Raw genomic sequence first — 57,671 nt, forward strand, 5'->3', positions numbered from 1 at the left:
CAAAAGATATTTTTGCCACAAAACGTAATCCTGTAATCTGGAATTTGGGCAATCAAATGACTGGGGATTCCATTCATTTAATTACCAACACCAAAAAGGAACAATTGGATTCCTTGAAAGTATTTGAAAATGCCTTCTTGATTAGTAAGGACACTATCGGCGGTGGTTTCAACCAAGTAAAAGGGCAACGTTTAATTGGATTGTTCCGTGACAATGCCCTCTATAATGTGGACATTATCAAAAATGCCGAAGTCATCAACTATGTCAGGGATGATAAACAAGAATTGGTGGGAATAGACAAATCCAAATCGGGAAGCATCAACATTCAAATTGACGATAATACTATTAGCGAAATTAGATTGATTAATCAAATAGATGGCGAGCTCTATCCTGACTCCCAATTTCCTGAAAACGCAAGAAAGTTTAGAGGGTTTGATTGGCGCGAAGAAGAACGCCCTAATAGCGTGGAAGACCTTTTTAAGGACGATCCGCCTTTAAACCTTCCGGTCATTAGGGGTTTGGATCCTTACGTGCCTCAAGAGGAATTTGTAGATGAAGCCATGTTGGAACGTGTTAAAGAGGCGGAACAAAAGAACCCAACTCAAGAGAATAAAGCGGCAAGAAACATTCCTACACCTTTGCAGGACAGTATTCAAACTAAAAAATCCCTAAAAAAACCATTACCACGAACCCATAAAAGAGGTTAAGTATGGAAGATTTTATCAAATATCAAGCTCAGACTTCCCCAAACCCGTTGGCCATGAAGATTTCTCATGCCAAGGGTTCCTATATTTATGATGCCGACAACAAAGCCTATTTAGACTTTGTGGCAGGGGTATCGGCCTGTAGTTTGGGACATCAGCACCCCAGGGTAGTCAATGCTATCAAGGAGCAATTGGACAAGTACCTTCACGTCATGGTTTATGGGGAGTACATCCAAGAGCCTGCCGTGGCGCTTGCCAAACTTTTGGCAGAGCATTTACCAGAACCATTGGAAAGCACCTATTTGGTTAATTCGGGAACCGAAGCCATTGAAGGCGCTATTAAACTAGCAAAACGCTATACAGGAACAGGAGAAATTATTGCAGCCAAATCGGCTTATCACGGCAACACCATGGGCTCCATGAGCGTAATGGGCCATGAAGAACGCAAACAAGCCTTTCGTCCTTTGGTTCCCGGCATTCGATTTATTGAATTTAACAATCTTCCCGATATTGATAAAATCACTTCCAAAACGGCAGGCGTTATTTTGGAAAGTATTCAAGGAGGTGCCGGTTTTATAGAACCTAAAGACGGTTACCTTACCAAGGTAAAGGCCCGTTGTGAAGAAGTTGGCGCATTGTTGATTTTAGATGAAATCCAACCAGGTTTTGGACGCACTGGAAAATTGTTTGGATTTGAAAATTATGATTGTGTTCCAGATATTTTGGTCACAGGAAAAGGTTTGGGTGGCGGTATGCCAATTGGAGCCTTTACAGCATCATTGGAAATCATGAACAGTTTACAGGATCAGCCCAAATTTGGCCATATTACCACCTTTGGAGGGCATCCCGTAATTGCTGCCGCTGCATTGGCAACGGTAAGGGAAATTACTGAAACCAACCTCATGGCAGAAGCCCTTGAAAAAGAAGCTTTAATTCGTGAGAATTTGGTTCACCCCCTTATTGAGGAAATTAGAGGAAAAGGACTCATGTTGGCTGCCATGACCCCATCCGCAGACATCACAAACGAGGTGGTTTTGAGATGTCAGGACCGAGGATTGATATTATTTTGGTTACTCTTTGAGCCTAAAGCTATTAGAATCACCCCGCCATTAACCATTTCTAAGAACGAAATTATCGAAGGCTGTAATATTATACTTTCAGTTTTGAATGAAATTTCGAATGAACAAACACTTTAAAAACGAAAAAACAAACACTTGTTTTTCAAAGCCTTAAATTAATAGAATATTGAAATAAACACCTGACTGTTAATTATTTTGTTAAAAAGATTAACACCAAAATCTTTAAATAGCCAAATAGAAGAGTAAATTTATTTCAACAACAATAAAATCTGCTTATGGAGTTTAGCCACAACGACGACCACGACAACTTATCGCTAGCAAGATTTGAGTCCATGTTAAAAACAAACAATGTGTTGTTTTTCGACTCTAACGAATTTGAGAACATTATCCATCATTATCTTGAGATTGGAAAAATAGCCTTAGCAAAGAAAGCGATAAAGATGGGGCTAGAACAACACCCTTCCTCCACGAATCTCCAACTGTTCCAAATAGAACTTTACGTCATGGAGAACAAGTTGGAAAAAGCAGACATCCTATTGGACAGACTTTATGAGTTGGAACCGACCAACGAGGAAGTTTTTATCCAGAAAGCCAATGTCCTTTCCAAACGCGATGACCACAAAGGAGCTATCAACACCTTGAAAATTGCTTTGGACTTAAGCCAAGATCCAGACGATTCCGATTTATACGCCCTTATAGGAATGGAGTATTTATTCTTGGATGAATTTGAACAGGCTAAGGGATATTTCTTGCAATGCTTGGAAATAGATATGCACGATTATTCTGCCCTATACAACATCATTTACTGTTTTGACTTTTTGGACGAAACCGAAGAGGCCATCAGCTTTTTAAATGATTATTTGGATGGCAACCCATATTGCGAAGTAGCGTGGCATCAATTGGGCAAGCAGTATTTCGCCCTTAAAGATTACAAAAAAGCTTTAGCTGCTTATGACTTTGCCATCATTTCCGATGACACTTTTGTGGGAGCTTACCTTGAAAAGGGAAAGGTGCTTGAAAAGCAAAAAAGGTACGGTGAAGCCATCGAAAACTATAAAATTACGTTGGCTTTGGACGACCCAACGTCCTTTGCTTTATTGAGAATGGGTTATTGCTACGAAAAATTGGGTGACACCGAAATGGCTGTGCAATACTTCTATAAAACCGTCCACGAAGATCCTTTATTGGACAAAGGTTGGATAGCCATCACCAAGTTTTACTTGAAGGCACGCAACTACCAAAAGGCTTTATATTATATCAACAAAGCCATCAATATCGATAGTGAAAATGTGCTGTATTGGAAACTATATGCACAAATCAACCACCGTTTGAACTTTCTTGAAGAAGCCGAAAGAGGTTACAAAAAAACCTTGGAACTTGGCAATTACGAACTCCAAACTTGGTTATCACGCTCGGACATCCTCATTCAATTGGGAGAATTTGAGGCCTCCATTTACAACTTGATACAAGCGGCAGAATTCTACCCTGAAACTGCTGAAATTGAATACCGTTTAGCAGGACTGCACTTTAAGCTTTTGGAAAGCGAAAAAGGGCATTACCATCTTAAAAACGGGTTGCTTTTAAACGAAGAATTTGAATATATTCTTGAGGAATTGTTCCCTGAAGTTCACAAAGACCCAAACATTAACAGGGTTTTGGTAAGTACCAAAAAGTCCTCTTCATAAAATTTAAAATCTACAAAATTTAATTGTCAAAAAAGCCAAGATGCATGATTGTTTCCTTGGCTTTTTTGCTTTTATAGACTTCCATTTTTTTCAAGCTAAATTTTACAATTTCATTTCAGGTTTGCATATCGATACTCCAAAGATGTTTGTTACCTTTACGCTTCTTTATTGAAACCGAAACATGCAAAGACGCTTAATCGACTACATAGTTATTGCCCTTAAAGGTACCGCCATGGGTGCTGCCGATGCGGTGCCAGGAGTATCTGGAGGGACCATCGCCTTTATCTCAGGAATATACGAAGAACTAATTGACACCATCAGCAATGTTAATCTTTCGTTGCTAACAACCCTACGAAATGCAGGTTTTTCAGCCTTTTGGAAACAACTGAATGGAAATTTCCTTTTGGCCCTTTTAACAGGAATCCTTGTCAGTTTTGTGTCATTTATGAGATTGGCTAAATACTTAATTGAAAACCATCCTATTTTAATTTGGTCTTTCTTTTTTGGATTGATTGTTGCCAGTATCTACTTTGTTGCCAAACAAGTAAAAGCATGGTCTATGGGCACCATTGTAGCCTTGATCATAGGAAGTGTACTTGCATATTATATCACAACCCTCCCCTCTTTGGGCAGTAATGAAAATCCTCTATTTCTATTTTTTGCAGGAGCTTTGGCTATTTGCGCTATGATTCTTCCCGGGATTTCAGGGTCTTTTATCTTGGTGATTCTTGGCGCCTATAAAACCCTTAGTGATGCTTTTCATGATTTTGATTTGAAGAGAATTGCTATTTTCGGTTTGGGAGCTGTGGTAGGGCTATTAAGTTTCAGTAGAATTTTGAAATGGCTTTTTAAAAACTACCACAATACCACTCTAGCCATACTTACGGGGTTCATTTTCGGGTCGCTTAACAAGATTTGGCCATGGAAAGTTACGGATATGGTCATGGAAAAATCCAGCGGAACAATCCTTCCATTTTCGGAAATCTCAGATTTGGCCACACTTTCGGTGTACCAAAAACAAATTCAAAATTTTGACACCTATAAGTTGATTTCTGAACACAGCATCTTGCCTTTTAATTATTCTGAATTAAACAATCAACTTGTAAACAATCAAATACCAGCGGCTTTAGGCTTAATGCTTCTTGGTTTTTTTACTATCTTCATTTTAGAAAAAATAGGCTCCAAAAACGTATAGCATGCACAGTACCAGGACACTTTCAGACCGCATTTTCCTTGTCATAAAGGGGCTTGCCATGGGTGCCGCCAATAAGGTGCCTGGGGTTTCTGGAGGCGTCGTGGCCTTTGTGGCCGGATTTTACGAAGAGTTTATTTATTCCCTTCAAAAAATAAACGGAAAAGCCTTTAAACTCTTAATCAACAAACGGTATAAGAGTTTTTACAATTATATCAATGGGCGGTTTTTAGGGCTATTGTTTCTTGGGATGGTGGTAAGCTATTTTAGTGTTTCCAAACTCTTAGACTATTTTATAGTCCATTATGAACTCTATGTTTGGAGTCTCTTTTTTGGCATGATCATAGGCTCCATTTATTACATTCAGAAGGATTTTCACCATTGGCATACCAATACTATTTTGGCACTCATTATTGGTATTGCCTTAGGACTAGGCATTAGTTTCTTGGATCCTGCCAAGGAAAATGATAATTTATTGTTCGTGTTTTTCTGTGGAATTATAAGCGTGTCCGGAATGACGCTTCCCGGGTTTTCTGGTTCCTTTATTTTGATTTTACTGGGCAACTATGTATTGCTTTTGGTAGACTCCGTGAATGCGCTTTTCGACACCTTTACCGACATCATTAGTGGCGATTTTCATTTTATAAATGATCCGCATCGCCTTAAAATGTTGAAGATTTTAGTCGTGTTCACTTTAGGTTCCATTACGGGACTGGTCACCTTTTCACATGCTCTCAATTTTATCATCAAGCATTATAAAAATATCACCACGGCCAGTATAATTGGGTTTATTACAGGATCCCTTGGTGTGGTATGGCCATGGAAGGAGACCCAATACAAGCAAGATGTAAACGGGGATTTTCTTTTGGATTCTACCGGACAAAAAATTGTTGAAAATTACCAACGTTATATCCCCGAACTAAATTCCACAACTTATTTAGCGTTGTTATTTATAATTATTGGAATTCTTATAGTTTTGGGATTGGATAAATACGGACAAAAAACACGTCGAGCACATGCATAAATTAGGATTATTGGGCAGGAACATTTCCTATTCATTTTCAAAAGGATATTTCACTAAAAAATTTGAATCAGAAGGGCTTCCCTTTGTATACGAGAATTTTGATTTGGAAACCATTTCGGAATTGAAAACCACCTTAGCCAACAATCCGAATTTAATTGGCTTTAACGTTACCATTCCCTACAAGGAAGAAATCATGCCGCTTTTGGATTCTTTGGACGACACAGCCCAAGAAATTGGAGCTGTAAATACCGTAAAACTTCAAAAGGACGGCTCCCTTAAAGGTTACAACACGGATTATTATGGCTTCCAAAGTTCTTTGGAGCCCTATTTAAAACCGCATCATAAATCAGCTTTGATTTTGGGTACTGGAGGTGCTTCAAAAGCAGTAGCCTATGCTCTTAAAAATTTGGGTATTGCATTTGATTTTGTTTCCAGAACCCCCAAGGCAAATGTCAAATATACCTATGCTGATATCACTGAAGAACTCCTGAAGCACTACACAGTCATTGTAAACTGTACCCCTTTGGGCACCCACCCAAACGTGAACCAGTGCCCAGACATTCCATATGATGATCTTACCCCAGAGCATCTGTTATACGACCTTATCTACAATCCAGAACACACCAAGTTTCTAACCTGTGGAGATATAAAAGGGGCCACCACCGTTAATGGCAGTAAAATGCTGGAACTTCAGGCCGAAAAGGCTTGGGAGATCTGGAATAAGCTTTAAAATCGATTAAAATCACGGCCGCTCTTTTTGTTATGTAAGCGCTTGTTAGTATATTAGCTTTCTAAGTATTTTCAACTAAAACATTGTAAAAATGTCAGAGAAAGATAACCTGCAGAATGCAGACGGAAACAACGAACAAAACTCTGCTGAGATCCAAGATCAAAGCAACACAACCAACGCTTCAAACCCTACAGAAAATGAGCAGCCTACTGTAGAAACCGAAACTACCGAAACAGAGACTGCCCAAAACTCCAACCCAGCAGAAGAAAGTGCAGCGCCAAAAAAGGTGGATGCCCATGTAGAGGAAATTGACGAGTCCAACGCAGAAGATGCCGAAGACGAAGACAACAGCCAAAGACACACTGTAGAAAGTAAGGATTACCATGCCATGACCATGGGTCAGCTTGTTAAGGAACTTGACTATTTGCTCAAGCATCATAAAATACAGACTATCAAGTCGCAGGTGAATGATATCAAAACTGAGTTCAACGATAAATTCGGTGAACTTTTAGAAGAAAAAAAGGAAGAGTTCATTAACGACGGTGGCAATGAAATAGACTTCTATTTTATTACTCCAGAAAAGAAAGACTTCAATTCACTTTATAAAGAATACAAAAGCAACCTACACGCTTATTACAAAAGCTTAGAGCGTAATCTAAAAGACAATCTGGATAACCGCTTGCGCATTATTGAGGAAATTAAAGGCTTGATCAATGTTGAAGAAAACATCAACACGACTTATAAGCACTTTAAAGAACTTCAAGAAGAATGGCGCAATGCTGGCCCTATTCCAAGAGATAAATACAACAATGCTTGGAACACCTATCACCACCATGTGGAAATATTTTATGATTTCCTTCATTTGAACCGCGATTTGCGCGACATGGATTTCAAGCACAACTTGGACCAAAAACTTAAAATTATTGAGCGTGCCGAAGAGCTAGCCCAAGACAACAATGTCAATAGAAGTTTTAGAGAGTTACAGGTCCTTCACAAAATGTGGAAGGAGGATTTAGGACCTGTTGCCAAAGAATACCGAGAAGAAATCTGGGAACGTTTTAGCAACGCTACCAAAATTATCCACGATAAGCGTCAAGCCTATTATGCCGATTTGGACAAGGCTTATGAAGCTAATTTGGAACGCAAAGAAGAGATTATTTCCAAAATTGAAGCCATCAGCAAGGATATTGCAAAAACCCATCAAGCATGGCAGAAAAAAATTAAGGAAGTTGAAGCGCTTAGACAAGACTTTTTTAATGCAGGAAAAGTACCCATTAAGGTAAACGAAGCCACTTGGGCTAAATTTAAGGGAGCCGTTAGAGCCTTCAACAAAAACAAAAACGCCTTCTATAAAAACCTTAAAAAGGAACAATATGATAACCTTCAGAAGAAATTGGATCTTATCCAAGTTGCTGAAGACAACAAGGACAGTGACGACTTTGAAACCATCACACCGTTGATGAAGAAAATCCAAAATGATTGGAAAAAAATCGGGCACGTTCCAAGAAAGGATAGCGATAAAATCTGGAAGCGTTTCAAAGCTGCCTGTAACGCTTATTTTGATCGTTTACATGCTGAAAAGAATGCTGCCAACAAAGAGCAGTTTGAAGCTTTCGACAAAAAGAATGAGCTACTTGACAGTTTAGGAAAAACAACCCTAAGCGGCAACGTAGAAGCAGACATTGAAACTATCAAGGAAAAAATAGCCGAATGGCAAGCCATCGGTCACGTACCGCATAACAAACGTTTTATTGAAGGGAAATTCAATAAAGCTCTAGATGAGTTGTTTGGTAAACTGGACATGGACCCTTCGGAAATTGAAATGATCAAGTTTGAAAACAAACTGGAAACCCTTTCACAACCAAATGACACAAGTCTTTTGGACAATGAGCACAACTTTATCCGCAAAAAAATTGATGAAGTTAAAGGTGAAATCAACCAGCTGGAAAACAATCTACTATTTTTCTCCAATGTCGATGATGACAACCCAATGGTAAAAGATGTTCTTAACAATATTGAGAACCATAAAGCGACCTTAAATACCTGGGAAGAAAAGCTGAAAAAGCTTAAGGAGATGTACTAAAAAATCAAATCCTATCTGTGGTTGCCCACAGATAGGATATTGACCCCTAACTAAACTAAATTTAATACCTTAAAATAAATCCGCTTATTTTATATTAAGGCTAACCTACTTATGATTATAAAACTATAATCATAGTTCTATATTACATATACGTAGCAACTCTTGTATTTGGATTATGTATTTTCAAAAAAAATCAAAAATTATTGATTTTTAGCTTCTTCCCAATACACATCCATTTCTTTAAGAGTCATATCCTCTAAAGATTTATTCAATTCCTTGGCTTTGGACTCCAAATATTTAAATCGGGAAATAAACTTTTTATTGGTGCGCTCCAGGGCATTTTCTGGGTTGATTTTTAAAAATCGAGCATAATTGATCAGGGAAAAGAACACATCTCCCAATTCATTTTCCATAGCTTCCACATCTCCCTTCTTCACTTCTTCCTGAAGTTCCTGTAGCTCCTCCTCTACCTTTTCCCAAACTTGATGTGGTTCTTCCCAATCAAATCCTACACCTGCAACCTTATCCTGTATACGACTAGCCTTTACCATAGCAGGTAAACTTCTAGGCACACCTTCCAGGACACTTTTCTTTCCTTCCTTAAGCTTTAATTGTTCCCAGTTGCGCTTTACATCTTCTTCATCATTCACTGTTACATCTCCATAAATATGCGGATGACGATCGATCAACTTATCACAAATACTATTACAGACATCTGCAATATCGAAAGCCTGTGTTTCACTTCCTATTTTGGAATAGAACACAATGTGCAAAAGTACATCACCCAATTCCTTTTTGATTTCTTCCAAATCATTGTCAAGGATGGCGTCTCCAAGTTCATAAACTTCTTCTATGGTAAGATGCCTTAGGGATTCCATGGTTTGCTTTCGGTCCCAAGGACATTGCTCGCGCAACTCATCCATGATTACCAACAAACGCTCAAAGGCTTTAAGCTGTACTCTTTTATCTGTCATAACTTGAGGTAAGGATTTTAATGACTCAAAAGTACAACTATTTGCGTTTACCCAAAGACAAAGTGTGTCTTTAGGTAAACACATTTGGATAGTTTTTATTCTTCTTCTGAAGCAGCTTCGGCTTCTGCAACTGCTTTTGAAGTTTCTTCAACGGCAGCTAACAAATCATTATTTTGTAGCAAGTTGTACCATTGAATAATTTTCTTGATATCGCTAGCATATACGCGATCTTCATCATAATCTGGAAGGATTCCAAAGAAATACTCCTCTAGTGCTTCCTTATTGTCTTTATGGCTAACGGAAGTTGCTTTTCCTTCTTCCTTCTCCATAATTTTTTCAAACACTTTAAACAGTGGTAATTCCTCAGTCAAAGTATACACGGCAATCTCGCTCAATACACTAATGTTGTTATGTACGTTTACAGAGATACGCTTTTTATCGATAAGGGACTCGGCAATAATACCACTCCTTGTTTGTGTCACTATTTTAAATAACCCTGGCTTTCCTGAAATTGAAAGAATTTTATCTAATCCCATAAATTGTATTAACTTTTTTATAATTCGGTGGCAAATATAATTTTTTGCCTATGCTCTTTTAACTCTTAGCGTTTCTTTTTTAAAAGTGGGAAACGCATTCTGTAATCCACTCTAATTTTTCCTTTGGCAATATTGGCAAGCTTTCCTTTGATCAAGCGCTTTTTAAGCGACGAAAGCTTGTCTGTAAACAACACACCATCAATATGGTCATACTCATGTTGAATCACTCGAGCAATCAACCCGTCAAACTCCTCTACTTTCGTTTCAAAATTCTCGTCTTGGTATTGCATCTTGATTTTTGGCTTTCTGAATACGTCCTCACGAACATCTGGAATGCTCAAACAACCTTCGTTGAATCCCCACTCTTCTCCTTCTTCTTCCAAAATTTCGGCATTGATAAAGGTGCGCTTGAAGTTTTTCAATTGCTCCTGTTCTTCTGAAGTAAATGATTCATCTTCTGCAAAAGGCTCCGTATCTACAATAAACAAACGGATAGGCAAGCCAATTTGTGGTGCAGCCAAACCTACGCCATACGCACCATACATGGTTTCGTACATATTTTCTATAAGCGTGTCTAATTGTGGATAATCCTTGGTGATGTTATCTCCTTTTTTTCTCAGGACTGGGTCACCGTAAGCAACAATTGGTAAAATCATAAGTATTTTATTTTCGGATGCAAAAATACAACTATTAGTGCGTTTTTGAAATTTTAGATAGGTTTTTAATTGACTTGGAAACTCCCGTTTCGGGTAGTGTTCCTATGATTTGGAATACAGATAACTCTGTAAAATTATCGTAGCACTAATTTCATCTATCAAGGCTTTGTTTTGACGCTGTTTCTTTTTTAGACCGCTATCAATCATGGTTTGAAAAGCCATTTTGGAAGTAAAGCGTTCATCCACTCTCTCAATAGGTGTATTAGGGAACCGTTCTGCCAACTTTTTCAAAAACGGTTGAATGGCCGCCTCGCTTTGGGAAGGTTCATCGTTCAATCGCTTAGGCTCTCCCACCACAATACAAACTACATGTTCCTTGGAAAGATAGTCTTCCAAAAATGGCAACAATTCCTTTGTGGCAACTGTGGTAAGCCCAGAGGCGATGATCTGCAACTCATCGGTTACAGCCAAACCTGTCCGCTTGGTTCCAAAATCAATGGCTAAAATTCTTCCGTTCATGCCACAAAAATACCATTTTAAAATCCATATTTTCTAAAGGCTTTGCCAATTTTCTCCTAAATCCCCATTATTTAGGCATCTCCTTTTTAACTAAAAATTATCGGCTTATCTTTGCATGAATTTTGAAATGACAACAATGAACGAATTACAACAGATTATTGAAAACGCTTGGGAAGACAGAGCTTTGTTGACAGAGCAATCTACCATTGATAGCATTAGAAAAGTGATCACTTTACTTGACTCTGGAGAGTTGAGAGTTGCCGAACCAACTGCCGACGGATGGCAGGTAAACGAATGGGTAAAGAAAGCCGTAGTGCTTTATTTCCCTATCCAAAAAATGGAAACTTTGGAAGTCGGCATTTTTGAATTCCACGATAAAATTCCATTGAAGAAAGGCTACGCAGAAAAAGGAATTAGAGTAGTTCCTCACGCTGTTGCACGTCACGGAGCTTACATTTCTGCAGGTACTATTTTAATGCCTAGTTATGTAAATATTGGAGCTTACGTAGACGAAGGAACGATGGTAGACACTTGGGCTACTGTAGGAAGCTGTGCACAAATTGGTAAAAACGTACACCTTTCTGGTGGTGTTGGAATTGGCGGAGTTTTAGAGCCTCTTCAAGCTGCTCCAGTAATTATTGAAGACAATGCCTTTATCGGTTCTCGTTGTATCGTTGTAGAAGGTGTTCGCGTTGAAAAAGAAGCGGTATTGGGTGCAAATGTGTGCTTGACGGCTTCTACAAAAATTATCGACGTAACCGGAGACGAGCCTGTAGAAATGAAAGGTGTGGTTCCTGCAAGATCTGTAGTGATCCCTGGAAGTTACACAAAGAAATTCGCTGCTGGTGAATTCCAAGTACCATGTGCTTTGATTATTGGAAAACGTAAAGAAAGTACCGATAAAAAGACTTCTTTAAACAATGCGTTGCGCGAGTACGATGTAGCCGTGTAATCACATATATTTTCACAAACACTCTTACTCTAAGGGTGTTTGTGATTTTTTACCTTACCCATATTTAACCAAACCGACTTCCTCAACGTGAAAATACTTATTATTCAAAAGAAAATGATTGGTGACGTGCTCGCAACAAGTATTTTGTTTGAGGCCCTCAAAAAGAAATACCCAAAGAGCGAACTTCACTACGTCATCAACAGCAACACCTATCCCGTTGTAGAGAACAATCCTTTTATTGATCGGTTTTTATTTGTAACACCAGAAATAAAATCGAGCAAATTGAAGTTCTTGAACTTTCTGAAAGTCATCAAAAAAGAAGAGTATGACATCGTCGTTGATGTATACAGCAAGTTTACCAGTGGATTGATGGCCGCCTTCTCAGGTGCCGGAATGAAGATTTCACAGCACAAATCCTACACCTCATACATCTACACCCATACGTTTGAGAACAAAAAAGTACCAGCTACCAATGCAGGACTTGCTATAGAAAACAGGCTACAATTGTTACAACCTATTTCTGAATCCCTTTCAGAAACCATCATCAAACCTAAAATTTACCTGACCGATAGTGAAAGAGCTTCGGCCAAGGAACGATTGCTAAATGCTGGCATCAATTTAGAACACCCCCTTTTTATGATCGGTGTTTTGGGGAGTGCCAACACCAAAACCTATCCCTTGCCTCATATGGCCAAACTTATTGATGCCATAGTTGCCAAAACGCAAGGACAGATTCTATTCAATTACATTCCGAATCAAATTACGGAAGCCAAGACCATATACAATTTCTGTAATAAGACTACTAAAAAACACATCCTCTTCGATGTTTTTGGTGAAAGTATTCGGGAATTTTTGGCATTGACCAGCCATTGTTCGGCATTGATTGGTAATGAAGGTGGCGCAGTAAATATGGCTAAGGCACTTGAGATACCTACGTTCACGATTTTTTCTCCATGGATCAAAAAAGAAGCTTGGAACATGTTTGAAAATGGGACCACCAATGTGTCGGTACACCTTAAAGATGAAAAGCCAGAACTTTACGAAGGGAAATCCTTAAGCGACATGAAAGATGATGTGTTTGCCCTTTACGAGGCCTTTCCTCCTGAATTGATTTTACCAAAACTGGAGCACTATCTCGAGCAGTTTTAAACTGGTTTTTGAATGCCGAAATCAGTCCAAGCACGTTTCTCCTTTTTGGTCGTGGCGCGAATGGCTAAATTCTTATCTATAGATTCTTGATTTTTATACCCTCTTGGATGGTCCAAGTGCAAACAGATGGCACTATACCTAATTTGCTTCGACTTTATTCCATAATTGAATAAGCGTTCCCCCAACTCTCTATCCTGACCTCCATACTGCATACGCTCATCAAAACCATTGACTGCCAATATATCTTCTTTCCATCCAGAAGCATTGTGCCCGTTCCAACTGGCGTTGGTAGGCGTCATGGCATTCAGCAATTTACTTTTGAAACCTGAAGCCGTCAACTTATTGTTTTTAAAAGACACTTTTAGACCATGCTCTTTGAGCCAGTTCACCCTAAAGCATCTTTGGGAAATAATATCCTCTTTTGAAATCACTTCCGAAATGGGCATAGGCAACATAAAGTACCCTCCGGAAAGGAAAAACCCAGGTTCACGATAGTCCATATGCACCTGTACAAAATCTTCCCTCGCTATACAATCGCCATCACTCATCAAAATATAATCGGCCTTACATTTTAAAATAGCCTTGTTCAGGATTTGCGATTTCTGGAACCCATTGTCCTCATGCCAAACATGCACAATTGGAAAATCGACCTCAGCTCTCATACGGTCCAACAAATCGAAAGTAGGCTGTTTTGACCCATCATCGGCAATCACAATTTCAAATTGCTTATAGGTTTGCGCCGCATAGCTCCAAAGCACTTTTTCCAACCACGCTTCGGAATTATAGGTACTGATAATTATTGAAATTTTTGGTTTACTCATCTCTTTGCTGTTCTATTCCGTAGGCCGTAACGGTAGATTTTGTTTTTTTGGTCTGCTTTCTAATGGCTTTGTTTTGGTTCAAAGCGTCTTCATTTTTGTAGGGTCTTTCGTGATAAAGGTGCACGCAAATCACACTGTATCTCGCCTGAATGAACTTCAAGCCTTTGTTCATCAATCGCTCCCCTATTTCACGATCTTCACCTCCATAGCCCATGCGTTCATCAAAACCGTTTACATCCAAAACATCTTGTTTCCAAGCAGATACATTCATTCCGTCGAAGGTAGCTTTGGTAGGTGTAAAAGTATTTAAAAACCATGATTTTACCCCAAAGGAGGTCAATTTATTTAGTTTAAAGGTCTTTTCAAGCCCTCGCTCCAACAACCATTTGGCATCGAAACAATGTTGACTTTCCACATCTTTTTTGGTGATATCCTTCGAAATTTGCTCCGGCAACTTGAAATACCCTCCGGAAATCACACAGTTAGACTGCTGTAGCCGTAAATGTGTTTCTACAAAATCATTTCTTGGGATGCAGTCACCATCAGTAAAGATCAAATATTCGGCATTGGCCAAACTAATGGCCTTATTCAAAATTTTTGTCTTTTGAAACCCATTGTCCTCTTGCCAAACATGGATAATGTTAAGCGATGAATTAGCTATAAAGCCATCTATTAAGTCCTTGGTTTCTTTGGAAGACCCATCATCTGCAATAAGGATTTCAAAATTGGATTCAGTTTGAACTTCATATCCCCACAACACTTTTTGCAACCATTCCGGTTGGTTGTATGTGCTGATGATTACAGTGGCCTTTGGTGTTTCCATTAGTGCAAAAATACTATTTTTACATCCAATTTGGTGACCATGCTCAAACTATCAGGGGTAATTATTACCTATAACGAAGAACGAAACATTGAACGCTGCCTACAATCTTTGGTAGGTATTGTGGATGAAATTGTGGTGGTTGATTCATTTTCAACCGATAACACTAAAGCCATCTGTGAGAAGTACAAGGTCACTTTTATTGAACAGCAATTCTTGGGATATATAGAACAAAAAAACTTTGCCCTTCAACAGGCATCCCATGATTATATCGTATCCTTGGATGGTGACGAGGCTCTTTCTGACACTCTTCGAGAATCCATTTTAAAGCTGAAAAACAATTGGCAATGGGATGGCTATTACTGCAACCGTTTCAATAATTTCTGTGGACAGTGGATCAAGCATTCCGATTGGTATCCCAACAGAAAACTTCGCGTATTCGATCGTAGAAAAGCGTCTTGGAAAGGCATCAATCCACACGACAATGTCGTCTTGCATGATACAAAAGCAAAAGCGGGGAAATTAAAAGGTGATTTGCTACACTGGACCTATCAAACCTATTCAGAATTCAACCAAAAAACAGAATACTTTTCAAGTATTGCCGCCAAAGCCTATTTTGATTTGGGCAAAAAAGCCAGCTTATGGAAAATAGTCTTCAACCCTACATGGGCCTTTTTTAAATCCTATGTGCTAAGATTAGGTTTTTTGGATGGCTTAAACGGCTTGGTCATTTGTATTCAAACATCCAACATCACGTTTTTAAAGTATACCAAACTTCGGGAATTGTACAAAAATCAGGATTAGCTCTTTTTCTTCCTCCAAAAAAAGTACTTCTTCTTGAAGGCTTCCTTCTTCTTGAAACCAGAGGAAAACTTCTTTGAGAAAAAATACATCTTTTCTTTGATTTCTTCCTTAGGCGCTCCAATCAATGTGGCATATTCGTCGCTAATAATATCCAACATATAATCTTTGGGAGACAAACGCGCAAAATTGTTCAAACGCATATCCAAATCCATCTTTTCAAAGCGCATTCTGTTCAAGTCTACCAAATAAAACTGGAATTCACCGTCCACTTGTTTTATCAAGGTATTTCCCGGGGAATGATCCAAAAAGTGCACCCCTTTTTCGTGAAGCTCATAAGTAAACCTTGTGAATTCCCTCAAAATACGTTCGTAATCCTCGCACATGGGTTCATCAATAAGTTTCCTAATCGTAAAATCGTATTCCAATTGCTTACTAATGTAATAGCTCTCCTTAAAAAACAAAGGTGTTTTGTGCTCAACATAAGCGACGGCATCTGGAGTACCAATGCCCATCCCCTGCAATTTACTGGCGTATTCAAACGAACGTTGGGCCTTGCTTTTTCTAAAAAAATTGTAGACAATCTTGTTGATTAAATTAGGCACCTTAAACGACTTCACATTACAATGAATGCCATTTATATCTAAGGTTTTAATCACATTTCTATATCCAGTCCCAATTAATTCCCCTGAAGAATCAAAACGCTGCAAGGCCTCTTCAAGGATTGGTTTGGATATATTTACATTTTTATCGATGACAATTTTTGTAGGCATTTTAACTATATTTCGCGCTACAAAAGTAGCCTTTTCATCACAGTTAACACAGCCCAACCCAAATCGAATGAATATTTTACATTATTTTTGCTCACGAATACACCCTGAATGATGTTTAAACACTACCTCGTAACTAGATTTAACCTTAAAAATCCTAGTTGGAATACCACAAAAAATAATGAAACCCTCCTTACCGACGAATGGATGGAACATAGAATGTGGTTATTTGAAAACTTTTGCCTTCCCAGTATTTTGGCGCAAAGCAATCAAAATTTTAAGTGGCTTATTTTCTTCGACAATTCAACATCAGATAAATTCAAGGAACAGATCCATGAGCTTTTGAAAGGGCATGATATCATTCTACCTTTTTTTATTGATGGTATGGTAAGTTTTCACCCATCCATCATGGATTTTATCACACAGGATGCCAGTAAAGATGATTATATTATCACCTCTAGAATAGATAATGACGATTGCATCAGCAAGTATTACATAGATACCGTTCAGAAACAATTCAACCAACAAAGCTTTTTGGCTATTGATATTGTGAAGGGCTATTCGCTTCAAATATCTCCTGAGGTCATGTTGGGCAAAAAAGAACACGTATTCAATCCTTTTATCAGTCTTATTGAAAAGAAGGAGAATTTCAAGACGGTTTGGCAAAGTGACCACAATATGTGGAAAACGGAGAACCGCATAGTTAAAGTGACCAAAGAGCGCTTGTGGATGTCCATAATCCACGAAAAAAACAAAGTGAACATGTTTGATGGTTACGATGCCGTGGATTGGAAAACCATAAAATCTGATTTTGTAGTTTCAAAGGAGATAGACGCATTTGTAAGCCAAAATCTAATCCCTGAAAAGGAATGGAAGACACTTAGTTTGAAAAACAAACTTTATGTGAAGTACGTACTACTGAGCAAAACGCTAAAAAAAGGATTGGGGATTTATAAATTGAAAAAATAATGAGATTAATACAGTTTACAGCATCGAACGGATGGAGAGGACATGAGCAAAAAATTATTTATCTCTATGAAGCTTTCAAAAAATACGGATATGTAGAAGACCAGTGGATCATGTGCCCAGAAGATTCTGAGGTTTACAGAGTGGCTTCTAGCAAAAACATGCAAATCATCCCCTATAACTACAAAAAGGAATATGATCTTGGCCTAGCCAAAGACATCAAACGTATTTGCGAAAAACATCACGTAGATGTCATGCTGATCCACAGCAGTAAGGCACACACTTTGGCGGTAATGTCTAAATTATTCTATAGGCTTGACACCTCTTTGGTGCTATGCAGAACCCTTATAAAACGTGTGGATACCAATGTTCTCAGAAAGTGGAAATACAATTATGATGGGATCGAAAAAATCATCTGCGTGTCGCAACCGGTGGTTGAATCCTTAAAACCGGCTGTAAAAAACCACGACAAGTTTTGTGTTGTGGGCAGTATCACCGATATAGAGAAATTCCCAAAACAAGCGCCTACAGGTATTTTACATGAGGAGTTCAATATTCCAAAAGACTTAAAAATTATTGGAAACATTGCTGAATTTACAGGCTTTAAAGACCACTACACTTGGGTTGATACGGTTGAAATTTTAGTGAACCGAAACAACATCAAAGCAAAATATATCTTAGTAGGAAAAGGAAGCTTAGAAGAAGATATTAGAAATTATGTCTCCCAAAAAGGACTGAGCGAACACATTATTTTTGCCGGTTTTAGAAAGGACATCCCCAACATATTGCCAGAATTCAATTTATTCATGTTTACCTCCAACAACGAACCTACGGGTGGCGTCCTATTGGAATCCTATGCCTGCAAAGTACCGATTGTTGCCGCCAAGGCCGGGGGCATTCCAGAAGTTATTGTTGATGGCGAAACAGGGTTGTTGGCTGAAGTTGGCAACCCAACCGATTTTGCCGATAAAGTAGAACAATTATTGGCGGACGAAGCGCTTCAAAAGAAATTGACCACCAACGGCTATCAGTTTTTGGTTGAAAATTTCACCAAGGAAATCATTGCCAAAAAGTTTTATGAAGAACTCAAAGCAACTATGAAGTCATAGAATCTTCTGGAAGCTTTATTTTTTCGCCCAACTTATGGTTCAAGTGTTCAACGGTTAATCTTTTATATCCGCCCCAAGGGAAAAAAGTCAACTCCCCAAAATAGATTTTGTTCTTTACCGAGTATAAGTCCACTCTAATAAACACAAATTCTTCCGATAGTTTTTCGGCCACCTCAATCATTTCCTCCAGATTGTCTGGACGTTTGACCTCTTTGGACAAATAGTTAGACGTATTGGTATCTGGACTTATTTTCTTCCAATTCAAATCGTAGTAACAGTTACGGTACTTGCCATCCACAAAGGTTTTCACCCAAATGCATTCTACCTTTCCGTGAATACAGAAAAACTTATAATCGATAATATTGTCACTGTCCAATTGGTCTAAATAGTGCTCTGCTACAATTCTAGGTTGCACATCTTTATAAACACGCTCAAAATACTTGTGGTAATAATTTTTGCTCAAAAAGCCCTGCAATTCCACTTTGGTCTTGTCCCAATCTACTTGTGATTTGTCCTTGACAATAATATTATACCCCGAACCGTGGGTGCCCTTCAAGACAAACTTCTCCGGCATGTCCTGTAAATCCTTGGTTTCCGGATTGTCATACACATCCACCAAATCTATCAAGTATTCCTTTCCAACTTTTTCCTCTACATACTTTCTAACCTCATATTTATCCACAAAATTCCCATAAGATTCGTCATAGAGGTTGAACTTTAACCACTGAAGTTTCTCAACAAATTCCTTAGGATTATGCAGGTCAAGCTCCTTATTGTTTTTCAACTTATAGGAGGCTTTTGCAAAGCCAACTTCATTTCCTGTTGACTTGTGATAATTAGTTAGTAGGCGATAGTATTTTTTTCTAAAAAAGTTCATGTTTGAAATTTTAGGGCGGACAAAAATAGTAATTCAAATAGGATTATCTTTGCTTTTTAAGTTCTTATTATGAATAGTATAACAAAAGAAGCCATTGAAGCTTCCAAAATTCTTCAACAAGGCGGAACCATCCTCTACCCAACCGATACGGTTTGGGGCATTGGTTGTGACGCCTCCAACCCTGAGGCCGTCCAAAAAGTGTATGAGCTAAAACAACGCAGCGATTCCAAAGCCTTAATTTGCTTGGTCGCCGATGAGCGCATGCTCAAAAAATACGTCAAAGACATCCCTGCTGCGGCCTCTGACTTCTTTGACATTCCAGGGCAACCCATCACCATAATTTATGACGGACCACAAAATTTGGCACCTAATCTCGTGGGCAGCGACGACACCATTGCCATTAGGATTCCAGACAACGACTTCTGTTTTCAGTTACTGAGAAAGTTCAACGGTGCCATTGTATCCACCTCAGCCAATATCAGTGGGCAACCTACCCCAACTTCCTTCGAAGAAATCTCTGAAGAGATTTTAAAAGGTGTGGACTATGTTGTAAATTTGCCCAGCGAAAAATCAAAAACAAAACCGTCCTCCATTATTAAACTTGGTAAGGATGGTGAAGTTAAAATTATAAGGAAGTAATCTCCTAAATTTCAACCTATCAATTTCAAAATAAAACCTAGAAATTGAGGTTTTGAAAACTGGCATTTCATTGATGAATTACAAAGAAGCACTCAAGCACCCTCTGTTCAAAATTGTATCTCAAGCGGCACAAGAATTAAAAATTGACGCCTATGTTATTGGTGGCTTTGTAAGAGACTATATACTACAAAGAGACTCTAAAAAAGACATCGACATCGTAGCCGTTGGCAGCGGTATTGCATTGGCCAAACAAGTGTCCCAATTATTGCCCAACAAACCAAAGGTACAGGTGTTTAAAACCTACGGCACGGCCATGTTGCGTTATGAGGATATTGAAGTTGAATTTGTTGGTGCCCGAAAAGAAAGCTACCGAGAGCACAGCCGCAACCCCATTGTGGAAGATGGTACTTTGGAAGATGATCAAAACCGAAGAGATTTCACCATTAATGCCTTGGCTCTAAATTTGTCTGAAGATGGTTTTGGAGATTTGTTAGACCCTTTTAATGGTCTGAAGGACATGGAAGCCAAAATTATCCGCACACCTTTAGACCCAGACATCACCTATAGCGACGATCCGTTACGTATGATGCGCGCCATTAGGTTTGCATCGCAATTAGGCTTCATAATTGAAAAAGAGTCTTTGGAGGCCATTAGCCGAAACAATGAACGGATTAACATCATTACCAAAGAGCGCATTGTAACAGAACTGAATAAAATTCTAGAAAGCGAAAAACCTTCCATTGGATTTCTTCTTTTGGAAAAAACAGGGTTGCTTCACTATATCCTTCCAGAACTCACGGCCCTAAAGGGCATTGATGAAGTGGAAGGCCAAAGACACAAGGACAACTTTTACCACACCTTGGAAGTGGTCGACAACATTTCCTTAAACACAGATAATGTTTGGCTGCGTTGGGCGGCCTTGTTGCACGATATAGGAAAAGCGCCTACCAAACGTTTTAGCAAAAAGGTAGGTTGGACCTTCCATGGGCACGAATTTGAAGGCTCCAAAATGGTGTTCCATTTGTTCAAAAGGCTCAAAATGCCAATGAATGATAAAATGAAATTTGTTCAAAAGATGGTGTTTATGAGCTCTCGCCCTATCATTTTGGCCAGCGATATGGTCACCGATTCCGCGGTAAGACGCTTGGTGTTTGATGCAGGCGATTATGTGGAAGATTTGATGACGCTTTGTGAAGCCGACATCACCACCAAAAATCCAAAACGCTTTAAAAAATACCATAACAACTTTAAGATTGTAAGGCAAAAAATTGTGGAAGTTGAAGAACGCGACCATGTTAGGAACTTCCAACCACCCGTTTCGGGAGAAGAAATCATGGCAACCTTCAACCTAAAACCTTCTAAAGAAATTGGTATCATAAAGGAAACTATCAAGGAAGCTATTTTGGAAGGCGACATTCCAAATGAGCACGAAGCAGCTTACCAATTGATGCTAAAAGAAGGGGAACGCTTGGGGCTTAAAGCAGTTGTTAGCAAAGACCAAATTTCGAAAAAACAGTAAACACTCATACCGTGGCAAACGCAACTAAAGACAACAGAAAGGTCATCTATTGGTTACTCACAGGATGCTTTCTAATTTTCATCATGGTAATTGTTGGAGGTATCACCCGACTTACAGACTCCGGACTTTCAATTTCAAACTATAAATTAATTACCGGAACTATTCCTCCCATTGGCGAAGCAGAATGGCAGGAAGCTTTTGAGCTCTACCAACAGCATCCTGAATTTAAACATTACAATTCGCATTTCACTTTAGACGATTTTAAAAGTATTTACTTCTGGGAATGGCTGCACCGCCTGATCGGTAGAGTGATCGGTTTGGTATTTTTCATCCCGTTTGTGTATTTTTTAGTGACCAAACAACTCACCAAATCCACGATAAAAAAGAGTATTGTCCTAATGGGACTAGGCGCTTTTCAAGGATTTTTGGGCTGGTACATGGTAAAAAGCGGATTGGTAGATATGCCGGATGTTAGCCATTTTAGATTGGCCGCTCACCTTACAACCGCATTTTTAACTTTTGCAGCCACACTATGGGTGGCACTGGATTTAATTTACCCAGAACGCAAACCTGCCAACATTAAATTTAGAAATATCACTATTGTCGCATACATCGCTTTAATAGTTCAAATAATTTACGGAGCCTTTGTTGCTGGACTAAAAGCTGGTTTAGTACATAATCACTGGCCTTTAATGAATGAAGGCAAATTTATCCACCAGTCGGCTTATATCGTAGAACCCTTTTATAAAAACTGGATAGAAAACCCTAGCGGCATACAATTTATACACCGAACATTTGCCTATATCGTGGTTGTTTTAATTGTGATACTTTGGAACAAAGCCAGAAAAACTGCTCTAACAGTACAACAAAAACAAGGAGTTAATTTACTTGTAGTATTGGTTGGAGTGCAGTTTTTACTTGGAGTTTTAACCTTACTATTTTATGTCCCAATCTGGTTAGGAGTAGCCCACCAAGTAGGTGCTTTTTTCCTATTAAGCACCATGACTTTTACACTTCACAGATTCACCAAATAACCGAAAATAGATTACATTTGTAACATGATTTACAGATTTAGAATAATACTAGACAACGATACAGAAGATGATGTATTTCGCGATTTGGAGATTCGCGAAACAGATACTTTAGAAGACCTTCACAATACCATTACCCAATCTTTTGGGTTTGATGGAAACGAAATGGCTTCCTTTTATTTAAGTGATGATACTTGGGAACAAGGAGAAGAAATTTCATTGTTCGATATGAGTGATGGGATGAACTCCGTTCGCTTGATGAACGAAACCAGTATCAACGATATTGCCAATGAAAAACAAACGAAATTGATCTACGTGTATGACTTTTTGAGCATGTGGACCTTTTTTGTGGAATTGGCCGAGATTGTTGAAGAAGCCGAAGGCATGGATTATCCTAATTTAATGTTCGTTCATGGACAAATCCCTGACCAAGCTCCTGAAAAAGCCTTTGAAGCCGATGACATGATGGACGACTTCAATGAATTTGATGATGATCTGGATCTAGACGACTATGACAGTCTGGACTTCGACGAAAACTGGAACTAAAAAACGCTAAAAGAAATTTTTCATATTCATGCCTTGGTAATTTCGCCTCACGAAATCCAAGGCATTTTTCATGATAGCCCCCATCGTTTCACTACGTCTAAATTCCACATCTAAGGTATATTTATAAATAGCTTCCCCCAATTGCTGGACGTGCGCAGGAATGGATATGGTGTCTGCCTCCATGCACTCCAAGAGCTCCGAAATCCTATCATGATAACTAATCATACGTCGAGCCACAATTGAGCGTTCTTCAACTTTGTACTGTTCTATAGATTCGTTTTGGATTTTCTCCCGTACCAATTCCACCATTTTAAAATTCTCCTTAAAAAACTGTGGTCTGTAAACATTAAATTTCCCTTCGTAACACTGTTGGTCAAAATCTATCGCCCGAATTCTGTACACTACATGGTCAAAATCGTGGGTGGGCACAATAACATAATTGTAGGAACGCATATCTCCCAATAATCTAATCATACAGCGCTCATTGAACTTAACAAACTCTTTGGCTATCTGTGATTTTTCGGAATGGGAACACTCGGGCAACATATTTTTGATGAATTCGTCCCCAGGAATCCCCGCAATATGCTCTTCAATGAGAGTATTCTTGTACACCAAAAAATTCAGACTGTACGGCGATAGCATATGCTCAAACTCCAAACCGTACACTCTGGAAGCATCGGCCTTTTTCACATAGAAATGAGTGTAATTATCATTAAGTACATTTCTAACCTTCACCCTAAATGGCTTGGAATTCCCGAACGTACAATAATCAATAGCATCTATGTTAAGGTACTTGAAGATGTTTTCATTTCCATCGGAAATAAGAATGGAATACACCCGCTTTAGGCTTAAATCAATTTCTTCACGCTCATAATCGTTGTAGTAAACACGTACCCAAAGAGTGTCTTCGCCATGGGCATCATACACCACTATTGAACCTTGAAACCGAAGCAAATCCTCATAAAAAATAGGCAAACGTATATTGCGGTTATACTCTTGCAAATAATTGTGTAACTTACTGCCTATTGGGAAGGAAGGCTTTTTTTTGGATATTTTTAAATCGTCCATAATGATAAAAGTAGTCTAATTTAAGGCTTTTATAAATACATTGTAACAAAAGCCAACAATGCTCGTCATATTTTTAACCATTCAATTTCAAAAACTTTGGAACCAATCCTTACGATCACCAATCTCACGAAAAAATTTGGCTATTTAACAGCTGTACAAGATTTAAGTTTTACTATCAATAAAGGAAATGTTTATGGCATTTTGGGCCCAAACGGAAGTGGAAAATCTACCACTTTGGGCATTGTTTTAAACGTAGTCAACAAAACCTCGGGAAACTTTCATTGGTTTGACGGCAATATTAGTACACACAATGCCCTCAAAAAAGTGGGCGCCATCATTGAACGTCCAAATTTCTACCCTTATATGACTGCTTACCAAAATTTGAAATTGGTCTGTAAAATAAAAGAGGTCCCTTTTGAAAAAATTGAGGAAAAACTGGAAATTGTAGGCTTGTTGGATAGAAAGGATCACAAGTTTCGCACCTATTCCTTAGGAATGAAACAGCGTTTGGCCATTGCCTCTGCCTTGTTGAACGATCCTGAAATTCTCATCTTGGACGAGCCAACCAATGGTCTCGATCCACAGGGAATCCATCAAATTAGGGAAATCATCAAAAGTATTGCCGCTAATGGCACTACCATCTTATTGGCCTCCCACCTATTGGATGAAGTTGAAAAAGTATGTTCCCATGTAGTTGTGCTTAGAAAAGGTGTCAAGCTATATTCCGGCCGTGTGGATGAGATGATCAATAGTTATGGTTTCTTTCAACTAAAAGCCACAGAGCAATCACAGCTATTGAACATTTTGGAAACCAATCCGACCTTCGGAAAAATTACCACCGAAAATGATCTAATCACGGCTTTTTTAAACGAGCCTATGGATGCCTCCACTCTCAATAAACTCATGTTTGAAAAAGGCATCACCCTATCGCATTTGGTAAAACGTAAGGAAAGCCTAGAAGAACAGTTCCTACAACTTACCGACAACAAATAAATCAGCAACCAATACCCTCCCTATGTTACGTCTTTTAAATCTGGAACTACAAAAATTATTGTTGAACAACGTAAGTAAAGTTCTGATATTTATTTCCTTTATTTTACCCTTTACCGTATTGATTTTGTCATCGATTAAAATCAATTTTTTCAACTTGTTCACTTTGGAATTGGGAGAATTAGGTGTCTTCAACTTCCCTATCATATGGCATATCACTACTTTTTTTGCCTCACAGTTCAAGTTTTTCTTTGCCATAGTAGTGGTGAGTATGATTGGGAATGAATACAGCAACAAAACGCTCAAACAAAACCTGATTGACGGATTGAGCAAAAAGGAGTTCATTCTATCCAAGTTTTATACCATTGTATTTTTCTCTTTGCTTGCAACTATTTTAATTGGGGTTGCAGCCTTTTGTATAGGAATGTATTACTCCAGTTACAAAGAAGCTTCCATAATTTTTAGAGAAACGAACTTTTTATTGGCCTACTTTGTAAAATTGGTTGGCTTCTTTAGTTTATGTCTCTTATTTGGAATGCTTGTAAAACGATCCGCTTTCGCCCTGGCTTTTCTATTCGTTCTATATATTCTAGAATGGATTGTGTTTGGTTTATTAGTATGGCAAACCAATATGGAACTAGCCGAAAAGATTCAAAATTTCTTTCCCTTAAAGTCCATGTACAAACTCATCGACCAGCCTTTTCAGCGCATCATGATGACCAAATTTCCAGAAAAAATGGATTTGGCCTATGACTATGCCGTTCACTGGTATGAAATTGTTATTGTTTTAGTGTGGACAGCCATTTTTGTCATTTTATCCTACAAATTATTAAAAAATCGAGATTTATAATATATTTGATAGCCAGTGCTATCTAAATGACATATAAATTAATTTTTCCAATACTTTCCCTCCTCTGTATTGTTCAAGTGTTCTCGCAAAACGAAGCTTCCAATTGGTATTTTGGACAGAATGCAGGCTTGCACTTTAATGGAGCTACGGGAGCCGTTACCCCTTTAACAAATGGGCAATTGAGCACTTTGGAAGGCTGTACTTCTATTTCAGATTCCGATGGCAACCTTTTGTTTTATTCAGATGGAAGAACAATTTGGAATGCCATACACCAGCCTATGGGCAATGCCAATGAACTATTTGGAACAGGGCTAAAAGGGGATGCTTCCAGCACTTCTTCTGGATTAATTGTTCCTAAACCTCAAGATCCTAATTTCTATTATATTTTTACGGTAGATGAACCACATCATTTCAATTCCTCAGTTTTTCCAAACAATCAAGATGGAGATGGTGTTAATGATGGCTTTATGTACTCTCTAGTGGACATGTCCTTGAATGGAGGACTTGGAGATGTGAATCCTTCAGAAAAAAACATTCAATTGATTACTTATGACATTAATGATTCAGATGAAGTGGATTTTAAGTGCTCTGAAAAAATTACCGCTGTAAAAGCTGATGATTGTTTATCATTTTGGGTAATTACCCATTTTACAGATAGCTTTTATGCTTTTAAAGTTGATGACAATGGTGTTAACACCAAACCCGTAATATCTGTTGTTGGACCAAACGTCCCAATATATGGGTATCGTAGAAATGCTATTGGTTACTTAAAAGCTTCTCCTGACGGAAGCAAGTTGGCTGTCGCCCACTTCGGTTTTGCAACTGAACTTGCAGGGGAGGCCGGCGGCGGGGTATATTTATTTGACTTCAACAATGAAACAGGGGAAGTAACCAACTCCATGGAGCTATACTCACCCACTAACAACAACAGCCCTTATGGATTGGAATTCTCATCTCAAAACAAAAAGCTCTATGCTACTATTAGCAGAGGAGCAGATGGATCAGGTACCACCCAACTTATTCAATGGAATTTGGAAGCAGCCAACATCCCTAATTCACAAATAGTTATCCACTCCTCCAATAAACTAACGTCTGGAGCCCTACAATTGGGAATTGACAAGAAGATATATAGAGCCCAATTAAATTATGAAGACCAAAATTCATCTGCTCAATATCTAGGTATTATCCATAATCCAGATGCCAATGGTACAGCGGCCAATTATGATGAAAAGGGAATCTTATTGGATATTAATGGTGGATTTAAAAATTTGAGCCGAATTGGCCTGCCCCCTTTTATACAATCCTTGTTCAACACAGAAATTGATATTATACAAAATGGAAAAAGTACCACCCAACTTTCTCTTTGCGAAGGAGATTCTTACCCTCTTACTTCACAGGATATTTCTGGAGCTACATATAATTGGACAAAGGATGGGCAAGCATTAATAGAAAACACTTATCAATTATTGATAGACACCCCTGGATTTTATGAAGTGTATATTGAGCCAAACAATGGAGATTGTCCCATAATTGGAGAGGCTATTGTAAGCTATAATACCATGCCTGAAGCTCACCAACCTGAGGATATTGTTGCTTGTGACTTAAATATAATCTCAACATTTGATTTTTCAGAATTAAACAGTGATGTCTTAGGCTCTCAAGATCCTACAAAATTCAGCGCTCACTATTTTACTACTCTTGAGGACGCTCAAAATAATTCAAATGAAATTGAATTTCCATTCAGCAACAAAACTAACCCTCAGGAGATTTTTATTAGAGTCCATAATAACAATAATCCTGATTGCTACGATACGACTTCTATTTTCGTTGAAGTAAATATCACGCCTACTATTGAGATTTTAAATGACATCACTATTTGCGATGAGGACTTCCAATCTAATCCATCAGATGGTATTGTCTCTATGGATTTATCTAGTCTCTATAATGGAATATATGGAAATCAAGATCCTTCATTGTATAATATCACATTTCATCCATCTCAACATGATGCTGACACCGATGCCTTTCCATTATCAATAAATTACTCTAATACAACACCCTTCATTCAAGAAATTTTTGTTAGAATTGAAAATAAACTCACTCCCCAATGCTACAATACTGACTCGTTTTTGCTAACAGTAAATCCAGCACCTAGTGCCTTTGACTCTTCTTTAACCCAATGTCAAGAGATTACCTCTCCAGAAGGCCTTACAACATTCAACTTAACCGAAGCTGAAGCATCTATTACCGGTGGTGCTCCAAATAGAAATGTTGCATACTTTCTTTCTGAAGCCGATGCTGATTCTGACAATCCCATCCTTAACCCTAAGGAATTTTACAATTCTCTTAATCCTCAAAACCTCTTTGTTAAGGTCACGGATATCAATACAGGCTGCACTAATACTGCACACTTAACTTTGGAAGTCAGCACAACCATTGTTAACAATACAATTTTAGAAGCCTGTGATGACGATGGTACAGAAGATGGCTTTTACAGTTTTACACTAAGTGATGCTTTCGAAGGGATTTTAAATGGGCTTTCTTCTAATTTAGATTTAAACTTTTATGGAACCTACAAAGACGCCTTTTTAGAAATAGATGAACTACCAAACAATTTTGTTAATACATCACCTTATTCTCAAACTATCTTTGTGCGTGTAGAAAATAACAATGCTTGTTATGGAATATCTGAGGTTTTATTGAAAGTTTTAGAACTTCCGAAAGTAGAAACCCAGGCAGAAACCTATTATTGTGTTAATCTATATCCTGAAACAATAACCCTTAGCGGAGGGGCTATTGATGACTTGGCGAGTGACTACAATTACAATTGGTCAACAGGAGAAACCACAGACTCCATCAAAGTAGACGCACCAGGCATTTACACCGTAAGAGTTACAAATTCCTTTGGCTGTTTTAAAGAACGTAGCATTACTGTATTCCCTTCCAATATAGCCTCTATTAAATCCATTGAAGTGATAGATGCGACAGAAAACAACCATATCACAGTATTTGTTAGCGGTAATGGCAATTATGAATATGCTTTAGATGACATTAACGGACCTTATCAGAATAGTCCAACTTTCACCAATGTGGAAGCAGGGATTCATACTGTTTATGTTAGGGATAAAAACGGTTGCGGAATAAAAGAAAAAATAGTTTCAGTTATTGGGTTTCCAAAATTTTTCACTCCAAACGGGGACGGACACAATGATTTTTGGCAAGTTGAAGGTATTAGCCAACAATTTCAATCCAATAGCGTCATTTATATTTATAACCGTTATGGCAAACTACTGAAACAGCTTTCACCTCTTGGTTCCGGTTGGGATGGAACCCTAAACGGTAAACCTCTACCTACAAGCGATTATTGGTTTTCTGTATCATTAGAAGATGGAAGAACTTATACCAGTCATTTTACTTTAAAACGATAACTACACTTTATGAATAATACCCCGAAACACTTACTGTTAACCTTAATATTACTACTATTTTTCAGAAATACTTTTTCACAAGAACCTACAGACTGTTTCGACTCGGTGACAATATGTGGCAACTCCAATCTCAATCTGAACGTAAATGGTGTGGGCATCCAAGAACTATTCAGCTCAAATAGTTGTAGTGGACAAGAGAACAATAGTATTTGGCTAAAAGTTACAGTAACAACGAATGGGACATTGGGCTTTACCTTAACTCCAAATAGCACAAATATTTCTGAGGATTATGATTTTTTTGTTTTTGGCCCCAATGTATCGTGTGACAACTTGGGACAAGCCATAAGGTGCTCTACCACAAATCCATCAAATGCCAACCTGAGTAGCAATACTACAGGTATGAATGCAACTGAATCAGACACTTCAGAAGGACCAGGCCCTGACGGGAACAGCTTTGTTAAACAATTAAATGTCAATACAGGAGACACCTACTATATCGTAATAGATAGGCCTATAGGAGTTAGCCCATTTAGTTTGGAATGGACTGGAACAGCTGAATTTTATGAACCTCCTACCAACCAAGTAGTTTCAAATATTAATTTAAATATGGAGACCTGTGACGACCTCCTTCCTTTTGATGACGGACTTGCCACTTTTGATCTTGAAGCCAATTCAACCGCTATTATTGGAAAACAAACTAATACAACCGTTAGTTATTACGAAAATGAAAGTGATGCCAATATTGGAGAAGCCTTTTCTTTAGGAGGCATTTATACCAACAAAAGGAATCCGCAAACCATATATTTCAGAATCACCAATACTATCACAAATTGTTACACTTTGGGGGAATTCAATTTAAAAGTAAATCCCAGCCCTGACTTCAACCCTCCTTCAGATTTGGAAAGTTGTGATAATATAGAAGATGGGGATGCTACCAATGGGCAAACAATTTTTGACCTGGGAATTATTACTAACGAAATCATTCAAGGGTTCGAAGAACAAAACTTAAAAGTTTCCTATCATGAAACACTCGATGATGCCGAAAGCGAAAATAAAAATCTATCTGCAGAATACTTTAATTCAGTTCCTGATTCCCAGGAAATTTTTATCAGGATTGAAGACCCTTTCAATCCTGATTGTAAGATAATAACTTCATGTTACCTTATTGTAAATCCAATTCCTGTAGCTAATGATACCTCTTTAATCCAATGTGATGAGAATTCTAAGACAGATGGATTAACCTTATTCAATTTAACCGAAGCTGAAGAAATTATTACCGGAGGTTCTCCAAATAGAACAATTCAATACTTCCTATCCGAGTCTGACATTTCTTCAGACAACACTATCCTCAATCCAGAGGAATTCAATAATTCCCTTAATCCCCAAAACATCTTTGTTAAGATTACCGATACCAATACTGGATGTACCAATACCGCAATCTTAACGATAGAAGTCAGTACAACTTCTACCAACAGTACAATTCTGAAAGTCTGTGATAATGATGGTACAGAAGATGGCTTTTATAATTTTATTCTCAGTGATGCTTCCGAAGCAATTTTAAATGGACTTCCTTCTAATTTGGATTTAAAATTTTACGAAACTTATCAAGATGCCCTCTTAAAAACAGATCCGCTACCAGACAACTTTACCAATTCAATACCTTATTCTCAAACTATCTTTGCGCGGGTGGAAATTAATAATGGATGCTATGGTATTTCAGAGGTCTTACTTGAAGTCTTAGAACTCCCTAATCTTGAAACAGAATATGAAACCTTTTATTGCCTCAATTTACATCCAGAAACTTTAACCCTTACTAGCGGTGTTATTGATGGCTTACCTCTAAACTACAATTACACTTGGTCTACGGGTGAAACCACAGAATCCATTATTGTAGATTCCCCTGGCACATACACTGTAAGAGTTTCCAATACATTAGGATGCTTTAAGAAGCGTATTATTACAGTCTTACCCTCTAATACAGCCACAATAGAATCCATTGAAGTAATTGATGCTTCTGAGAACAACCTTATTACTGTGTTTGTGACTGGTGATGGGGACTATGAATTTGCTTTAGAGGATATTGATGGACCTTACCAAGATAGTCCTACTTTTACCAACATAGAAGCAGGGCTTCATACCGCCTATGTCAGGGATAAAAACGGTTGTGGGATAACAGAAAAAACAGTTTCCGTTATTGGTTTTCCAAAATTCTTTACCCCAAATGGAGATGGGTATAATGATTTCTGGCAAGTGAAAGGTATTAGCCCACAATTTCAAGCTAATAGCACTATCTACATTTTCGATAGGTATGGTCAACTAGTTAAAGAACTTACCCCTCTAAGTTCTGGTTGGGACGGCACATTTAATGGCAAACCATTGCCTTCTAACGATTATTGGTTTTCAGTAACATTGGAAGATGGCCGAACTTTCACTAGTCATTTTACTTTAAAACTATAGTATTTTAGTTAAATTTCACTAAATTAACAACTTAAAGCCGACCTATGAGAAGTAAACAATTACTAAATTGCCTCATACTTTTCTGCTATAACACCTACTGCTTTGGACAAGATATTTCATTATACAAGCAATTTAATGGACGGTACGACTATACAGCCATTGGAAACACCCTTAATCTTGTAGAAAATGGTACTGATGACCCTTGTGAAATTTTAACCTCTTCTTCCGCATCTTTAAATTTAAATCCGAACCAAAATATTATTGCTGCCTATTTATATTGGGCTGGAAGTGGACCTGGAGATTTCGAGATTAAAGTTAATGATATAGATATTATAGCTGAACGAAAATTTTCAAACATTTTTTCTAATAATGACTCTGAATTAGCCTTTTTTGCAGCTTTTACAGATGTCACTTCAATATTTCTGGAAAATGGTTCTGGAGAATATAATATATCAGACCTTGATGTTTCCAAAGAAATTCCATCATATTGTCCTACGGGCACAAACTTTGCGGGTTGGGCCATTGTAATCATATTTAAGGATAACAATCTCCCTCTAAATCAACTAAACGTTTATGACGGCTTGCAAAGTGTTCCTGATATGCTAAGCATTAAGTTAGATAACTTAAATGTTCTGGACAATGAAGGTTCAAAAATAGGATTCATTGCATGGGAAGGTGATGCTTCTTTAGCTGTCAGTGAACAGTTAACAATCAATGGAAAAGTTATAGGAAATCCTCCTTTAAACCCTCCCAACAATGCCTTCAATGGTACAAACAGCTTTACAGGTTCATCAAACTTGTACAACATGGATATTGATGTTTACAATCTTAAAAATAACATCGCCATAGGAGATTCTTCCGCAATCATAGAGCTCACTTCAGGCCAAGACCTTGTAATAATCAATAATATCATCACAGTTTTAAACAATCAGCTTCCAGATGCTAAAATTACCTTAGATAGCTACACTTTAGAATGTGATGATAGGGGTATTGAAATTACCTATACGGTTTTCAATACCAAATCAACAGACATCCTTCCTGCCAATACGCCAATAGCCTTATATGCCAATTCGGTTTTAGTAGGTCAAAGCTATACACTTAACAACATTCCTATTGATGGTTCAGAATCAAACACTATCACAATACTTATACCCGAAAGCGTTGAAGATGATTTTATCCTAACTTTATCTGTTGATGACACCGGTGTAAACTCGGGAATTGTTACAGAACTGAATGAAGAAAACAATACGGAAAACACTTATATTGAACTGTTAATCGTTCCTCCTCCTGAAGTCTTACAGACAAACGTGGCCTGTGACGAAGGATTTGACACAGCCTATTTCAACTTAGAAGAAATACTCGAAAGTTTACCTCTAAATTCTGAAACCTATTCATTTTATACTTCCTTGGAAGATCTAAAAAATAGGGAAAATGAAATTTTCAATACCAATAATTATTCCAATATCATTAACCCCCAAACAATTTTTGTTAAAGTTGAAAACGATTATTGCTACACCATTTACAGTTTTGATATTTTAGTTGAAAATTGCCCCCCTTTTATTCCAGAAGGGTTCTCTCCCAATTCAGATGGTTTGAATGATTGGTTTAATATTCAAGGCCTTTATGATATCTTTGAAAAACATAAACTAAAAATCTTTAACAGAAACGGTGTCTTAATTTTTGAAGGCAACAATACAACTCCTTGGGAAGGTAGATCTAACAGAGGCTTAAATAATGTTGGCAATCTTATGCCTGTAGGAACCTACTATTACATTTTAGATTTAAATGATCCTAACTATAAAGACATCGCCGGATGGGTATATGTTAATTACTGATAATTATATCCAGCATTTAGTCGCTTTTTTTTGCTGTTCATCTAATTTTCAGTACTTTTGCGCCCTAAACAACTAGCTTCAATCGTTATACATGTCACTATCAGCATGAGTCTCATGGAAAGCTATAACCCCTAGTCATGAAAACATTCAAAACTTTCTTTCTAATCTTTGCCTGTTTTTTATGTAATCCCATATTTTCCCAGCAAATTTCTGTAGACAACTCATACTCTGCTCAAAAACTTATTGAAGATATATTAGTACAGGGGTGTGTTGAAATTTCCAACGTAACTTCTCAAATAAATGGGAGTGTTAATGGGTTTCAAAGTTTTGGATATTTTGAAAAATCCTCTTCAAATTTTCCATTCCAAAAAGGAATTATTTTGTCTACCGGCAATGCTACCTCAGCAGGAAATACTCCTAACTCTAATATTTTAAATGAAGGGGAGCCTAATTGGGGTGCAGACACAGATTTGGAAAACGCATTGAATATTAACGGTACTGTTAATGCTACTTCCTTAGAATTTGATTTTGTATCTATTTCCAACCAAATACAATTCAATTATATTTTAGCATCCGAAGAATATATTGACCATTACCCATGTCAAAATTCTGATGGATTTGCATTTTTAATCAAAGAAACTGGCAGCACAGGACCTTATACAAATATAGCGGTAATCCCTGGAACTTCCACTCCTGTAAATACCAATACCATTCACGATGAAATTTCAGGCTATGCAATGGGAAATAATTGTCCCTCCGAAAATGAGGAATACTTTGCAGGATACAGTATAGGAGATACTAATTTTAATGGCCGCACTACTGTTATGACAGCGACAGCCTCCATTACTCCCAATGTGCAATATCATGTTAAATTGGTTATTGCTGATCAAACCGATGAAAATTACGATTCTGCAGTTTTTATAGAAGGAAATAGTTTCAATACGAATGTAGACTTGGGAGATGACCTTACCACCTGTGCCGCTTCGGAAATCTTAAATGGAGATATTCACAATCCTATAGCTGTGTACTCTTGGTATTTGGATGACTCCCTTATTTCTGGAGAAAAACAACCTACACTTAACGTAACCGAATCAGGGACATATAAAGTAGTTATTGAAATCCCTATTTCCAATAGCACTTGTCTAATTGAAGACACTGTAATCATAAATCTGAGCTCTACCCAAACAGCTAGCCCCATAGGTGATTTTGAAATTTGTGACGATCCTAGCAACAATGGAATCGAAACATTTGATTTAAATTCAATGAATAATGTCGTTTTAGAATCTGTGCCGCAATCAAACTATGCTATATCCTATCATTATTCACAGACAGATGCCGAAAACAATACAACTCCAATAACAGCTCCAATACAAAACACAACTAGCCCAGAAGCTATTTACGTAAGAATTGAAGATATTGATAATGGATGCTTGGCCTATAGCAGTTTTAATCTAGTAGTCAATCCACTTCCTGTAATTGTAGACCCTACAGATCTTTTGGTATGCGATGATAGTAATCCTGATGATTTGACAAGCATTGATCTAACAGAAAAAAACGAAGAAATAACCTCTGGACAAAGTAATTTGGAAGTAACTTACCATTACTCTCAAGCCGATGCAAATTCAGGAGATAATCCTTTACCTTCTCCTTACACTAACACAAATCCCATAGAGCAGCTCTTTGTTAGGGTAATTGATTCTCAAACAGGTTGCGCCTCTACAACAACTCTTGACATTATAATAAAAAGCAATCCTGTTATTAATTCGGAAGATTTATATATCGATGCCTGTGATACAGAACACGACGGTTACGCCACATTCGACCTAAATACCATTATTGATGAAGTCCTGAATGGTCTTACAGGAGTATCCTCCACATTTCACGAAACTTATGAAGATGCACTTTTAGGAGACAACCCTATTCCAAACCCTTCTAGTTACGACAACGAAGATTTTGAAGTACAAACTGTTTACATTCGGGTAGTAGATGATATCACCGGCTGCGCCTCAGTAACCTCTTTTGAAATCCACCCAAACCTGTTACTAACTGGAACTAATATCCAAGATATCTCAGTTTGTGATATCAGTAATGATGGTTATGAAGATTTTGATTTAAGTAGTATAGCAATGGTCATTGCCAATAATATTCCAGACGTGACTATCGCTTTTTACCTATTCGAAAGTGATAGAGAAAATAAAATTGGTGAATTAAATCAAAATGAGCCTTTCACCCCAACAGAATATCCTCAAAAATTGTATCTGACTATTAGTAGCCCTACCTGCGAAGAATATGCAGAAATAGAACTATTTATAACTGGCATCAATGAATTTGAATCTATTGGAAACAAAGAATATTGCGATGACGATCAAGATGGTTTCACTTTAATAGACCTAACTTCTTTTGACAGCCTTGTAACAGCAGGACAATCGGAGTATACAGTAAGTTATTTTGCCACCAAAGCTGACGCTGAAGCCAACTTGCATGCACTTCCAAATGAGTACACCAATACCTCGAACCCTCAAACTTTCTACACAAGGATTCGTTTTGATGAAACAGGTTGCACCTCTACTAACTCATTTCAAGTAACTGTATTACTAGCTCCTACCACCAATACCCCTTCACCAATTAAAATTTGTGATGATGATGAGGATGGAATACACATAGTTAATCTTACTTCAAAAATTTCTGAGATAATTTCCGATACTTCAAACAAAACTATTACATTCCATAATAGCTTTGAAGATGCTGATACTGGAGCTGAACCTATTCTGGAACCAAACAATTATACTACAAATACTAAAACTTTATATGTAAGGGTTGAAAATGGAGACAGTTCATGTTTCTCTATAGAACCTTTAGATATCTACATTAATACTTTACCCCAAATATCAACAACAATTAGTGACTATAAAATTTGTGAACAAGACAGTGATGACATCGGAGATTTTAGCTTTATAACAAAAGACGATGAAATTTTAAATGGACAGACAGGTAAACAAGTTCTGTATTTTACATCTCTATCTGATGCTGAAAACAGAAATGCCGCTATTGACAAAAATGCTCCTTACCAAAATACAAGCAATCCCCAGATTATCTATATAAGAATGGAAAACATTACCGATCAAGATTGCTTCATCACTTCTTCTTTTTCCATAGAAATGGGCACTAACCCTCAGTTCAATAAGCCAATTGATTGGTTTGTGTGTGACGATATTGCCAATGATGGATTTGAAGAGTTCGACCTTAATGAAAAAATCATTGAAATTACCCAAGGTATAGATGAAACTATTGACGTTACTTTCCATCTTACTTTAGCTGATGCCGAAAGCGGAAATAAACCTCTTCCCCGAAATTATACCAATACCACCAATCCACAAACAATTTTTGCAAACCTTAACAACGGAACTTTCTGTAATTCAATAACAAGCTTTGAACTAAATGTCATACAAGCGCCAGAGGCAAACCCCGCCTTACCTCTAGTGCAATGTGATACAGACAATGATGGTATTGTTACTTTTGACTTAACACAAACAGAGGTAGATATTTTAGATGTAAGACAGGAAAACATTATCATTTCCTATTATGAAACTTTAGAAGACTTGGACAATGAGGCCTACGAAATCCTTGACCCTACTTTTTATAACAATGTAACCACCCCGCAAACCGTCTATTTTAGAATCACCAATACAGTCTCTGGTTGTTATTTGGCCATCCCAATTGATCTTATAGTCAATCTACCTCCTCCTATAAATCAAATAGAAAATATTGAAATCTGTGAAAACGAAAACAACTACTATGATCTTAATGAAACAAACAGTTTACTGCTGAACGACACCAATGGAGTTACTTTCAACTATTTTAAAACAGCAGAAGATGCCCAGAATAATATAAATCCTATTTCTACAGAGTACACTTATCAATCTTATAATGATACAATTCATGTTAGAGCTGAATATAATGAGACAGGTTGTGTCAGCACCTACTCCTTTATATTGAATGTAAATGAATTGCCCAATGTAAACACCCCTCCAGATTTGGAAGATTGCGATGATGATTATGATGGTTTTTTAACTTTTGATCTTTCCGGACAGGATACTACTATTTTAGGAGCTCAAGACCCTACAAAATTCTCAGTCACTTACTATTCAGATGAAGTATACGCCAGTGCTAGAAAAAATGCACTTAGCCAACCTTCCAATTTACAAGATCAACAGATAGTCTATTCCAGAGTAGAAAACAACGAAACAGGTTGTTTTAGCATTACTCAATTCAAGGTTTTTGTTAATCCAAAACCTATTGTTGAGATCCCAAACCAAGCTATCTGTTTAGATAATTTACCATTAGTTATTGACGCCAACACCTCTGTGGAGGGAGATACTTACCTCTGGTCTACAGGAGACACAACCGCCGAAATTGAAATTGACGAAATAGGTATTTACTCTGTTACTGTAACCACATTGGATGGATGTAGTACTACAAGTGAGTTTACAATCACCGAATCTGAGAAAGCTAATATAGAATTTACTGAAGTTTTGGACTTCTCAGATCCTAATAATGTGACTGTAACCGTAAGCGGAATTGGGGACTATCTTTATCAATGGGATGATGAGGAACCTCAGGAATCCAATGTCTTTGAAAATGTCACCTATGGATACCATACTATCACCGTAATTGATTTGAATGGATGTTCTGAAGTTAGCAAAGAAATTGTGGTCGTGGATGCTCCAAAGTTCATGACACCAAATCACGATGGATATGCAGATACATGGCATATTGCAGGAGTGGAAACATTACCTGGCACTATCGTTTATATATATGACCGATTTGGAAAACTGCTCAAACAACTATCGTCAGACTCAGAAGGTTGGGACGGTACTTACAATGGCCATTTAATGCCCGCGTCAGATTATTGGTTTGTGGCCAATGTAAAACGCGGAGATATTGAATTTGAAGTCCGTGGGCATTTTGCGCTTCGTCGATAGATATTTCTTAAATACCACCTGTTAAATTTATGCCAATCATCGCTTTATAGCCCTCATTTCTTTTTGTTCACGCAATGCAAACGTGTAAATTTGCGCTATGCGTTTCAAAATAAAATCAGAATTTGGTCCTACCGGGGATCAACCTCAAGCCATTAAACAACTGGTTGCGGGTATTGAAGGAAGTGACAGATACCAAACTCTTTTGGGAGTAACGGGCTCTGGTAAAACTTTTACTGTTGCCAACGTTATTGAAGAAGTTCAACGACCTACCCTGGTGTTGGCCCATAACAAAACTTTGGCCGCTCAATTGTATTCGGAATTCAAGCAGTTTTTTCCTGACAATGCCGTAGAATATTTTGTTTCGTATTACGATTATTACCAACCTGAAGCTTATATCCCTGTAACGGGAGTTTATATAGAAAAGGATCTTTCCATTAACGAGGAAATCGAAAAAATGCGTTTGAGCGCGACCTCTTCCCTGCTTTCAGGAAGGCGAGACGTATTAGTGGTTGCCTCGGTTTCGTGTTTGTATGGTATTGGGAACCCTGTGGAGTTTCAAAAGAATGTCATTTCATTGGAAAGGGACCAAATAATTTCTCGAACCAAATTACTTCACATGTTGGTGCAAAGCTTGTACTCACGTACCGAAGCTGAATTCAACCATGGAAATTTCAGAATAAAAGGAGATACTGTTGATATCTTCCCTAGTTACGACGATCATGCTTTTAGAATCCATTTTTTTGGGGATGAAATTGAGGATATCGAAGCTTTTAATGTTCAGACCAACGAAGTGCTTGAAAGATACGACAGACTCAATATTTACCCTGCCAATATGTTCGTGACATCACCAGATGTTTTGCAAGGGGCTATTAAAAATATCCAAGACGATTTGGTAAAACAGTATGATTATTTTACAGAAATTGGCAAACATTTAGAAGCAAAACGCCTTAAGGAACGTACGGAATTTGACCTTGAAATGATTAGGGAATTGGGCTATTGTTCTGGAATTGAAAACTATTCAAGGTATTTGGATGGTCGAGAGCCCGGAACACGTCCGTTCTGCCTTTTAGACTATTTCCCAGACGACTATTTGATGGTTGTGGATGAAAGCCACGTGACCATTTCCCAAGTACATGCCATGTATGGAGGTGACCGAAGCCGGAAAGAGAATTTGGTAGAATACGGATTTAGATTGCCCGCTGCCATGGACAACCGCCCTTTAAAGTTTGAAGAATTTGAAGCGCTTCAAAACCAAGTCATCTATGTAAGTGCTACGCCTGCAGACTATGAATTGGAAAAATCAGGAGGTGCTTATGTAGAACAGGTGATTCGTCCAACAGGATTGTTGGATCCTATTATCGAGGTTCGTCCAAGTTTAAATCAAATTGATGATTTGATAGAAGAAATACAACAACGGGTTGAAAAGGACGAACGTACTTTGGTAACGACCCTTACCAAACGTATGGCGGAAGAGTTGACCAAATATTTAGACCGTATCCAAATCCGTTGCCGTTATATCCATAGTGATGTAGACACCTTGGAACGAGTTGAAATCATGCAGGATTTAAGAAAGGGGTTATTTGATGTATTAGTGGGTGTCAATCTTCTTCGTGAGGGTCTTGACCTTCCAGAAGTTTCCTTGGTAGCCATTTTGGATGCGGACAAGGAAGGTTTCCTAAGATCCAACCGCTCTCTAACCCAAACCGTTGGTAGAGCGGCAAGGAATGTAAATGGTAAAGCTATTATGTACGCCGATAAAATCACTGGAAGCATGCAAAAAACCATTGACGAAACCAACTATCGTCGCGAAAAGCAAATTGCCTACAACACCAAACATAAGCTTACCCCAAAACCACTTAATAAAAGTTTAGACAATGTACTCACCAAAAATTCTGTGAGCACATACAGCTACGAGCTCAAAGCTGCCAAGGCTGCCGAACCTGAAAGCGAATACTTATCCAAAGCAGAATTGGAGAAGAAAATTCGAGATAAAAGAAAGCTTATGGAAGACGCTGCAAAAGCTTTAGACTTTATGCTAGCTGCGCAGTTTAGGGATGAAATTAAGGCCTATCAAACCAAATTGGACGCCTTAAAAGTATAATACCATTAATTATACTGAATCTTAAATATATCTATTAAGAAATCTGGAGGAACAATTTTATTGGGAAAACTTTCCATCAAGTCCAACACTTTATTAATGGACTCATGACTTAAACCCATTCGTAATCCAAAATTGTGGAGTTTTCTCAATTCTTTTCTGGATATTTCATTGTCCAAATTCATCAAAAGTACCAATCGGTGGAATTGAACAATACGTTCGCTATGCGACTTTAAATGTACATAGGTAACGGGGTGCTTAAAAAGATAATCGAAATCTTCCCTAGAAATATCCAATTGCTTGGCTACACCCAAAAGGAATTTATATTCAATAATCTTCATATTGTCATCTGCTTGAGCAAAAGCAATCATCTCCGAAAGTAAGCTCAATTTTTCAACACGGTTTATCATACCTAAGGGATCTAATATTTTACTTCATTTAAAATTAGAAAGATATTATTTTTGATCATCGTTGATTTATAGTCTGTTATCGAAAAAAAAAATACCGTTCGTCCTCCTTTTTTTACGTTGGTATGCTATCAATCATTTAATATGTTGGAAATCAGCAATTTACATAATTTATCCGGAAACGACGAATAATAAATTGTAAAAATCAAAGTTCGATAAACGGCACTGTAGTTATTTGCCTAAATTTGTAAAGTTCTTTTTCCAGAAGTTTCTAATGAAGGTCATTTTAGCCATCCATATTTATATTTTAATCGCCGTTTGCTCGTTAACTGTCAACGCACAGAGCACTGCTTCTAAAAATGTCTCGCATTTCACAATAGAAGCTCCGCAATTGAATATGACAAAAAAAATATGGATTTACCTTCCTAGCTCCTATAACAGCTCAAAAGAAACCTATCCAGTAATTTATATGGCTGATGGCCAAAATCTGTTTGATAATGAAACGTCTTATGTTGGCGAATGGGGTGTTGATGAATTTATGGATAGCCTTATAACCAAACAATCCATTGTTGTAGGAATTGAACATGGCAATGCCAAACGCCTCGACGAACTCACTCCTTATGCAAATTCAGAATACGGGGGAGGAAACGGAGACAACTACCTCGATTTTGTTATCAACACACTTAAGCCCTATATAGACCAACATTACAAAACAAAGTCCAATGCTCAATTTACTACCTTCTGGGGATCTTCCCTTGGAGGGCTTATGGCCTTTTACGCAGTAGTAAAGTATCCTGAGGTCTTTGGAAATGCAGGCGTTTTTCCCCTTCATTTTGGTATAGTGAAGAGATTTACGATTTTGCAAGAGCAGCACAAATTCCAAACAGCTCAAGGTTTTACTTTTTAATAGGAACCGAAGAAAGTGACACTGGGGTAACAGATCAAAACAAAATGATAACTCTCCTTAAATCACAGGGTGTTACAGAAGAAAACATAGTAAATAAAATAATTGATGGCGGCCAGCATAATGAAGCTTTTTGGAAATCACAATTTGCTGAAGCCTACAATTGGCTAATTAAAAATTAAAGAATTATGACTAATAACGATATATTCAAAAAATTGAGAGTAGCCCTAAAATTAAGGGATGAAGAAATTGTAAAAATTCTGGATTTGGTAGACTTTAGAATTTCAAAAAGCGAATTGGGCGCTTTTTTCAGAAAAGAAGACCATCCTAAATACATGGAATGCGGCGATCAAATTCTTCGCAACTTTTTAAATGGATTGATTATTCATATGCGTGGACCGATGCCTGACAAAACTAATAAGCAACAAAATAACCCTACAAAAAACTCCTAAACAAAAGTTGCTTAGGAGTTTTTCAAACATTCGGTAAAATTATTTACTCTTCTACATCCAGTTTTATTGGGACCAAAAAGGTTTGTTTTTTGTTGTAGATATTAAAAGGTAACTTTTTATAATTTAAACGTTCCTTTACAAATTCTTCTACAGCCTCATTTGGGCTGTCTACAGAAAGTACGACAATTTCGTTATCATGGTTAAAAGTAATTGTAGCGTAAGCCATTACATCTTCTTCCAACACAAAATTTGGTTCTACCAAAAAATGGTTAATTTCATTTGAAATTGCAGTTGCTTCAGCACTTTTCGTTGTGGCAGTTGTTTTTGGCGATGTACTTGCCATAAGTACACTACTGGAGATAATTGCTACCGCCAATAAAAGCCCTTTAATTGTTTTCATAAATGTTCGATTTTAAATGATTGATACTTAATAGACTATAAGTAAGCAAAAATGTTACACTTAAATCGAGTTATTAACGCCACCTTAACGACTTTTAACATTATTAACAAAAAAAGACTGAAACCTATAAGGCTTCAGTCTTCTTCATATATAATATTATAAGCGGTTTTGCCTTACGACAAAACTTGTTGTACTTTATCGGCAGCTTCTTGGAATTCAGTTGCACTCAATACATCCAATCCTGAATTGTCAATCAATTCCTTGGCAATGTCTGCATTGGTTCCTTGAAGACGTACAATAATTGGCACATTGATAGTTCCCATGTTCTTGTAAGCATCAATAACTCCTTGAGCAACTCTATCACAACGTACAATACCTCCAAAGATATTAATTAAGATAGCTTTAACATTAGGGTCTTTCAAGATAATTTTGAAAGCAGCTTCAACACGAGCAGCATCAGCAGTACCTCCTACGTCCAAGAAGTTTGCAGGCTCACCTCCAGCTTGCTTAATCAAATCCATAGTTGCCATGGCCAATCCAGCTCCATTTACCATACATCCCACGTTTCCATCCAAATCAACGTAATTCAAACCAACTTCCTTAGCTTCAACTTCAATTGGGTTTTCCTCACGTAAGTCTCTTAAGTTTACATAATCCTTGTGTCTGTAAAGTGCATTGTCATCGATAGTCACCTTAGCATCTACAGCCATGATTTTGTCATCACTTGTTTTCAATACTGGGTTGATCTCAAATAAAGAAGCATCAGATTTTACATAAGCAGTATACAAACTTGCAACGAACTTAGTCATTTCTTTAAAAGCGTTTCCAGACAATCCTAAGTTGAAAGCAATACGTCTTGCTTGGAATGGCATAAGTCCAACAGCTGGATCTACTTCTTCAGTAAAAATTAAGTGTGGAGTTTCTTCAGCAACAGTTTCAATATCCATACCTCCTTCGGTAGAATACATGATCATGTTACGACCAGTACCACGGTTTAACAACACAGAAATGTAGAATTCTTCTGGCTCGCTAGCTCCTGGATAGTAAACATCCTCAGCAACCAATACTTGGTGTACTTTTTTCCCTTCGCCCGAAGTTTGTGGGGTGATCAAATTCATTCCAATGATTTGACCTGCCAACTGCTCAACTTCCTGAAGGTTTTTGGCCAACTTTACACCTCCTCCTTTTCCACGTCCACCCGCATGGATCTGTGCTTTAATCACATGCCATCCGGTTCCAGTCTCAGCGGTTAGTTGTTTTGCTGCAGCAACAGCCTCTTGAGCGTTTTGGGCTACGATACCTCTTTGGACACGCACTCCAAAACTGCTTAATATTTCTTTTCCTTGATACTCGTGTAAATTCATCTGTTATAATCTATTTGTTATCTCCTAAAAGAGAATCACTTTTTAAATTTATGGTGAACAAAAGTAAACAACCTATAACTTTTTACCAATAATTTTTAAAGGAAGTATTCCTAGGTTAAAAAAGTTGCATAAAGAAGCGTTAATACGCCTTGGTTTATGGTCTTAATAAGAAATTCTTTTGTTAGTTTTGCGGCGTCTTAAAAAATTTTAAAATGAAAACAAACACCTTACTTGAAATCGCTCAGAATTTTGGGAGTCCAGTTTATGTTTATGATGCTGAAAAAATTGCTTCCCAGTATAAACGTTTAACATCTGCGTTTAGTAAGGTGAAACAGTTGAAAATCAACTATGCTGCTAAAGCACTTTCCAACATTTCCGTTTTAAAGTTGTTGAACAGCTTAGGCTCTGGCTTGGATACTGTTTCCATTCAAGAGGTGAAATTAGGATTGGCCGCTGGATTTACTCCAGAGCGTATCATTTTCACTCCAAATGGTGTATCCTTGGAAGAAATTGAGGAAGCTGCTAAATTGGGAGTACAAATCAATATTGACAACCTTTCAATTTTGGAGCAATTTGGGACCATTCACCCAAAGACGCCAGTTTGTATCAGAATCAATCCTCATGTGATGGCCGGTGGAAACACCAACATTTCTGTAGGGCATATTGATAGTAAATTTGGAATTTCAATTCATCAAATCCCGCACATCCTTCGCATTGTTGAAAATACCCAAATGACCATTAACGGTATCCACATGCATACAGGAAGTGACATTTTGGACATTGATGTATTCCTATATGCAAGTGAAATATTATTCGATACCGCTAAGCATTTTAAAAACTTGGATTTCATCGATTTTGGTTCAGGATTCAAGGTTCCTTACAAAGAGGGAGATATTGAAACCAATATAGAGGAGTTTGGTAAGAAATTGACCAAACGCTTTACTGAATTCTGTAAAGACTACGGAAAAGAATTAACCTTAGCCTTCGAACCTGGGAAGTTTCTGGTGAGCGAATCTGGATTTTTCCTAACCAAAGTAAACGCTATCAAGCAAACCACCTCTACAGTATTTGCTCAAGTAGATACAGGATTCAACCATTTGATTCGCCCAATGCTTTACGGGGCACAACACGAAATTGTCAACCTTTCCAACCCTAGAGGAAAAGAACGTTTTTATTCAGTTGTGGGTTACATCTGCGAAACAGATACTTTCGCTAGCAACAGACGTATCAAGGAAATTACCGAAGGTGATATCTTGGCATTTAAAAATGCTGGGGCCTACTGTTATTCGATGGCCTCTAACTACAATTCACGTTTCCGTCCGGCCGAAGTCCTTTGGTACAAGGACGCCGCCCATCTAATTAGAAAAAGGGAAACGTTTGAGGACATTATCAAAAATCAAATAGAGATTGAATTATAAAAACAAAAAGCGCTAATTAACAAATTAGCGCTTTTTTTATATATTTATTGTACTCAAACTCATCTTATTGAGGTTAGTTTTTGCTTTTAAACCCTATTTATGACGCACAAGTTTACTATCAATAAGAACATCCACGAGGCTGAAACCCTACCCGCACATTTTTACAGAAGTCAAGACGTTTTCGACAACATTAAAGAAGACATCTTTTTACGGTCGTGGCAATGGGTAGGCGATACACAACTATTGCCCTTTGCCGAAACGGTTTATCCGTTTTACCTTTTAGACAACTATCTTTCTGAACCGTTGGTGTTGGTAAGACCCTCCGACCAAAGCATCAAGTGCTTTAGCAATGTTTGCACCCATCGAGGAAACATTGTAGTCTTAAACCCAGGGAAACAAAAGACGTTACAGTGCATGTACCATGGCCGAAGGTTCAATCTGGATGGAACTTTCAAATCCATGCCCGAGTTCGATACTGCCGAAAATTTCCCTAGGCCTTGCGACAACCTTCATGAATTCCCTGTTGCCACTTTGGACCCCTTCATTTTTGTAAGTCTCAATCCTTTGTTTGACTTCAATTCTGTATTGAATACAATGAAAGAACGCATCGGTTTTTTACCATTGCACCAATTTAAATTGAGAAACGACCTCAGCAAGGACTACCTTGTCAATTGCCATTGGGCTTTGTATTGCGACAACTATTTGGAAGGCCTTCACATTCCTTTCGTACACGATGACTTAAACAGCATTTTGGACTATGGAGATTACACCACAATTTTATATGACCACTGCAACCTCCAAATTGGATACACCAATGCAAGTGAAGAAGTTTTTGACCTTCCTAAAGAACATATAGATTTTGGCAAACAGGTCGCCGCCTATTATTATTGGATATTTCCAAACATGATGTTCAATTTTTATCCTTGGGGCTTATCTATCAATATTGTAAAACCATTAGGTTTAAACAAAACCAAAGTATCCTTTATCACCTATGTCTATGACGAAACTAAATTGGATAAGGGTGCAGGCGCACTTTTGGACAAAGTAGAACGTGAAGATGAATTTGTAGTAGAACTTGTCAACAAAGGTGTGCAATCAAGATTTTATAACACAGGAAGATTTTCTCCCACAAGGGAGCAAGGGGTCCACCACTTCCATTCCCTACTCGCTAAATATTTAAATTAATCCAACGCAATATGAAACAAATTCCGCCCTCCGTTATCCGACAGGTTTTTCTTCTTATCCTGATTACTTTTATAGCCTATCTCATTTGCTTGGAAATGATTCCTTATCTAACCGGTGTGTTGGGAGCCATAACCATTTACTTTTTATTTCAAAAATGGATGACCTATTTGGTAAAAGTAAAACGATGGGGCGTAAACGCGGCTGCTATATTCCTGATGTTCTTGTCATTTCTAATCATTCTGGTACCTGTAGCAGGTATTATTTGGATGCTGGGAAATAAGATAGGACATGCCGTGGACAACAGTACCGAAGTAATCAATGCCTTCAAGGAGCAATTTGGCAAGGTAGAAAGCTATGTGGGCTTTGATATCAACTCCCAAATAGATACGACAAAAATAACTAGCTGGTTATCTGAAAATTTGCAGGCTTTTGCTGGAGGCACCTTTAATGCGGTCATTGCGGTTGGAATCATGTACTTTATGCTGTATTACATGCTCACCAACCGTAGAGAATTGGGAACTTCCTTGAACAAATATGTTCCAATGAATAAAGAAGGTTTGGTTGAAGTTGGCAAGGAAATAAAGGCCATGGTACGATCTAACGCCTTGGGAATTCCTTTGGTAGCCATAGCCCAAGGTATTGTGGCCTTGATCGGCTTTCTCATCTTTGGAGTGGAATCGCCGTTTTTTTGGTTTGTCATTACAATTATAGGTTCCATGATTCCGTTTGTGGGGACTTTGGTTGGAATCCTCCCTGTATTTTTAATTACTCTATCCGCTGGCCATACCGTCCAAGCTTGGGGGATTCTTATTTATGGTTTTGTGATTGTTGGATCCACAGATAATATCATCCGTTTGTTTATTCTAAAAAAGCTGGATAATGTTCACCCTTTAATAACTTTGGTCGGCGTGATTGTTGGTGTACCTTTATTTGGATTTATTGGATTAATATTTGGACCATTGCTCATCAGTTTGTTCTTAATTCTAATCAAAACCTACAAAGCGCAATACGGCGCGAAAGACCCCATGGAATGGCATCATTTGCATCAAGAAAACGAATAAATTATTTTTATCAATTTAACACTTCAACTCTTTTATTCAAAACAAATAAGCCGATTCAATGAGGATATTATAATTTTCCTTACCTTTAAAATACCCTAAAGTCTTTTTAAACAATTAATTAAGGCTTGTATGACTAAACGACCAGCAGCATTGTTCGCCCTTAAAGCAGGTATAAACACCTCGAAAAATCAGCATAATGTCAGTCAGACGCTGCTTATTGAAGAATTGCATGTAGCATCTTTATTTGCTTTTGACAACTTCCGAGAGCACTTACTCGCCTTTTCTTATTTAACAACACAAAGGGCTCCCCTTCCCTTCTTTATTTCCCAAGTCATTAAATAAAAAGCACAGCCCTAATTCTGCTTAACAACACAGTCTTAACTCACTTATTTAAAGATTTTACCGCTCCAATTCACCCAATTTTTCAGTGCATTAGAACACTTACACTTGTTATGTTTTGCTAATTAATCCAAATAGATTAGGCTAACAACAGTCCTAGTCCATTGTAAATTCAATGAATTATGAAAACAAAGTATCTGTACCCCAAAAGTTCCCTACAACTCCAAAAATTTACCATTATCCTACTTCTAGTTACATTTTGCCTACCACTGTCCTTGCTTTCACAATCTAACCGTCGAATGCTGAACTTAACAGAATTTACTGTAAAAATGGGCCACAACTCCCAGTTTAAGGAAGGTGTTAAGATGTGGAAAAAATGCTACAACGATAACAACGGTACCTTTAAATGGAACATGTGGCAACGGTTTCAGGGAGAAGGCAACGTTTACGTGCTAACTAGTACCATGAATAATTGGGCTGAATTGGACAAAGACGACGAGGATACGGCCAGCAACAATTGCCGCTCAAAAGCCATGGATTTTATTTGGCCACACGTTGAAAAAGTACAGTACAATCTGGCAGAATCCATTCCCGAAATTAGTAGACCAAGTCCTTTGGAAGGTACCAAGGTTGTTTGGACCTACAATGTGAAAATTTCAGATTATTCCGCCTTTAAAGAAGTAACCAAGGAAATATCCTCTACAATGCGCAGTTCAGGTGGGGGCATTAGAGGGACTTGGTATAATGTTGTTGGTGGCGGCCCTGATGTTGCCGATTTCTTTATTGCGATTCCATTTGTAAATTTTGCTGAATTGGACAAAGACACCGATGGAGTTTGGGAGGTTTATGAAAAAGCCCATGGCAAAAAGAAAGCCGACGAGTTAAGAGCAAAATTCAGATCTGCTTTAATTTCCGATTGGGCCTATCTGTACTCTTATATGGAAGACCTTTCATCCAACTAAGGGTTTCCCATGTTTTCAAAAACCGAAAAAATTGCTTTGAAACCTTCTAAAAATAGATGGGTATTATCTGAAAGTGCACTGACAAGATATATCACCTTTTCTATTTTATATGCAGCTCAAGGAATTCCTGAAGGCATTACTTTTTTTGCAATACCCGCTTGGTTAGCCATGAATGGTAAATCACCAAGCTATATTGCAAGCTATGTGGCCGTAATAGGAATTCCATGGAGCTTCAAAATTCTTATTGCTCCAATTATGGATCGTTTTACATTTTTGCCCATGGGAAGAAAACGTCCCTGGGTTATTCTAGGCCAAATGGGACTTATTATTAGTTTTTTGTCCATCGGTTTTGTAAATAACCCACTTAACAATCTCCAAGGACTAATGATTGCCGGATTCTGCATCAGCTTCTTTGGAGCCTTTCAAGATGTTGCTACCGACGGTATGGCTGTAGATTTAGTTCCATCCAAACAACAAGCTAGGGCCAATGGCCTCATGTGGGGAACAAAAATTATTGGCACTTCTGCATCCTTAGCCATTGGCACTAGTTTGCTCAACAGTATTGGGTTCCATAAAACTATCAACTCGCTTGCTATAGTAGTGTTCTTGATCATGTTGGTTCCTATATATTGCAGAGAACGTCCTGGAGAAAAATGGATGCCATGGTCCTTAGGGGAGGCTAGTAAAGCTACTAAATCCATTCAGCTATCCAATTGGAAAACTATCTTTAAAAACCTCTCAAAAGTTGTCATACTACCCTCCAGTCTAATCTTGAGTATTTCCTCTTTTATTATTGGAATCATGTACGGCTTGATAGACACACTACTTCCCATATTTACCGTTCAGGAATTGGGTTGGACCAACACGAAATTCTCTCAAGTTTTTTCTGTTATGACCATTCTAGGAGGCTTATTGGGAATGTTTGTTGGAGGTGCTATGGTAGATTTCTTTGGAAAACTTAAAATGATGTCTTTATATCTAATATTTCTTGCAATTTTAATAATAGGTTTTGGCTTATTTCCAAGCTTATGGCATCATAAAGCAATGATTTACGGGTTTATTCTGAGCTATTATACTGGATATACGTTTTTATGTATTTCCATTTTTGCCACGGCCATGCATCTCTGTTGGAAAACAGTAGCCGCTACCCAATTTACCCTTTATATGGCGCTTAGCAATATGGGGCGCGCTTCTGGATCTGGACTATTGGGACCTTTAAAAAACAATTTGAGTTGGGAACAGGTATTTTTTGTAACCGCGCTAGCGCCTTTAATGATGCTATTCATGATTAGGTATATCAATTTTTTGAAACATAAAAAATCCATCAAAGCTTTTGTAAAAATATCCCCTGTAAAACTTGATTCCAATTAAACAATACTCACAAAACCATATGAAAACCAAACTAGACCTTCCTTACCAATCAATACTCCTCAATAACAACTTTCAAAAAGGGTGTAATCCAATTTTAAAACTTTAATCCAAAAAATTTCTTCGAATAAACCATATCAATATTAAAATGTATATCTAAAGCCTATCAGAGCGAGAAGCAATGACTGAACCCATCAAAAATCTCTAACACAATGGAAACAACTAATCAAACAATATTACAGCCGACAAAATCCAAAGAGCGAATCAATTCTTTGGATGTCATTCGAGGGGTTGCCCTTCTAGGGATTCTCTTAATGAATATCAATGGTATGGGGCTTCCCTTTGCCTATATGGACCCTACTATATCCGGTGGAGCCGAAGGCTTAAACCTAAAAGCATGGATCATGACCAATATGTTATTTGAAGGGACCATGAGAGGCCTATTCACCTTACTTTTTGGAGCAGGAGTGATTTTACTAACCTCTCGTTTGGAACGCAGTGGTGCAGGAATAAAAACTGCCGATATTTATTATAGACGTCTTTTATGGCTATTAATTTTTGGAATTATTAACGCCTACGTCTTTTTATGGCATGGAGATATTCTGTTCCATTATGCTGTGTTTGGACTTATGTTGTTTCCTTTTAGAAATACCCCGTCCAAAAAATTAATCATAGGTGGTTTGGTATTGATAAGTTTAGGGGTGGTTTGGACTTACAGTGAATATAGGGACACTCTTAAAATCAAAAAAGAAGGGCTTGAAGCCGCGTCCTTAAAAAAAGCTAACGATTCCTTGACCTCGAAACAGACAGCCGCTTTGGGAAAATGGGAAAAATTGAACACCAAAATGCCTCAAGAAAAAATCGACGAACAAATTGCAGAAATGCGCAATCCCAGTTACTGGTCCATTTTTAGTTACAAAGCTAAACACTATTCCGAACGCCAAGGCTGGTTTCTATATCGGTTTGACCTATGGGATGTTTTCAGTTATATGCTGCTGGGGATGGCATTTTTCAACCTAAGAATCTTTCACGGTGAAAAATCTTTTAAATATTATGGGGTTATGGCAATCATTGGTTATGGTATAGGGCTTTCTGTCAACTATTATGAAACTTCCCAACTTATCAAAAGCAGCTTTGACCCCATTGTAACTTCCAAAACCTTTATCACCTATGATTTGGGAAGACTATTCACAACCTTGGGCCATGTGGGGTTTATCATGCTTTTCATTAAATCCGGAATATTGGGCTTCCTTCAAAAATCTTTAGCTGCGGTAGGAAGAATGGCCTTAACCAACTATTTAGTACACAGTATTATTGTGGCCTTTATTTTTCTAGGATTTGGATTTTCACTTTATGGACAATTGGAACGCCATCAACTATATTACATCGTTTTTGCCATTTGGATTGCCCAATTAATCTACAGTCCCATTTGGTTAAAATATTTTAGATATGGCCCATTTGAATGGCTATGGCGCTCCTTGACCTATAAACAAAAACAGCCTTTTAGAATTGAAGCCAAACAACCCTTAACAGTTAAAGCGACCGAATCTTGAATTTGCATTTTCGAATGTTTCTAACAATCAACGGATTATTATGCCTATATTTATTACAGTTCCTCAAGTCTTAGGTTTAATCTCTGATAGTTGCCTATGCTCATAAAAACCAACCGAATTGAAACGATTGACCTCTTGCGGGGCGTGGTCATGGTACTCATGGCACTGGACCATACCAGGGATTATTTCCATATAGGAAATTCTATTAGCGATCCAACCGATTTGGAAACCACTACTCCATTTCTATTCTTTACGAGATTCATAACGCACTATTGTGCGCCTGTTTTTATTTTTTTGGCGGGAACTTCAGCTTTTCTTTACGGAAGTAGAAAAACAAAACCTCAACTGTTCAAATTCCTTTTTACAAGAGGCTTATGGTTGATCTTCCTGGAAATTGTTCTGAACAATCTTATCTGGCAATTCGATCCAGAATACAATTTGATTGTCCTCCAAGTTATTTGGGCCATTGGACTTTGTATGGTAGGCTTATCTTTTTTGATATTCCTCCCCAAAAAGATTCTCTTGGTTATTGGAGCTATATTGATAGCAGCCCATAATACTTTCGACAGCTTTACTTTTGAAGGGTCTAATATTCGCTCCATACTTTGGTACATATTCCATCAGCGTCAAGGCATTCCTCTTGGAGAAGACCACTTTATCATTTTTGCCTACCCTATTGCCCCATGGTTGGGCGTCATGGTTTTGGGTTATTGTTTTGGGGTGCTTTACAGTAAGGATTTTAATGCCGTTACTAGAAAAAAATGGTTACTACAATTTGGACTTTTTGCCATTGCGGCCTTTTTCATTATTCGAGGTATCAATATTTATGGTGATATGGTACCGTGGACCAAACAAAAGAACTTTGTATTTACGGTATTGTCCTTTTTCAATGTCACTAAATACCCACCATCCTTACTGTACGTACTGATCACCCTAGGGCCTGCTATGCTGTTTCTTTATGCATTTGAAGGTATCAAAACAAAAATCACGGACTTTTTTATTGTATTTGGAAGAGTGCCATTATTCTATTATTTCCTTCATGTACTGCTTATCCATGCTTTGGCCATTCTAGGCATCTTAATTTTGGGAGGCAGTTTGAGTGACCTAACAGCATCAAGAGGTGGACTTTCTCCTTCCAGTATTGCTGCGTACGGGTACTCTTTATTTGTGGTTTATATAGTCTGGAATATCATTATAGCCATTCTTTACCCTATCTGTAAAAAGTACATGAGGTACAAGGCGAAAAACAAAGCGAAATGGTGGCTCAGTTATCTATAAGGGCTTCAAATAAATGACTAAAAACAGGATAAAGAATAAAAAAACTGCAAGCTAAAACCCTTTTAAAACCTATAAAAAAAATTGAATTTCAAACATTTACACATTAATTAACCAATTCTTTAGTATATTTAATACAGTATCGCAAACCAATTATTCTCCCCATTCATAAGAACATTTTTTGTGTAACTTAAAATTTGAAATTATGAAACCCGAGGCAAACACTTGGACCAAAACCGAATTGCAAGTCTATATTCTACTGCTTTGTGCCAATGCAGATTCTCATGAATCGGAGGCTGAAATCAACCTGATCAAGTCCAAATCTTCTCCTGAGATCTTCGAGAAAATGTACCAGGAATTTTCTAGTGACACAGAAGAACAGCGTTTTGAAAAAATTGATGACACGGTACAATTGCACCACTATTCCAACATAGAATTGGCTCAGCTAAGAAGAGAAATGTACGAAGTATTTTTCTCCGACTGCAATTTTGCCATGATGGAACGCAATTTGGACAAGATTATGGATAACATTCTTTATTAAATATGGATGTTCAAGAAACATCCATATATTTCAGAAGCCTTGACATTTGGAAATCTCCCTACTTGAGTTACTGGCCACAAAATCCTTATGTCCTATTGACAACTGCCTATTACAAACTTCCTTTTTCATCCAGGCTCCTTCTCGTTTCTCTCTCGCTATTTTCTCTCCATTATAAATTTCCTATTATAATTTCCTTTCAAATCCTCTACCTGATATGAAAACATTGACCAGCCTAGTTCTTTTTCTTTTGGTTTCTTGGTCTAGTTTATCTCAGGAAATGGAATTGAAACGCTATTCCTATTCCAAATTATTTCAAATGATTGAAGAGGAACAGGATACTATTTTTAGACTTAAAAATGCTGAAATTGTCTACAATGAAGCTACAGACTCTCTCTTTCAGGCAAAAGCAAATAATTCGATAGATTCTATTATTAGTACTCAGAAACAAAAAGTCATTAACAAAGTATTATTTTTAGATAATGTACAATTCTTAACTTCAAAAGATAAGGAAGATGAAACCGTTAATAACGGTGTACTACAACACATCACCTTCCTAAAAGAAGTAACATTTAGCCAATGTGCCTCCATCCCACTTTTTAACTGCCACTTTAAGGGAAGGCTATATTTATTCCTAGAAAACAGAGACAATCAAATAGACAATATAATTAACTATATCCAAAACACTTGGAATCAAGGTGAATTCCAAACAGCAACCTTTGGATTGACTATTCTGAATTGTCATTTTTATAATGAAACTGTCATTGCATCAAGCTTGATCCCACATAAACTTGACTATCCATACAACTTGACCGTTATTATTGATCGTTGTACATTTTATGAATACCAACCCCTACACGAAAATTACAATAGTAACTTCTTTTTAATCTTTAGAAGCATCAACAATCTGCACTTCGCTAACAATCGAATTATAGGTGAATCAACCCTCATAAATTTTGTTTCAGACAAGGTGGATTATACCGGGATAGAAGCAAATGAATTTTTAGAGTCTTCTATTTTGCTTCGTGTTACGGAAATGCAAGGCATAAACCTTTTAAATATTTCAAAAAATTCTTTTGGAAATCATGTGGGACTTGCTATTGATACTTTTGACCCAAAACATATTGTTGATTGGGAATCTCTAAAAGGAAAGCTCTTCTCCACCCAAACCTATGATAATTATTTTTATAAGACAAACCCTCCATACATTAACATATCAACTAAAGACTTAAAAAGTTATTTAGACCAAAGATTACAAGACAAAGACATTTTTAAAGGAGAATTAGCTCTTCGGGGCAAATTGCTCAACCACTATAATGATATTCTGGACACCGAAAGTAAAAACTCAGTCTATATAGAATTAAAAGATTTAGAAACACAAAAGCTTGCCTACGAATATAAAACAGCCCCATCCTTTGACACCTATTTTCAATGGAAAGTTAATCAATTTTTAAAGCTGTTTTCCAATTATGGCACTAAACCTTCCAAAGCCATCATCTTTTCACTGTATGTCATCATTTTCTTTGCGATCATCTATCTATTTTTTCCAAACAGTTGGGATTCTCATGGCAGAAAACGCATCATGGACCGTTTTACCTTTTTTATAAAATATATGAAAAAGGACGCGGGAATACATGAAGTGTACTTGGAAGATAAACAACCCGATTTAATGGAATATGAAGCTTTTAAAAACTTATTAATCCAAGCTAGCCCGCAAGTCCCAAAATTTTTCATTATGACCGGCTTGCCCCTTTACAAATGGACTATTGCCAGAACCAATTTACACGCCTCAATTTTAAGCAAATTCGATATCATGAAAGGTACATGGCAAGATTTACCTTTAAAAAAACGGTTCTGGAAATCTATTTTATTGATAGGCGCTTTTTTGGTTGCCATTATATATGATCTTTTCATCAAAATACTGAATGCTTTAATGCTCTCCATAAACACCTTTACCACCCTTGGTTTCGGAGAAATCCCCATTAAAGGCTTCCCTCGTTACCTTGCTATTTTACAAGGATTTATTGGTTGGTTTATGTTGACCATTTTTAGTGTTTCACTTATATCTCAATTACTCAACTAGCATGTACACCTTTTTCAGTTCCATCCGCAAACAACTAGCCACACAAAACAAAGCAGCCGCCTACATGCGCTATGCCATTGGGGAAATTGTGCTGGTGGTGATTGGAATTTTAATTGCACTTCAAATCAACAATTGGAATTCCTACAGGAAGGACAGACTTCTTGAAAAACAATATTTAGAGAACTTTTTACGAGACCTTAAAAGCGATTCCATTAGTTTAACCTATTTCTCAAATTCCTCTCCTAAAAAAATAGAAGTACTCCTCATGGCCAGAGATCATGTACTTCATCAAACACCTATAAAAGACACTCTAGACTTCATCAATAAAATGGGATATGGAGGGGTTGGCAGTAGAGGAACCATGGTAGAATCCAAAAGCACCTATGATGACATTATAAGTACAGGAAATCTCCTTCTATTAAAGAATGAAAATCTCAAACAACATTTGCTTTTTTATTATCAATTCTCAGAACATACTAAACGGTATCTAGGAAACCTGCAAACAGAATACGCCACATTTATGAATTCCTACTTCCCTTTTGATAGCGAAGGAACTTTTAAAACAGTCCCTAAAGAGATCCCGCAAATTCTTGAGGCTCTGAAATCTGAAGAGTTTTTACGACTGGCGAATTCCGAATTAACCTATGCCTATGCCTTAAAAACTCGGGTAGAAATAATTTCCAAACTAAACGAAGCAACCAAGGCCCTCATTAAAACCGAACTAAACCTCCACAGCAAATGATGCACTTCTTCTCAAAAATTCGCTACAAACTAGCTGCAGAAAATAAGGCTTCCAAATACATGCGTTATGCCATTGGAGAAATTGTCTTGGTGGTGATTGGTATTTTGATAGCGCTTCAAATCAATAATTGGAATGAAAACAGAAAGCTACAAGTTGAAGAACAGCAAATCTTAAGCAGTTTATTGGAAGATTTAAAAGCAGCAAAAAAACAATCAGAAGAATCCATAATCAAAGAAAAGTTGGCCATAGACGAAATGGAAGCAGCTTTGGGCAACAAAGAAGAGCGAACAAACTTCTTTAACAAAGAAAACAACAACCCCCTTTACCATAATATCTTTTGGGGTTTTGAAATTGATATTCCGGTCATAAACGCCTACGAAGAAATTAAAACCTCAGGAAAAACAGACCTCATCAGTAATAAAACTATCCGAAGTCATTTTACCAATCTAGAACGTAGCATCAACAACCTCAACAACCTCATGGACGACCGAATAAGAGTACATCAGTTGCGAATAGATGAAATTGTAGTAGAATACCTCAACTTTTTACCCCTCCTTAAAGCGGAATTTCCTAAACTCTCCATTGAAACGGGACCTCCAATTGATTTTGAAGCTATTATGGAGCAACCTAAAATAAGGAATTTGATAGGCATAAAACTGGAGCTAAGTACCAGTGTTTACTATTACAGAAAACAACTATCCGATGAAATCCAACTGCTTATCGAACTCCT

48 protein-coding genes (2 of these 48 only partly in view) are annotated in these 57,671 nt (G+C 37.6%); 36 read left to right on the top strand and 12 right to left on the bottom strand.

The genetic code is table 11. From position 1 onward, the window contains the following. The 7 genes from ZA06_RS01150 to ZA06_RS01180 all read left to right on the top strand — a co-directional run. Positions 1–707 carry the end of an OstA-like protein gene (locus tag ZA06_RS01150; RefSeq protein ID WP_053975579.1) on the top strand. Its footprint begins 1,078 nt before the window's first position, so 707 of the gene's 1,785 nt are visible here — the last part of the coding sequence; its start codon lies beyond the left edge, outside the window; it ends in the stop codon at positions 705–707. A gap of 2 nt (positions 708–709) precedes the next feature. Continuing rightward, entirely contained in the window at positions 710–1,900 is a 1,191-nt protein-coding gene (locus ZA06_RS01155) for an aspartate aminotransferase family protein (protein WP_053975580.1), read from the top strand. A gap of 158 nt (positions 1,901–2,058) precedes the next feature. Next, positions 2,059–3,468: a tetratricopeptide repeat protein gene (locus tag ZA06_RS01160; RefSeq protein WP_053975581.1), complete on the top strand. Its 1,410-nt coding sequence runs from the start codon at positions 2,059–2,061 to the stop codon at positions 3,466–3,468. A gap of 181 nt (positions 3,469–3,649) precedes the next feature. Then, positions 3,650–4,663, top strand: coding sequence for a DUF368 domain-containing protein (locus tag ZA06_RS01165; RefSeq protein WP_053975582.1), 1,014 nt, complete (start codon positions 3,650–3,652; stop codon positions 4,661–4,663). A gap of 1 nt (position 4,664) precedes the next feature. Beyond that, positions 4,665–5,684, top strand: a complete 1,020-nt coding sequence (locus ZA06_RS01170; protein ID WP_053975583.1) for a DUF368 domain-containing protein — start codon at positions 4,665–4,667, stop codon at positions 5,682–5,684. After that, positions 5,677–6,414, top strand: coding sequence for a shikimate dehydrogenase family protein (locus ZA06_RS01175; protein WP_053975584.1), 738 nt, complete (start codon positions 5,677–5,679; stop codon positions 6,412–6,414). Before ZA06_RS01170 ends, ZA06_RS01175 begins: the two co-directional genes overlap by 8 nt. 91 nt (positions 6,415–6,505) lie before the next feature. Beyond that, the gene (locus ZA06_RS01180; protein ID WP_053975585.1) at positions 6,506–8,497 is read left to right on the top strand and encodes a DUF349 domain-containing protein; all 1,992 of its coding nucleotides are present in this window, start codon (positions 6,506–6,508) and stop codon (positions 8,495–8,497) included. Positions 8,498–8,697: 200 nt separating this feature from the next. Here the strand turns inward: ZA06_RS01180 and mazG are convergent, their stop codons facing one another. The 4 genes from mazG to ruvX all read right to left on the bottom strand — a co-directional run bounded on the left by mazG (position 8,698) and on the right by ruvX (position 11,182). Beyond that, entirely contained in the window at positions 8,698–9,471 is a 774-nt protein-coding gene (gene mazG, locus ZA06_RS01185) for a nucleoside triphosphate pyrophosphohydrolase (RefSeq protein ID WP_053975586.1), read from the bottom strand. 95 nt (positions 9,472–9,566) lie between these two features. Further along, positions 9,567–10,007, bottom strand: coding sequence for a DUF5606 family protein (locus ZA06_RS01190; protein WP_053975587.1), 441 nt, complete (start codon positions 10,005–10,007; stop codon positions 9,567–9,569). A 65-nt stretch (positions 10,008–10,072) separates the two neighbouring features. Beyond that, on the bottom strand, positions 10,073–10,663 hold the full coding sequence (gene def / locus ZA06_RS01195; protein WP_053975588.1) for a peptide deformylase: 591 nt from the start codon (positions 10,661–10,663) through the stop codon (positions 10,073–10,075). A 102-nt stretch (positions 10,664–10,765) separates the two neighbouring features. Next, the gene (gene ruvX, locus ZA06_RS01200) at positions 10,766–11,182 is read right to left on the bottom strand and encodes a Holliday junction resolvase RuvX (RefSeq protein WP_053975589.1); all 417 of its coding nucleotides are present in this window, start codon (positions 11,180–11,182) and stop codon (positions 10,766–10,768) included. A gap of 136 nt (positions 11,183–11,318) precedes the next feature. Here ruvX and ZA06_RS01205 point away from each other — a divergent pair, with 136 nt between their 5' ends. Further along, complete coding sequence (locus ZA06_RS01205) at positions 11,319–12,134, top strand: 2,3,4,5-tetrahydropyridine-2,6-dicarboxylate N-succinyltransferase (protein ID WP_053977017.1); 816 nt, start codon at positions 11,319–11,321, stop codon at positions 12,132–12,134. Between the two features lie 87 nt (positions 12,135–12,221). Beyond that, the gene (locus ZA06_RS01210) at positions 12,222–13,283 is read left to right on the top strand and encodes a glycosyltransferase family 9 protein (RefSeq protein ID WP_053975590.1); all 1,062 of its coding nucleotides are present in this window, start codon (positions 12,222–12,224) and stop codon (positions 13,281–13,283) included. Here the strand turns inward: ZA06_RS01210 and ZA06_RS01215 are convergent. Both ZA06_RS01215 and ZA06_RS01220 read right to left on the bottom strand, forming a co-directional pair. Then, positions 13,280–14,104 carry a glycosyltransferase family 2 protein gene (locus ZA06_RS01215; RefSeq protein WP_053975591.1) on the bottom strand — a complete coding sequence of 275 codons (825 nt, stop codon included), beginning with the start codon at positions 14,102–14,104 and terminating at the stop codon, positions 13,280–13,282. The two genes, ZA06_RS01210 and ZA06_RS01215, sit on opposite strands and share 4 nt — an antisense overlap. Beyond that, complete coding sequence (locus ZA06_RS01220) at positions 14,097–14,927, bottom strand: glycosyltransferase family 2 protein (RefSeq protein ID WP_053975592.1); 831 nt, start codon at positions 14,925–14,927, stop codon at positions 14,097–14,099. The genes ZA06_RS01215 and ZA06_RS01220 overlap by 8 nt, the downstream gene beginning before the upstream one ends. Positions 14,928–14,966: 39 nt before the next feature. Here ZA06_RS01220 and ZA06_RS01225 point away from each other — a divergent pair, with 39 nt between their 5' ends. Then, entirely contained in the window at positions 14,967–15,728 is a 762-nt protein-coding gene (locus tag ZA06_RS01225; RefSeq protein ID WP_053975593.1) for a glycosyltransferase family 2 protein, read from the top strand. Here ZA06_RS01225 and ZA06_RS01230 read toward each other — a convergent pair. Beyond that, the gene (locus tag ZA06_RS01230; RefSeq protein ID WP_053975594.1) at positions 15,725–16,498 is read right to left on the bottom strand and encodes a lipopolysaccharide kinase InaA family protein; all 774 of its coding nucleotides are present in this window, start codon (positions 16,496–16,498) and stop codon (positions 15,725–15,727) included. The two genes, ZA06_RS01225 and ZA06_RS01230, sit on opposite strands and share 4 nt — an antisense overlap. A 108-nt stretch (positions 16,499–16,606) precedes the next feature. On the opposite strand from ZA06_RS01230, the gene ZA06_RS01235 reads away from it, so the two are divergent. Then, complete coding sequence (locus ZA06_RS01235; protein WP_053975595.1) at positions 16,607–17,464, top strand: glycosyltransferase; 858 nt, start codon at positions 16,607–16,609, stop codon at positions 17,462–17,464. Next, positions 17,464–18,570 (top strand): glycosyltransferase family 4 protein, encoded by a 1,107-nt coding sequence (locus ZA06_RS01240; RefSeq protein WP_053975596.1) that lies wholly within the window; start codon positions 17,464–17,466, stop codon positions 18,568–18,570. The genes ZA06_RS01235 and ZA06_RS01240 overlap by 1 nt, the downstream gene beginning before the upstream one ends. On the opposite strand, the gene ZA06_RS01245 is transcribed toward ZA06_RS01240, so the two are convergent. Continuing rightward, entirely contained in the window at positions 18,557–19,447 is an 891-nt protein-coding gene (locus tag ZA06_RS01245) for an ATP-grasp fold amidoligase family protein (RefSeq protein ID WP_053975597.1), read from the bottom strand. The genes ZA06_RS01240 and ZA06_RS01245 overlap by 14 nt on opposite strands. 69 nt (positions 19,448–19,516) lie before the next feature. On the opposite strand from ZA06_RS01245, the gene ZA06_RS01250 reads away from it, so the two are divergent. The 4 genes from ZA06_RS01250 (at position 19,517) to ZA06_RS01265 (ending at position 23,182) form a co-directional block, all read left to right on the top strand. Beyond that, positions 19,517–20,086: an L-threonylcarbamoyladenylate synthase gene (locus ZA06_RS01250; RefSeq protein ID WP_053975598.1), complete on the top strand. Its 570-nt coding sequence runs from the start codon at positions 19,517–19,519 to the stop codon at positions 20,084–20,086. 73 nt (positions 20,087–20,159) lie between these two features. Beyond that, the gene (locus tag ZA06_RS01255) at positions 20,160–21,605 is read left to right on the top strand and encodes a CCA tRNA nucleotidyltransferase (RefSeq protein ID WP_053975599.1); all 1,446 of its coding nucleotides are present in this window, start codon (positions 20,160–20,162) and stop codon (positions 21,603–21,605) included. An 11-nt stretch (positions 21,606–21,616) separates the two neighbouring features. Next, positions 21,617–22,639: a COX15/CtaA family protein gene (locus tag ZA06_RS01260; protein WP_053975600.1), complete on the top strand. Its 1,023-nt coding sequence runs from the start codon at positions 21,617–21,619 to the stop codon at positions 22,637–22,639. A 24-nt stretch (positions 22,640–22,663) separates the two neighbouring features. Further along, positions 22,664–23,182 carry an IS1096 element passenger TnpR family protein gene (locus tag ZA06_RS01265; protein WP_053975601.1) on the top strand — a complete coding sequence of 173 codons (519 nt, stop codon included), beginning with the start codon at positions 22,664–22,666 and terminating at the stop codon, positions 23,180–23,182. 6 nt (positions 23,183–23,188) lie between these two features. On the opposite strand, the gene ZA06_RS01270 is transcribed toward ZA06_RS01265, so the two are convergent. Further along, entirely contained in the window at positions 23,189–24,253 is a 1,065-nt protein-coding gene (locus tag ZA06_RS01270) for a hypothetical protein (protein ID WP_205625699.1), read from the bottom strand. A 93-nt stretch (positions 24,254–24,346) separates the two neighbouring features. On the opposite strand from ZA06_RS01270, the gene ZA06_RS01275 reads away from it, so the two are divergent. From ZA06_RS01275 to uvrB, 7 genes are all read left to right on the top strand, one after another. Further along, complete coding sequence (locus ZA06_RS01275) at positions 24,347–25,243, top strand: ABC transporter ATP-binding protein (protein WP_053975603.1); 897 nt, start codon at positions 24,347–24,349, stop codon at positions 25,241–25,243. 22 nt (positions 25,244–25,265) lie between these two features. Then, positions 25,266–26,090 carry an ABC transporter permease subunit gene (locus ZA06_RS01280; protein ID WP_053975604.1) on the top strand — a complete coding sequence of 275 codons (825 nt, stop codon included), beginning with the start codon at positions 25,266–25,268 and terminating at the stop codon, positions 26,088–26,090. Between the two features lie 26 nt (positions 26,091–26,116). Continuing rightward, positions 26,117–29,518: a T9SS type B sorting domain-containing protein gene (locus tag ZA06_RS01285; RefSeq protein ID WP_053975605.1), complete on the top strand. Its 3,402-nt coding sequence runs from the start codon at positions 26,117–26,119 to the stop codon at positions 29,516–29,518. Positions 29,519–29,527: 9 nt separating this feature from the next. Further along, positions 29,528–31,975 carry a T9SS type B sorting domain-containing protein gene (locus tag ZA06_RS01290; protein WP_053975606.1) on the top strand — a complete coding sequence of 816 codons (2,448 nt, stop codon included), beginning with the start codon at positions 29,528–29,530 and terminating at the stop codon, positions 31,973–31,975. Positions 31,976–32,019: 44 nt separating this feature from the next. Next, a complete protein-coding gene (locus ZA06_RS01295) occupies positions 32,020–33,810 on the top strand; it encodes a gliding motility-associated C-terminal domain-containing protein (protein ID WP_053975607.1) in 1,791 nt (596 codons plus the stop codon). Positions 33,811–33,947: 137 nt separating this feature from the next. Beyond that, positions 33,948–38,792: a T9SS type B sorting domain-containing protein gene (locus tag ZA06_RS01300; protein ID WP_053975608.1), complete on the top strand. Its 4,845-nt coding sequence runs from the start codon at positions 33,948–33,950 to the stop codon at positions 38,790–38,792. 97 nt (positions 38,793–38,889) lie between these two features. Further along, a complete protein-coding gene (gene uvrB / locus ZA06_RS01305) occupies positions 38,890–40,893 on the top strand; it encodes an excinuclease ABC subunit UvrB (RefSeq protein ID WP_053975609.1) in 2,004 nt (667 codons plus the stop codon). Positions 40,894–40,898: 5 nt separating this feature from the next. On the opposite strand, the gene ZA06_RS01310 is transcribed toward uvrB, so the two are convergent. Continuing rightward, entirely contained in the window at positions 40,899–41,300 is a 402-nt protein-coding gene (locus ZA06_RS01310) for a hypothetical protein (RefSeq protein WP_053975610.1), read from the bottom strand. Positions 41,301–41,571: 271 nt separating this feature from the next. Between ZA06_RS01310 and ZA06_RS01315 the strand changes: the two genes are divergently transcribed. Together ZA06_RS01315 and ZA06_RS01320 are read left to right on the top strand one after the other, a co-directional pair. Further along, positions 41,572–42,204, top strand: coding sequence for an alpha/beta hydrolase (locus ZA06_RS01315; protein WP_240472186.1), 633 nt, complete (start codon positions 41,572–41,574; stop codon positions 42,202–42,204). A gap of 185 nt (positions 42,205–42,389) precedes the next feature. Then, positions 42,390–42,653 (top strand): DUF1456 family protein, encoded by a 264-nt coding sequence (locus ZA06_RS01320; RefSeq protein WP_053975611.1) that lies wholly within the window; start codon positions 42,390–42,392, stop codon positions 42,651–42,653. 43 nt (positions 42,654–42,696) lie between these two features. Here the strand turns inward: ZA06_RS01320 and ZA06_RS01325 are convergent, their stop codons facing one another. Beyond that, a complete protein-coding gene (locus ZA06_RS01325; RefSeq protein ID WP_053975612.1) occupies positions 42,697–43,053 on the bottom strand; it encodes a hypothetical protein in 357 nt (118 codons plus the stop codon). Between the two features lie 173 nt (positions 43,054–43,226). Continuing rightward, positions 43,227–44,417: an ADP-forming succinate--CoA ligase subunit beta gene (sucC, locus tag ZA06_RS01330; protein ID WP_053975613.1), complete on the bottom strand. Its 1,191-nt coding sequence runs from the start codon at positions 44,415–44,417 to the stop codon at positions 43,227–43,229. Between the two features lie 212 nt (positions 44,418–44,629). Here sucC and lysA point away from each other — a divergent pair, with 212 nt between their 5' ends. The 11 genes from lysA to ZA06_RS01390 all read left to right on the top strand — a co-directional run. Further along, positions 44,630–45,835: a diaminopimelate decarboxylase gene (gene lysA, locus ZA06_RS01335; protein WP_053975614.1), complete on the top strand. Its 1,206-nt coding sequence runs from the start codon at positions 44,630–44,632 to the stop codon at positions 45,833–45,835. A 99-nt stretch (positions 45,836–45,934) separates the two neighbouring features. Beyond that, complete coding sequence (locus ZA06_RS01340; protein WP_053975615.1) at positions 45,935–47,020, top strand: aromatic ring-hydroxylating oxygenase subunit alpha; 1,086 nt, start codon at positions 45,935–45,937, stop codon at positions 47,018–47,020. Positions 47,021–47,031: 11 nt separating this feature from the next. Next, the gene (locus tag ZA06_RS01345; protein WP_053975616.1) at positions 47,032–48,081 is read left to right on the top strand and encodes an AI-2E family transporter; all 1,050 of its coding nucleotides are present in this window, start codon (positions 47,032–47,034) and stop codon (positions 48,079–48,081) included. Positions 48,082–48,719: 638 nt separating this feature from the next. Next, positions 48,720–49,382 (top strand): hypothetical protein, encoded by a 663-nt coding sequence (locus ZA06_RS01355; RefSeq protein WP_053975618.1) that lies wholly within the window; start codon positions 48,720–48,722, stop codon positions 49,380–49,382. 9 nt (positions 49,383–49,391) lie between these two features. Further along, a complete protein-coding gene (locus ZA06_RS01360; RefSeq protein ID WP_053975619.1) occupies positions 49,392–50,753 on the top strand; it encodes an MFS transporter in 1,362 nt (453 codons plus the stop codon). A 209-nt stretch (positions 50,754–50,962) separates the two neighbouring features. Next, a complete protein-coding gene (locus ZA06_RS01365; RefSeq protein ID WP_053975620.1) occupies positions 50,963–52,303 on the top strand; it encodes a DUF418 domain-containing protein in 1,341 nt (446 codons plus the stop codon). Positions 52,304–52,399: 96 nt separating this feature from the next. Beyond that, positions 52,400–53,581, top strand: a complete 1,182-nt coding sequence (locus ZA06_RS01370; protein ID WP_053975621.1) for a DUF1624 domain-containing protein — start codon at positions 52,400–52,402, stop codon at positions 53,579–53,581. A gap of 202 nt (positions 53,582–53,783) precedes the next feature. After that, a complete protein-coding gene (locus ZA06_RS01375) occupies positions 53,784–54,119 on the top strand; it encodes a hypothetical protein (RefSeq protein WP_053975622.1) in 336 nt (111 codons plus the stop codon). A gap of 214 nt (positions 54,120–54,333) precedes the next feature. Beyond that, positions 54,334–56,199 carry a potassium channel family protein gene (locus tag ZA06_RS01380; RefSeq protein ID WP_053975623.1) on the top strand — a complete coding sequence of 622 codons (1,866 nt, stop codon included), beginning with the start codon at positions 54,334–54,336 and terminating at the stop codon, positions 56,197–56,199. 1 nt (position 56,200) lies between these two features. Beyond that, on the top strand, positions 56,201–56,941 hold the full coding sequence (locus ZA06_RS01385; RefSeq protein WP_053975624.1) for a DUF6090 family protein: 741 nt from the start codon (positions 56,201–56,203) through the stop codon (positions 56,939–56,941). Further along, positions 56,938–57,671 carry the 5' portion of a DUF6090 family protein gene (locus ZA06_RS01390; protein ID WP_053975625.1) on the top strand. 25 nt of this gene lie beyond the right edge of the window, so the window shows 734 of its 759 coding nt (coding positions 1–734); the start codon lies at positions 56,938–56,940; the stop codon falls past the right edge of the window. The genes ZA06_RS01385 and ZA06_RS01390 overlap by 4 nt, the downstream gene beginning before the upstream one ends.

The organism is Mangrovimonas xylaniphaga (assembly GCF_001280435.1).
GTDB lineage: Bacteria > Bacteroidota > Bacteroidia > Flavobacteriales > Flavobacteriaceae > Mangrovimonas_A > Mangrovimonas_A xylaniphaga.

Coding starts and splice junctions, on each gene's coding strand:
- ZA06_RS01285 (WP_053975605.1), top strand. CDS start 26,117: ATGACATATAAATTAATTTTTCCAATACTTTCCCTCCTCTGTATTGTT.
- ZA06_RS01235 (WP_053975595.1), top strand. CDS start 16,607: ATGATGTTTAAACACTACCTCGTAACTAGATTTAACCTTAAAAATCCT.
- ZA06_RS01375 (WP_053975622.1), top strand. CDS start 53,784: ATGAAACCCGAGGCAAACACTTGGACCAAAACCGAATTGCAAGTCTAT.
- ZA06_RS01215 (WP_053975591.1), bottom strand. CDS start 14,104: ATGAGTAAACCAAAAATTTCAATAATTATCAGTACCTATAATTCCGAA.
- mazG (WP_053975586.1), bottom strand. CDS start 9,471: ATGACAGATAAAAGAGTACAGCTTAAAGCCTTTGAGCGTTTGTTGGTA.
- ZA06_RS01280 (WP_053975604.1), top strand. CDS start 25,266: ATGTTACGTCTTTTAAATCTGGAACTACAAAAATTATTGTTGAACAAC.
- def (WP_053975588.1), bottom strand. CDS start 10,663: ATGATTTTACCAATTGTTGCTTACGGTGACCCAGTCCTGAGAAAAAAA.
- ZA06_RS01315 (WP_240472186.1), top strand. CDS start 41,572: ATGAAGGTCATTTTAGCCATCCATATTTATATTTTAATCGCCGTTTGC.
- ZA06_RS01175 (WP_053975584.1), top strand. CDS start 5,677: ATGCATAAATTAGGATTATTGGGCAGGAACATTTCCTATTCATTTTCA.
- ZA06_RS01155 (WP_053975580.1), top strand. CDS start 710: ATGGAAGATTTTATCAAATATCAAGCTCAGACTTCCCCAAACCCGTTG.
- lysA (WP_053975614.1), top strand. CDS start 44,630: ATGAAAACAAACACCTTACTTGAAATCGCTCAGAATTTTGGGAGTCCA.
- ZA06_RS01320 (WP_053975611.1), top strand. CDS start 42,390: ATGACTAATAACGATATATTCAAAAAATTGAGAGTAGCCCTAAAATTA.
- ZA06_RS01240 (WP_053975596.1), top strand. CDS start 17,464: ATGAGATTAATACAGTTTACAGCATCGAACGGATGGAGAGGACATGAG.
- ZA06_RS01380 (WP_053975623.1), top strand. CDS start 54,334: ATGAAAACATTGACCAGCCTAGTTCTTTTTCTTTTGGTTTCTTGGTCT.
- ruvX (WP_053975589.1), bottom strand. CDS start 11,182: ATGAACGGAAGAATTTTAGCCATTGATTTTGGAACCAAGCGGACAGGT.
- ZA06_RS01205 (WP_053977017.1), top strand. CDS start 11,319: ATGAACGAATTACAACAGATTATTGAAAACGCTTGGGAAGACAGAGCT.
- ZA06_RS01385 (WP_053975624.1), top strand. CDS start 56,201: ATGTACACCTTTTTCAGTTCCATCCGCAAACAACTAGCCACACAAAAC.
- ZA06_RS01325 (WP_053975612.1), bottom strand. CDS start 43,053: ATGAAAACAATTAAAGGGCTTTTATTGGCGGTAGCAATTATCTCCAGT.
- ZA06_RS01355 (WP_053975618.1), top strand. CDS start 48,720: ATGCTGAACTTAACAGAATTTACTGTAAAAATGGGCCACAACTCCCAG.
- sucC (WP_053975613.1), bottom strand. CDS start 44,417: ATGAATTTACACGAGTATCAAGGAAAAGAAATATTAAGCAGTTTTGGA.
- ZA06_RS01220 (WP_053975592.1), bottom strand. CDS start 14,927: ATGGAAACACCAAAGGCCACTGTAATCATCAGCACATACAACCAACCG.
- uvrB (WP_053975609.1), top strand. CDS start 38,890: ATGCGTTTCAAAATAAAATCAGAATTTGGTCCTACCGGGGATCAACCT.
- ZA06_RS01310 (WP_053975610.1), bottom strand. CDS start 41,300: ATGATAAACCGTGTTGAAAAATTGAGCTTACTTTCGGAGATGATTGCT.
- ZA06_RS01340 (WP_053975615.1), top strand. CDS start 45,935: ATGACGCACAAGTTTACTATCAATAAGAACATCCACGAGGCTGAAACC.
- ZA06_RS01180 (WP_053975585.1), top strand. CDS start 6,506: ATGTCAGAGAAAGATAACCTGCAGAATGCAGACGGAAACAACGAACAA.
- ZA06_RS01295 (WP_053975607.1), top strand. CDS start 32,020: ATGAGAAGTAAACAATTACTAAATTGCCTCATACTTTTCTGCTATAAC.
- ZA06_RS01160 (WP_053975581.1), top strand. CDS start 2,059: ATGGAGTTTAGCCACAACGACGACCACGACAACTTATCGCTAGCAAGA.
- ZA06_RS01345 (WP_053975616.1), top strand. CDS start 47,032: ATGAAACAAATTCCGCCCTCCGTTATCCGACAGGTTTTTCTTCTTATC.
- ZA06_RS01165 (WP_053975582.1), top strand. CDS start 3,650: ATGCAAAGACGCTTAATCGACTACATAGTTATTGCCCTTAAAGGTACC.
- ZA06_RS01290 (WP_053975606.1), top strand. CDS start 29,528: ATGAATAATACCCCGAAACACTTACTGTTAACCTTAATATTACTACTA.
- ZA06_RS01255 (WP_053975599.1), top strand. CDS start 20,160: ATGAATTACAAAGAAGCACTCAAGCACCCTCTGTTCAAAATTGTATCT.
- ZA06_RS01300 (WP_053975608.1), top strand. CDS start 33,948: ATGAAAACATTCAAAACTTTCTTTCTAATCTTTGCCTGTTTTTTATGT.
- ZA06_RS01250 (WP_053975598.1), top strand. CDS start 19,517: ATGAATAGTATAACAAAAGAAGCCATTGAAGCTTCCAAAATTCTTCAA.
- ZA06_RS01360 (WP_053975619.1), top strand. CDS start 49,392: ATGTTTTCAAAAACCGAAAAAATTGCTTTGAAACCTTCTAAAAATAGA.
- ZA06_RS01265 (WP_053975601.1), top strand. CDS start 22,664: ATGATTTACAGATTTAGAATAATACTAGACAACGATACAGAAGATGAT.
- ZA06_RS01190 (WP_053975587.1), bottom strand. CDS start 10,007: ATGGGATTAGATAAAATTCTTTCAATTTCAGGAAAGCCAGGGTTATTT.
- ZA06_RS01225 (WP_053975593.1), top strand. CDS start 14,967: ATGCTCAAACTATCAGGGGTAATTATTACCTATAACGAAGAACGAAAC.
- ZA06_RS01370 (WP_053975621.1), top strand. CDS start 52,400: ATGCTCATAAAAACCAACCGAATTGAAACGATTGACCTCTTGCGGGGC.
- ZA06_RS01365 (WP_053975620.1), top strand. CDS start 50,963: ATGGAAACAACTAATCAAACAATATTACAGCCGACAAAATCCAAAGAG.
- ZA06_RS01245 (WP_053975597.1), bottom strand. CDS start 19,447: ATGAACTTTTTTAGAAAAAAATACTATCGCCTACTAACTAATTATCAC.
- ZA06_RS01230 (WP_053975594.1), bottom strand. CDS start 16,498: ATGCCTACAAAAATTGTCATCGATAAAAATGTAAATATATCCAAACCA.
- ZA06_RS01170 (WP_053975583.1), top strand. CDS start 4,665: ATGCACAGTACCAGGACACTTTCAGACCGCATTTTCCTTGTCATAAAG.